The 56,162-nt window shown below is 56.7% G+C and carries 57 protein-coding genes (1 of these 57 running past the window's edge); 29 read left to right on the top strand and 28 right to left on the bottom strand.

All coding sequences use genetic code 11. The features are described 5' to 3' along the window. Nucleotides 1-286: 286 nt before the first annotated feature. The 19 genes from cheW to flgB all read right to left on the bottom strand — a co-directional run bounded on the left by cheW (nt 287) and on the right by flgB (nt 18,345). On the bottom strand, nt 287-793 hold the full coding sequence (cheW, locus tag SOM48_RS19750; RefSeq protein WP_042712466.1) for a chemotaxis protein CheW: 507 nt from the start codon (nt 791-793) through the stop codon (nt 287-289). Between the two features lie 37 nt (nt 794-830). Further along, on the bottom strand, nt 831-2,804 hold the full coding sequence (gene cheA / locus SOM48_RS19755; protein ID WP_320512854.1) for a chemotaxis protein CheA: 1,974 nt from the start codon (nt 2,802-2,804) through the stop codon (nt 831-833). Then, nucleotides 2,804-3,733, bottom strand: coding sequence for a flagellar motor protein MotB (motB, locus tag SOM48_RS19760; RefSeq protein ID WP_042712469.1), 930 nt, complete (start codon nt 3,731-3,733; stop codon nt 2,804-2,806). The genes cheA and motB overlap by 1 nt, the downstream gene beginning before the upstream one ends. After that, a complete protein-coding gene (motA, locus tag SOM48_RS19765; RefSeq protein WP_054803963.1) occupies nt 3,730-4,632 on the bottom strand; it encodes a flagellar motor stator protein MotA in 903 nt (300 codons plus the stop codon). The genes motB and motA overlap by 4 nt, the downstream gene beginning before the upstream one ends. A 71-nt stretch (nt 4,633-4,703) precedes the next feature. Next, nucleotides 4,704-5,252: a flagellar transcriptional regulator FlhC gene (flhC, locus tag SOM48_RS19770; protein WP_054803962.1), complete on the bottom strand. Its 549-nt coding sequence runs from the start codon at nt 5,250-5,252 to the stop codon at nt 4,704-4,706. Between the two features lie 14 nt (nt 5,253-5,266). Further along, nucleotides 5,267-5,614, bottom strand: coding sequence for a flagellar transcriptional regulator FlhD (gene flhD, locus SOM48_RS19775; protein ID WP_083699332.1), 348 nt, complete (start codon nt 5,612-5,614; stop codon nt 5,267-5,269). Between the two features lie 157 nt (nt 5,615-5,771). After that, nucleotides 5,772-6,503, bottom strand: a complete 732-nt coding sequence (locus tag SOM48_RS19780) for an RNA polymerase sigma factor FliA (RefSeq protein WP_042712475.1) — start codon at nt 6,501-6,503, stop codon at nt 5,772-5,774. Between the two features lie 128 nt (nt 6,504-6,631). Further along, nucleotides 6,632-8,293 carry a methyl-accepting chemotaxis protein gene (locus tag SOM48_RS19785; protein ID WP_139965830.1) on the bottom strand — a complete coding sequence of 554 codons (1,662 nt, stop codon included), beginning with the start codon at nt 8,291-8,293 and terminating at the stop codon, nt 6,632-6,634. A gap of 119 nt (nt 8,294-8,412) precedes the next feature. Then, complete coding sequence (gene flgL / locus SOM48_RS19790; RefSeq protein WP_054803961.1) at nt 8,413-9,336, bottom strand: flagellar hook-associated protein FlgL; 924 nt, start codon at nt 9,334-9,336, stop codon at nt 8,413-8,415. A 47-nt stretch (nt 9,337-9,383) separates the two neighbouring features. Continuing rightward, nucleotides 9,384-11,024, bottom strand: a complete 1,641-nt coding sequence (flgK, locus tag SOM48_RS19795) for a flagellar hook-associated protein FlgK (protein ID WP_320512856.1) — start codon at nt 11,022-11,024, stop codon at nt 9,384-9,386. A 102-nt stretch (nt 11,025-11,126) separates the two neighbouring features. Next, complete coding sequence (gene flgJ / locus SOM48_RS19800; RefSeq protein ID WP_289745065.1) at nt 11,127-12,086, bottom strand: flagellar assembly peptidoglycan hydrolase FlgJ; 960 nt, start codon at nt 12,084-12,086, stop codon at nt 11,127-11,129. After that, nucleotides 12,086-13,204: a flagellar basal body P-ring protein FlgI gene (locus SOM48_RS19805; RefSeq protein ID WP_320512857.1), complete on the bottom strand. Its 1,119-nt coding sequence runs from the start codon at nt 13,202-13,204 to the stop codon at nt 12,086-12,088. Before SOM48_RS19805 ends, flgJ begins: the two co-directional genes overlap by 1 nt. Before the next feature lie 3 nt (nt 13,205-13,207). Beyond that, entirely contained in the window at nt 13,208-13,882 is a 675-nt protein-coding gene (locus tag SOM48_RS19810; protein ID WP_373456979.1) for a flagellar basal body L-ring protein FlgH, read from the bottom strand. 87 nt (nt 13,883-13,969) lie between these two features. Further along, a complete protein-coding gene (flgG, locus tag SOM48_RS19815; RefSeq protein ID WP_320512858.1) occupies nt 13,970-14,752 on the bottom strand; it encodes a flagellar basal-body rod protein FlgG in 783 nt (260 codons plus the stop codon). Nucleotides 14,753-14,775: 23 nt separating this feature from the next. Next, nucleotides 14,776-15,522, bottom strand: coding sequence for a flagellar basal body rod protein FlgF (locus SOM48_RS19820; RefSeq protein ID WP_320512859.1), 747 nt, complete (start codon nt 15,520-15,522; stop codon nt 14,776-14,778). A 6-nt stretch (nt 15,523-15,528) separates the two neighbouring features. Continuing rightward, entirely contained in the window at nt 15,529-16,728 is a 1,200-nt protein-coding gene (gene flgE / locus SOM48_RS19825; RefSeq protein WP_054803957.1) for a flagellar hook protein FlgE, read from the bottom strand. Nucleotides 16,729-16,773: 45 nt separating this feature from the next. After that, complete coding sequence (locus SOM48_RS19830) at nt 16,774-17,508, bottom strand: flagellar hook assembly protein FlgD (RefSeq protein ID WP_054803956.1); 735 nt, start codon at nt 17,506-17,508, stop codon at nt 16,774-16,776. Between the two features lie 10 nt (nt 17,509-17,518). Further along, the gene (flgC, locus tag SOM48_RS19835; protein WP_042712495.1) at nt 17,519-17,923 is read right to left on the bottom strand and encodes a flagellar basal body rod protein FlgC; all 405 of its coding nucleotides are present in this window, start codon (nt 17,921-17,923) and stop codon (nt 17,519-17,521) included. An 8-nt stretch (nt 17,924-17,931) separates the two neighbouring features. Next, on the bottom strand, nt 17,932-18,345 hold the full coding sequence (gene flgB / locus SOM48_RS19840; protein WP_289745062.1) for a flagellar basal body rod protein FlgB: 414 nt from the start codon (nt 18,343-18,345) through the stop codon (nt 17,932-17,934). 280 nt (nt 18,346-18,625) lie between these two features. Between flgB and flgA the strand changes: the two genes are divergently transcribed. The 3 genes from flgA (at nt 18,626) to SOM48_RS19855 (ending at nt 20,160) form a co-directional block, all read left to right on the top strand. Then, on the top strand, nt 18,626-19,330 hold the full coding sequence (gene flgA, locus SOM48_RS19845) for a flagellar basal body P-ring formation chaperone FlgA (protein ID WP_320512861.1): 705 nt from the start codon (nt 18,626-18,628) through the stop codon (nt 19,328-19,330). A gap of 71 nt (nt 19,331-19,401) precedes the next feature. Continuing rightward, nucleotides 19,402-19,698, top strand: coding sequence for a flagellar biosynthesis anti-sigma factor FlgM (gene flgM, locus SOM48_RS19850; protein WP_042712499.1), 297 nt, complete (start codon nt 19,402-19,404; stop codon nt 19,696-19,698). An 18-nt stretch (nt 19,699-19,716) separates the two neighbouring features. Beyond that, the gene (locus SOM48_RS19855; RefSeq protein ID WP_076769091.1) at nt 19,717-20,160 is read left to right on the top strand and encodes a flagella synthesis protein FlgN; all 444 of its coding nucleotides are present in this window, start codon (nt 19,717-19,719) and stop codon (nt 20,158-20,160) included. A gap of 857 nt (nt 20,161-21,017) precedes the next feature. Here SOM48_RS19855 and SOM48_RS19860 read toward each other — a convergent pair. Further along, the gene (locus tag SOM48_RS19860; RefSeq protein WP_139965825.1) at nt 21,018-22,676 is read right to left on the bottom strand and encodes an SgrR family transcriptional regulator; all 1,659 of its coding nucleotides are present in this window, start codon (nt 22,674-22,676) and stop codon (nt 21,018-21,020) included. A gap of 216 nt (nt 22,677-22,892) precedes the next feature. On the opposite strand from SOM48_RS19860, the gene SOM48_RS19865 reads away from it, so the two are divergent. From SOM48_RS19865 to SOM48_RS19880, 4 genes are read left to right on the top strand one after another with little or no spacing between them, the layout of a single operon-like run. Then, complete coding sequence (locus SOM48_RS19865) at nt 22,893-23,444, top strand: peroxiredoxin (RefSeq protein ID WP_042712503.1); 552 nt, start codon at nt 22,893-22,895, stop codon at nt 23,442-23,444. 28 nt (nt 23,445-23,472) lie between these two features. Then, complete coding sequence (locus SOM48_RS19870; protein ID WP_320512862.1) at nt 23,473-24,693, top strand: protein-disulfide reductase DsbD family protein; 1,221 nt, start codon at nt 23,473-23,475, stop codon at nt 24,691-24,693. A gap of 8 nt (nt 24,694-24,701) precedes the next feature. Then, on the top strand, nt 24,702-25,253 hold the full coding sequence (locus tag SOM48_RS19875) for a sigma-70 family RNA polymerase sigma factor (RefSeq protein WP_076769094.1): 552 nt from the start codon (nt 24,702-24,704) through the stop codon (nt 25,251-25,253). Further along, nucleotides 25,240-25,872, top strand: a complete 633-nt coding sequence (locus tag SOM48_RS19880) for an NrsF family protein (protein ID WP_320512863.1) — start codon at nt 25,240-25,242, stop codon at nt 25,870-25,872. Before SOM48_RS19875 ends, SOM48_RS19880 begins: the two co-directional genes overlap by 14 nt. 3 nt (nt 25,873-25,875) lie before the next feature. Here the strand turns inward: SOM48_RS19880 and SOM48_RS19885 are convergent, their stop codons facing one another. From SOM48_RS19885 to SOM48_RS19900, 4 genes are all read right to left on the bottom strand, one after another. Continuing rightward, complete coding sequence (locus SOM48_RS19885) at nt 25,876-26,946, bottom strand: ABC transporter ATP-binding protein (protein ID WP_128482293.1); 1,071 nt, start codon at nt 26,944-26,946, stop codon at nt 25,876-25,878. Then, nucleotides 26,939-28,708, bottom strand: a complete 1,770-nt coding sequence (locus SOM48_RS19890) for an ABC transporter permease (protein WP_054803948.1) — start codon at nt 28,706-28,708, stop codon at nt 26,939-26,941. Before SOM48_RS19890 ends, SOM48_RS19885 begins: the two co-directional genes overlap by 8 nt. A 75-nt stretch (nt 28,709-28,783) precedes the next feature. Beyond that, nucleotides 28,784-29,872 (bottom strand): ABC transporter substrate-binding protein, encoded by a 1,089-nt coding sequence (locus tag SOM48_RS19895; RefSeq protein ID WP_023480653.1) that lies wholly within the window; start codon nt 29,870-29,872, stop codon nt 28,784-28,786. Between the two features lie 231 nt (nt 29,873-30,103). After that, complete coding sequence (locus SOM48_RS19900; RefSeq protein ID WP_320512864.1) at nt 30,104-30,478, bottom strand: DUF3592 domain-containing protein; 375 nt, start codon at nt 30,476-30,478, stop codon at nt 30,104-30,106. A gap of 222 nt (nt 30,479-30,700) precedes the next feature. On the opposite strand from SOM48_RS19900, the gene SOM48_RS19905 reads away from it, so the two are divergent. From SOM48_RS19905 to tcp, 9 genes are all read left to right on the top strand, one after another. Then, the gene (locus SOM48_RS19905; protein WP_076769097.1) at nt 30,701-31,627 is read left to right on the top strand and encodes an aminoimidazole riboside kinase; all 927 of its coding nucleotides are present in this window, start codon (nt 30,701-30,703) and stop codon (nt 31,625-31,627) included. Nucleotides 31,628-31,791: 164 nt separating this feature from the next. Further along, the gene (locus SOM48_RS19910) at nt 31,792-33,309 is read left to right on the top strand and encodes a carbohydrate porin (RefSeq protein ID WP_023480624.1); all 1,518 of its coding nucleotides are present in this window, start codon (nt 31,792-31,794) and stop codon (nt 33,307-33,309) included. Between the two features lie 64 nt (nt 33,310-33,373). Continuing rightward, nucleotides 33,374-34,744: a sucrose-specific PTS transporter subunit IIBC gene (locus SOM48_RS19915; RefSeq protein WP_320512865.1), complete on the top strand. Its 1,371-nt coding sequence runs from the start codon at nt 33,374-33,376 to the stop codon at nt 34,742-34,744. Continuing rightward, a complete protein-coding gene (locus SOM48_RS19920; protein WP_320512866.1) occupies nt 34,744-36,153 on the top strand; it encodes a sucrose-6-phosphate hydrolase in 1,410 nt (469 codons plus the stop codon). The genes SOM48_RS19915 and SOM48_RS19920 overlap by 1 nt, the downstream gene beginning before the upstream one ends. A 29-nt stretch (nt 36,154-36,182) precedes the next feature. Next, nucleotides 36,183-37,190 (top strand): substrate-binding domain-containing protein, encoded by a 1,008-nt coding sequence (locus SOM48_RS19925; protein WP_023480517.1) that lies wholly within the window; start codon nt 36,183-36,185, stop codon nt 37,188-37,190. 140 nt (nt 37,191-37,330) lie between these two features. Continuing rightward, nucleotides 37,331-37,642 carry an ArsR/SmtB family transcription factor gene (locus tag SOM48_RS19930; protein ID WP_042712534.1) on the top strand — a complete coding sequence of 104 codons (312 nt, stop codon included), beginning with the start codon at nt 37,331-37,333 and terminating at the stop codon, nt 37,640-37,642. A 2-nt stretch (nt 37,643-37,644) separates the two neighbouring features. After that, nucleotides 37,645-38,169, top strand: a complete 525-nt coding sequence (locus tag SOM48_RS19935; protein ID WP_320512867.1) for a rhodanese family protein — start codon at nt 37,645-37,647, stop codon at nt 38,167-38,169. 66 nt (nt 38,170-38,235) lie between these two features. Then, nucleotides 38,236-39,660 (top strand): DNA cytosine methyltransferase, encoded by a 1,425-nt coding sequence (locus SOM48_RS19940; protein ID WP_076769101.1) that lies wholly within the window; start codon nt 38,236-38,238, stop codon nt 39,658-39,660. Between the two features lie 113 nt (nt 39,661-39,773). Then, entirely contained in the window at nt 39,774-41,438 is a 1,665-nt protein-coding gene (tcp, locus tag SOM48_RS19945; protein ID WP_320512868.1) for a methyl-accepting chemotaxis citrate transducer, read from the top strand. A gap of 32 nt (nt 41,439-41,470) precedes the next feature. Here the strand turns inward: tcp and SOM48_RS19950 are convergent, their stop codons facing one another. Further along, nucleotides 41,471-42,367 carry a LysR family transcriptional regulator gene (locus SOM48_RS19950; protein ID WP_320512869.1) on the bottom strand — a complete coding sequence of 299 codons (897 nt, stop codon included), beginning with the start codon at nt 42,365-42,367 and terminating at the stop codon, nt 41,471-41,473. Between the two features lie 100 nt (nt 42,368-42,467). Between SOM48_RS19950 and SOM48_RS19955 the strand changes: the two genes are divergently transcribed. Continuing rightward, nucleotides 42,468-43,070, top strand: a complete 603-nt coding sequence (locus SOM48_RS19955) for a short chain dehydrogenase (protein WP_139566947.1) — start codon at nt 42,468-42,470, stop codon at nt 43,068-43,070. Here the strand turns inward: SOM48_RS19955 and SOM48_RS19960 are convergent. Together SOM48_RS19960 and SOM48_RS19965 are read right to left on the bottom strand one after the other, a co-directional pair. Then, on the bottom strand, nt 43,067-43,945 hold the full coding sequence (locus tag SOM48_RS19960) for a hypothetical protein (protein ID WP_320512870.1): 879 nt from the start codon (nt 43,943-43,945) through the stop codon (nt 43,067-43,069). The two genes, SOM48_RS19955 and SOM48_RS19960, sit on opposite strands and share 4 nt — an antisense overlap. A 120-nt stretch (nt 43,946-44,065) precedes the next feature. After that, nucleotides 44,066-44,224, bottom strand: coding sequence for a YqaE/Pmp3 family membrane protein (locus tag SOM48_RS19965; RefSeq protein WP_023480545.1), 159 nt, complete (start codon nt 44,222-44,224; stop codon nt 44,066-44,068). Nucleotides 44,225-44,403: 179 nt separating this feature from the next. Between SOM48_RS19965 and SOM48_RS19970 the strand changes: the two genes are divergently transcribed. After that, nucleotides 44,404-44,583, top strand: a complete 180-nt coding sequence (locus SOM48_RS19970) for a YodC family protein (protein WP_054803942.1) — start codon at nt 44,404-44,406, stop codon at nt 44,581-44,583. 419 nt (nt 44,584-45,002) lie between these two features. Further along, entirely contained in the window at nt 45,003-45,452 is a 450-nt protein-coding gene (alaE, locus tag SOM48_RS19975) for an L-alanine exporter AlaE (protein ID WP_054803941.1), read from the top strand. 13 nt (nt 45,453-45,465) lie between these two features. On the opposite strand, the gene SOM48_RS19980 is transcribed toward alaE, so the two are convergent. Beyond that, nucleotides 45,466-45,810, bottom strand: a complete 345-nt coding sequence (locus tag SOM48_RS19980; protein ID WP_042712548.1) for a DUF2002 family protein — start codon at nt 45,808-45,810, stop codon at nt 45,466-45,468. Between the two features lie 161 nt (nt 45,811-45,971). Between SOM48_RS19980 and SOM48_RS19985 the strand changes: the two genes are divergently transcribed. The 10 genes from SOM48_RS19985 to mprA all read left to right on the top strand — a co-directional run. Further along, complete coding sequence (locus tag SOM48_RS19985) at nt 45,972-46,298, top strand: ElaB/YgaM/YqjD family protein (protein WP_128482281.1); 327 nt, start codon at nt 45,972-45,974, stop codon at nt 46,296-46,298. Nucleotides 46,299-46,563: 265 nt separating this feature from the next. Next, the gene (gene nrdH, locus SOM48_RS19990) at nt 46,564-46,794 is read left to right on the top strand and encodes a glutaredoxin-like protein NrdH (RefSeq protein WP_042712550.1); all 231 of its coding nucleotides are present in this window, start codon (nt 46,564-46,566) and stop codon (nt 46,792-46,794) included. After that, nucleotides 46,791-47,201: a class Ib ribonucleoside-diphosphate reductase assembly flavoprotein NrdI gene (gene nrdI / locus SOM48_RS19995; protein WP_054803938.1), complete on the top strand. Its 411-nt coding sequence runs from the start codon at nt 46,791-46,793 to the stop codon at nt 47,199-47,201. The genes nrdH and nrdI overlap by 4 nt, the downstream gene beginning before the upstream one ends. Then, a complete protein-coding gene (gene nrdE / locus SOM48_RS20000; RefSeq protein ID WP_076769104.1) occupies nt 47,174-49,318 on the top strand; it encodes a class 1b ribonucleoside-diphosphate reductase subunit alpha in 2,145 nt (714 codons plus the stop codon). Before nrdI ends, nrdE begins: the two co-directional genes overlap by 28 nt. 10 nt (nt 49,319-49,328) lie before the next feature. Further along, nucleotides 49,329-50,291, top strand: coding sequence for a class 1b ribonucleoside-diphosphate reductase subunit beta (nrdF, locus tag SOM48_RS20005; protein WP_320512899.1), 963 nt, complete (start codon nt 49,329-49,331; stop codon nt 50,289-50,291). A gap of 363 nt (nt 50,292-50,654) precedes the next feature. Further along, nucleotides 50,655-51,857, top strand: coding sequence for a glycine betaine/L-proline ABC transporter ATP-binding protein ProV (proV, locus tag SOM48_RS20010; RefSeq protein WP_320512871.1), 1,203 nt, complete (start codon nt 50,655-50,657; stop codon nt 51,855-51,857). After that, complete coding sequence (gene proW, locus SOM48_RS20015; RefSeq protein WP_139566953.1) at nt 51,850-52,914, top strand: glycine betaine/L-proline ABC transporter permease ProW; 1,065 nt, start codon at nt 51,850-51,852, stop codon at nt 52,912-52,914. The genes proV and proW overlap by 8 nt, the downstream gene beginning before the upstream one ends. 60 nt (nt 52,915-52,974) lie before the next feature. Then, nucleotides 52,975-53,970, top strand: a complete 996-nt coding sequence (proX, locus tag SOM48_RS20020) for a glycine betaine/L-proline ABC transporter substrate-binding protein ProX (protein WP_128482277.1) — start codon at nt 52,975-52,977, stop codon at nt 53,968-53,970. Between the two features lie 153 nt (nt 53,971-54,123). Next, nucleotides 54,124-55,308, top strand: a complete 1,185-nt coding sequence (locus SOM48_RS20025) for an MFS transporter (protein WP_320512872.1) — start codon at nt 54,124-54,126, stop codon at nt 55,306-55,308. A gap of 450 nt (nt 55,309-55,758) precedes the next feature. After that, on the top strand, nt 55,759-56,162 hold the 5' portion of the coding sequence (mprA, locus tag SOM48_RS20030; RefSeq protein WP_023480518.1) for a transcriptional repressor MprA. Its footprint extends 127 nt past the window's final position; only the first 404 of its 531 coding nucleotides appear in the window; it begins with the start codon at nt 55,759-55,761; the stop codon falls past the right edge of the window.

The raw sequence follows: 56,162 nt of genomic DNA on the forward strand, positions 1-56,162 counted from the left end.
CGACTGAAGTAAAAAGTGTCACCCATGTGACCGGTCAGATCTGTAACCCATGTGACCGGTTCATACACGGTCCCCCCCTTGTCCCGTTCACCGCATAAGGGGTTAATGAAACTCCCCAGCGCCTGGTGAACGGAACCCTTCCACCAATTCAACATGCCATCCGGCAATGTTGCCGCGGGGATAATGCCGGATGGCGCTGGCGCTTATCCGGCCTACGGTAAACAGGCAACAAAAAAGCCCCTCCCGTTGCCGGGAGGGGCTTTGCACACTGCCTGAGCGCGGAGCGTTAAAACGCGTTCTCGGTCACGCGCTCAATCAGCTCCATCTCTTCGCTGTTCAGCAGCTTCTCAATATCCACCAGAATCAGCATCCGCTCATCCAGCGAGCCGAGACCGAGCAGATACTGCGTGGAAAGCGTAACGGTATACTCCGGCGCGGGCTTAATCTGCGCCGCGTTCAGTGCCAGCACGTCAGAAACGCCGTCTACCACAATGCCCACCACACGGCCGCTGTCGAGGCTTAGCACGATCACCACGGTATTTTGATCAAACTCTGCCGATCCGAGGGTAAACTTCACGCGCAGATCGACGATCGGCACGATCACGCCGCGCAGGTTGGTGACGCCAGCAATAAAATCAGGCGTGTTAGCGATCCGCGTCACGCGATCGTAGCCGCGGATCTCCTGCACCTTCAGGATCTCAATCCCGTACTCTTCATTGCCCAGGGTAAACACCAGGAACTCATTCCCGGCGTTGTCGCCCGATAACTGTTTGTCTGAGTCAGATACGTTCATCTTTTAACCTTTTCAAAAACGCCCTTCAGGCTTGCTGTCAGTGAGGTTTCGCGTTTTTCGCCAATGTTGTTAACACGGCCACATCCAGGATCAGCGCCACGCTGCCGTCGCCAAGGATTGTCGCCGCCGAAATACCGGGGATTTTGCGATAGTTCTGTTCGAGGTTTTTCACCACCACCTGGTGTTGCCCAATCAGCTGATCGACCAGCAACGCGTAGCGGCTGCCGGCGCTCTGCACAATCACGGCGATCCCTTCGCTGAAGTCATAATCGTCATCGTGAATGCCAAACAGTTTGCCCAGCTCAACCAGCGGCAGATACTCTTCGCGCACCTGCAACATGCGCTCGCCGCCGGTCATCCGGTGCAGAGTGTTTTCGGAGAGCATCAGGGATTCCATCATGCTGCCGAGCGGCAGGACGTAGATCTCAGAGCCGACGCGCACCGACATGCCGTCGAGGATCGCCAGCGTCAGCGGCAAAATGATGCGGATCTTGGAGCCGCGCCCCTGTTCGGAGTGGATCGTCACATGGCCGCCCATCTCCTGAATGTTACGCCGCACCACGTCCATGCCGACGCCGCGCCCGGAGACATCAGTCACCTTTTCGGCGGTGGAGAAGCCCGGCGCAAAAATCAGCATCCAGACATCTTCATCGCTCATGTTGTCGCTGATCGCCATCCCCTGCTGCTGCGCGCGGGCGAGGATCTTCTCGCGATTCAGCCCGGCACCGTCGTCGGTCACTTCAATAATAATGTTGCCGCCGTGATGTTCAGCCGACAGCACCAGGTTACCCTTCTCCGCTTTACCGTTGGCGCGACGCACCTCAACCGGCTCAATGCCGTGATCGAGGCTGTTGCGCACCAGGTGCGTTAAGGGGTCGACGATCTGTTCGATCAGCCGCTTATCCAGCTCGGCGGATCCGCCAACCAGCGTCAGCTCTACCTCTTTATTCAGCTTGCCGGCGAGATCGTGTACCAGTCGCGGGAAGCGGCTGAAGACATAATCCATCGGCATCATGCGAATCGACATCACCGACTCCTGCAGATCGCGGGCGTTGCGCTCCAGCTGAGCGATGGTGGTAATCAGGATGTCGTGGGTGGAGGAGTCGAGCATGCCAGAGAGCTGCGAGAGCATCGCCTGGGTGATGATCAACTCGCCGACCTGGTTGATAATCTGATCCACCTTCTCTACCGCCACGCGAATGCTGCTCGCCTCCGCCTGATGCGGTTTCGCGCGCGCGGTTTCCGGGCGCGCGGCGCGCACCGCCGGGGCTGCGCTGCTTTGTGCAGGCGCGGTGGTCTCAGTAGCGGGAACGGAGGGCTCTTCCACGGGTGCGGGAGAGATCGCAATCTGCTCGGGCTCGAGGATAAAACAGAGCACCGCCAGGATATCGTCCGGCGTGGCGGTGGTCGCCAGCGTCAGTTGCAAACCCGTTTGGTCCGTCTGCAAGTCGCTGACCTTGCCCAGGTTGCCCAGTTCGTCAATCAGCGGCTGCTGATCCTCCTCTTTAATAGCGCTGAGGATAATACGTAAACGCTCGCCCTCCGGCTTCGCCGCAGCGACGGGCGGTGCAACCGGTTCGACGGCCACAGGCGCGGCGACTTCAGCAGGCAGCGTAGTCGGTTCGGCACTGTCGAGGGCAATCTGGCGCAGCGCTTCACAAATGTAGCGGAACGCCTCCTGATCGGGCTCAGCGGAAGCTTTATAGGCGTCCAGTTGGTCCTGCATAATATCTTTGCTCTCCAGAAACAGATCGCGGATCGGGTCGTTGATCTGCAATTTACCGCTCCGTACATCGTCCAGCAGGTTTTCAAGAATATGCATGGTCTGTTGTAAGACGGTAAAACCAAAAGTACCCGCCCCACCCTTGATGGAGTGGGCGGCACGAAAAATGGCGTTAAGTACTTCCCTGTCCGGAGCCTCGAGATCCAACTCAAGCAGATACTTCTCCATATCCGCCATCAGCTCATCCGCCTCGTCGAAAAAGGCCTGATAAAAATCGCTTATATCCATTATTTGATCTCCTCAGGAGCGCGCTTAGCGGCGGGCTCTGGCGTGCCTTTGCCGCTGGCTGCCTGCGGCGCGGGGCTGACCAGCGTGTCGCGTAAAAGCACATCTTCTTGCATGATCTGTTTCTCTTTCTGCTGGCTTAATACCAGGATGCTGATGCGGCGGTTAATGGGATCGGCGGCATCAGAACCGGCCTGCATCATGGTGTCCGCCGTACCGACCACCCGGATGAATTTTTTACTGGCAAGGCCCGCGCCAGAGAGAATGCGGCGCGAGGCGTTGGCGCGATCGGAAGAGAGCTCCCAGTTGCTGTAGCCCTGTTCGCCGTTGGCGTAAGGGAGTGAATCCGTATGACCGGTCAAAATGATGCGGTTGGGCATATCGTTAAGCACCGGCACCAGCGCCTGCAGAATATTGACCATATAGTTTTCCGGCGTCGGGCGTCCGACCTTAAACATCGGCCGGTCGGCGCTGTCGGTGATCTGCAACAGCAGCCCGTCGTCGGTCAGGGAGAGCCGCAGGTTCGAGGTGAAGTTATTCAGCCTTGGATCGACCTCAATCAGGTTCTCCAGCTTCTCGCGCGCCCGCTTGAGGTTGGCTTCGCTCTTCTTCTGATCGAGTTTTTGCAGCGTTCGCTTAAACACCTCACCATCCTGCTTCATCGCATCATCGCCGCCGCCGGGGACAATACTGTCGCTCAGACTTGCCTTGGTGCCGTGCGCCAGCGTGTTCTTCAGCGGCACCTTAAAGTAGTCAGCAATCTGCTGGCGCTGTTCGGGGCTTGAGGAGGAGAGCAGCCACATCACGAGGAAGAAGGCCATCATTGCGGTCATAAAGTCCGCATAGGCAATCTTCCACGAGCCGCCGTGCGAACCATGCCCTTTTTTGATGGTTTTACGAACGACGATGGTCTCTACGGGCTTCCTTCTCATGCTGCGTCACTCGCAGACGAGGAGGCGCCTGAGGAGGAGGAAGAGGAGCGGACTTCCCGCACGTGATCTTCCAGCTCGGCAAAGCTTGGGCGCTCGGTCGAGAAGAGCGTTTTACGACCAAACTCGACGGCGATTTGCGGCGCATAACCGTTAATGCTGGAGAGCAGCGTGGTTTTGATGCACTCCATCATCTTCAGATGTTCAGCGCTACGCTGACGCAGCAGGGTCGCCAGCGGCAGAACCATGCCGTAGGCGAGCAGAATACCAAGGAAGGTGCCGACCATGGCGTGCGCGATCAGCGCGCCAAGCTCTGCCGCCGGGCGATCCGCCGCCGCCAGCGCGTTCACCACACCCATTACCGCCGCGACGATACCAAACGCCGGCAGGCCATCGCCGACGGCGTTCAGGCTGTGTGCCGGCACTTCATGCTCGTGCTCGCAGGTCTCAATCTCTTCATCCATCAACGCCTCAATTTCAAAGGCGTTCATGTTGCCGCTGACCATCAGGCGCAGGTAATCGACGATAAAGTTCATGATGTCGGCATCGGCCAGCAGGCGCGGATAGGCAGAGAAGATCGGGCTGTTTTGCGGATCTTCAATATCGTTTTCCAGCGCGACCAGCCCGCTCTGGCGGCTTTTTGCCAGCAGCAGATAGAGCATGCCCAGCAGATCCAGATAGAGTGATTTGCTGAAATGCGAGCCTTTAAACAGCGAGGGAAGGGCTTTAAGGGTAGCGCGGATCGCTTTGCCATTATTACCGACAATAAAAGCCCCGGCTCCGGCTCCGCCGATAATTAATAGCTCGGTCGGCTGAAATAGTGACGCGAGATTACCGCCGCTCAGCACAAACCCGCCAAATACGGTAGCGAAGACGACGACATAGCCAATAATGACTAACACTGCAACTCCTTAATCATTGAATAAAACAACCTGCCACGCTGAATAGTGCGCGCAGCGCATGCCCAACCCGGTTATAGCCGGGGGGTGATGAGCGTTCGCTCGGGGCCTGCGCGTTTAATTGCCCTGGAGGGCGGAAAACATAAACTGCAGGTAAAGACGCCCTGGGTACTTTCTGGCGCGGTAATAAAACGCCCGCCGCAGGTGCAACACTCGATATGTTTGATCATGCCGCAGTCAATAAAACGCAGCAGCGTCCAGGCGCGGGTTAAACCTAACACCGGCTTTTGTGTGGCACCGTTCAGGATATTTTCTAAATAGAGGCGGTAGCCTTTAAGCATAATTTCAACAGGGCGGCCCGATTCGGTCTTTTGCAAATAACAGTAGATGTTATAAAACATTGACGAATGGATATTCTGCTCCCACGCCATATACCAGTCTGTGGAAAACGGCAACATGCCTTTCGGCGGTGAACAGCCTTTAAGCTCTTTATAAAGCTTTAATAAACGCCTGCGGCTTAAGCTCGTTTCGCTTTCCAGAACCTGCATCCTTGCGCCAAAGGAGATCAATTCCATGGCAATCTGCGCATCCCTGATTTCCGACATTATGCTTTTTTCACACATCATAAACTCCGCTTTCAGGTTGTCGACGGCTCTTCCCCGGAAAGAGAATTAAGCAAATCAGTGGATAGGATGATTCCGGTATGGATACTCTGCAAAGCATCAATACGGGAATCCCTGGTTAAACACTCAATAACCGTTTCATTATCAATTCGCAGCTGGCAAATGAGTTGCCCGGTGGATGCAAGCTTGATTAATTGGGGAAAGGTTAACCCTTTGATAATATCGATTGTGGCTTCACTCAATCCAAGCCGAAACTTAGCGGCAAGGCGGTCTTCCAGAATCAAACGCTGCGCCAAAAGCAGGTAGGAAAGATTCATATCCCGAATACACTGCATCGGCTCATCAAAATTCGTTACGTTCACTTCAACTGCCCCTTGTATTTTGTAACCAATAACGCAGTTACCGTCCTGCAATTCGTAACTAATGAGTAACAATAAAAATAAATAAAATTAAAAATAATCAGGCAGCGTCATTCATCGAGGATTAATTTATTATCGGCATGAGATATTACTTATAACCTTATGATTCCCAGCCCCGACCTTCCAGCCGCGCACGCAAACGTTTAATCGTCTGGCTATGTAATTGGCTGACGCGAGTTTCAGTAATGCCCAGTAGCGATCCCACCTCCTTCATATTCAGCTCTTGTTGATAATAGAGATTGAGCAACATCTGTTCGCGCTCCGGCAGCTCGCGGATCTCATTACTGACCTGCCGGGTTAAATCGCCCAGCACGGCGTCATTGAGGGGATCAAGGTGATCCTGCTCAAGCTCCGCCAGCTCGACGCCATCGGCCAGCAACTCCTGCAACTCGTCCAGCGAACAGAGCATGCTGGTGTTAGTGTCGGCGAGGATCTGCTGATACTCCTGCAGCGTCATGCCAAGCTCAGCGGCCACATCGGATTCCGAGGCCGCACCGCCGGAACGTTGTTCAACGCGCATAATGGCGGAGGAGACTTCGCGGGTTTTACGGCGCACGCGTCGCGGAACCCAATCATGTTCACGCAGTTCATCCATAAATGCCCAACGCAGACGCTGGGCAATATAGACGCTAAGTTTGACCCCTTTTTTCGGGTCAAACTGATCGATTGCATCAAGAAGAGCAATAGCACCGGCCTGAATAAGATCGTCAATTTCAACGCTGGCTGATAATCTTGATTGCATTTTCAGTGCTTCATAGCGGACTAAATAACCATATTTAGCCCACAGTTGCTCTTTTTGAATTGTCCCTTCGGGACTGTATAAGCCATTCACTATTACAATTTCCGGGATGATAATAATAGAATTAAATTATTATTGATTATCGCCAAATCAAATAGCCTGATAAGAAACCGTAAAGTTGAACATATTGCGACTTTATTTCCCGCCCGAACTTCGCGAAATTAAAACGTTTCCCAATCACCTTCGGATTTTTTAACAGGAACGAAATCTTTTCGTGTGGTGGAAATAACAGGACGCACTGTTTCTATACCATGCTGTTCACGCGCACTTACGGAAACGTGATGTTCATTAACCACAAATTGCGCCACGATTTGATCAAGATTGCTGGCATGCTGCTCAACGCTGGTGGCGGTTTTCGCCGCGTTCTCTACCATCTGGGCATTCTGTTGGGTAACCAGATCCATCTCATTTACCGCCTGAGCAATCTGGTTAATACCGGTGCTCTGCTCATCGGACGCCGAGGTGATTTCCGCCATAATGTCGGTCACCTGCACCACGGATTTCACAATCTCCTGCATTGACGCCCCGGCCAGTTCAACTTCCTGGGAGCCGGTATTCATATTGGTAACACAGGTGTTGATCAGCTGGCGGATCTCTTTCGCCGCGTCGGCGCTGCGTTTCGCCAGGTTACGCACTTCACCCGCGACCACCGCAAAACCGCGACCCTGTTCGCCCGCACGAGCCGCTTCAACTGCGGCGTTCAGCGCGAGGATATTGGTCTGGTTCGCAATGCTGTCGATAACGCTGTTGATGTCAGCAATCTGACGGGAGTTGGCGGTGATTTCCACCATGATCTTGTCAAGATTGCTCATCACTTCGCCGCCTTTCTGCGCGCTGACGCTGGCGCTTTCCGCCAGTTGCTGTGCGCTATGGGCGTTGTCGGCATTCTGACGAACGGTGATTTTCAGCTCTTCCATGCTGGCGGCGGTTTCCTGCAGCGCAGAGGCCTGCTGCTCGGTACGAGAGGAGAGATCGTTGTTGCTGGTCGCAATCTCCTGCGCGTTGCTATAGATGTGCTTCACGCCGTTACGAATGCCGTAGACGGTGTCGGTCAGCGACTGGCGCATACCTTCTACTTCCGTCAGCATTTTGCCGATCTCATTCTGCGCGCCAGCCTCAATGCGGGTGCTCAGGTTACCGGAAGCGATGGACTGGAAGGCGGCAATCGCCTGATCCAGGCGAGTGAAAATAGTACGTTTTAACCAGATGCGAGAAACCACTGCGCAGATGACCGCAAGAACCAGCGCAAACATGGCGAACATCGTCATACGCTGCGCATCGCTTTGGGCTGTCTCGCCAAACCCTGTCACCAGCTCTTCGGCAAAAGTGAGGTACTCATCCGCCAGCTCTTTTAAAGCAATACGCTGTTTCGCTTCATCAACAACGTCATTGGTGTAACTGGTTGGGTTGTTAATGTAGTTAATTTTTTTCAGCGAAAACTCCAGAACGCTTTCAAAACGCTTATGAATATCCTTGGCAATAAGCTCCTCTTTTTCCGTTTTGAAAGGCGTGGACAAAAATTCGCTCATGTCCTTTTCGGCCTGGGCGAACATCTTTTTCGCATTATCAATATCGCCCTGATTAACCGGCTGGTTAATCATTGTCGCCAGCATCCCGGCATTGACCTGCGCCATGGCGTTAGTGAGGCCAAGAATAGCGCTATTTAACGTATCGATATTATTGTTGGTCATTACCGCATCATCAAAGTTATCTGATGATGATTTGGCGCTGGTCAAGGCATAACTTGACACCGCAATAATACAAACAATTAACAGACCAAGCAGGAGGTTTATTCCTGTGGATATTTTCAAATCTTTAAACATAGCTGAACCTGAATAATAGGGAATAAAATGCACCCTCCGCGCAGGGAAAATGCATTGAAGAATAAGCGTCTAATAACAATTCCATTAAAGCTTATGGCATTAACAATCAGCGGCAGGAATCAACCCATTACTTTGAAAATAGAGAGCTGCTGCATCGACTGAAATACCGTCATGGAAGAATTAAGCGCGAATTCCGACATCTTTGACTGGGATAACAGGGTAATCATCGAGTCCCAGTCCGAACCTAAGGTTTCCTGCAGGCGGCTCTGCACATTGATGCTTTGAGCCTCAGCGCTGAATCCCAACGATTCAATCTGCTGCATATTAGTACCGACGGTGGCGCGCACCTTGCCGAGGTTATCAATATTCTTCTTGATGCTGACATTGGAATCATCCAGCACAGCCTGCAGCGCGTCCCTGTCGGCATCGCTGGTGACCGGCTGTTTCAACTGCGCAATCGCGTTGTCGAGGGCTTCAAACAGATCGTCCGGCGTGCCGCTCATAAACACCTCTGAGCCGGTATGACCGACCTGCATTTCGGTACTGTCAGAGACCACCTGCGTCATGGCGGTATCGCCGCCGACATAGGTGCCATCGGCCTGGAACGGCGCGCTGCCGGTTTTATAGCCGGCAAAAATATAGCGACCGTCACTGTTTTTGGTGTTCGCCAGATCCAGCAGGTTATCGCGGATGCCCTGTAACTCTTCCGCCAGCGCGGCGCGATCTTCGTCAGAGTAAGCACCGTTACCACCGGCAATCACTTTCTGCGTCAGGTTCTCTGTCAGCAAGTTGCCGATAGAGTCCAGGGTGTTATCTTCCTGGCCTAATGCATCCTGCGCGTAGGTGCGCGCGGTGTCGAACTGGCTCATGCGCGACAGCGCCGTTTGTAAAGTGACAGACTGCGACGCGCCGGTCGGATCGTCAGAGGGCTTCAGCAGCGTCTGGCCAGCAGAGAGGCGGGTCGCCAGGTCGTTGTAACCCGTCATCGCGTCGCCCAGGCTGTCTATGCGGTTTTGAAAAATATAACTTGTGCTAAGACGCATCGTTATTTCCCGATCAAAGGTTAAGCAACCCGGTTACCCGGGCGCGATTAACGGATATTTAAAATGGTGTCGAACAGCGTATTCGCGGTTTGCAGCACCTGCGCGTTCGCCTGGTAGTACTGAGAGAACATCTGCAAGTTGACGTACTCTTCCGTGATATCCACCCCGGAAACCGACTGCTGCTGCAAGGCCCACTCGTCATAAACGTTCGCGGCAGTCGACATGTCCGCTTTCAGCGCACTGACCGAGGAGCCAACGGAGCTGACCAGGCTGGCGTAGGCGCCGGAGAGCGTCTTACCATCGACCACCTCTTCATCTTTAATCGCAATCAGATCGAGGATGTTTTCGTTATCGCTCTGATCGTCTGGATCGGCAGATTTCGCCGCCGCGATCTGATCGCCGTCGGTGATCGCCACGGACAGGTTATCCGCCGCGCCGTCGGTCGGGTTGAGGGTGAAGCTGTCGCCCGGCTGCGGCGCGCCGCCTGGCGTTATGGAGATGCCTTCAAACTCCAGTTCGCCATTTGTGCCAATCGTCGGCGTGATGCTGCGGCCATCGCTGGTGGTGATACTCCAGTCGGTGCTGCCCGGGCCGTTATAGACCAGTTCGTAATCTTCAGATTTCACCGACGGAATGTCCGTGAAGTTGACATCCAGCGAACCGGTACCGGTGTTGTTGATGTTGCCCACCGCCAGCGGATCGGCAATGTTGAAGAGATCGCCGCCGGGATTGCCGTCAAGATCGTAACCCTGGGCATTCACTTCGTTGAATTTGTTCGCCATCTGCAACGCCAGCTGGTTAAGCTGATCGCGCGCCGAGACCAGATCTTCGTTGCGGAACTTGAACAGCCCGCCCAGCTCGCCGGTGGTTTTCTCTTCATCCAGCGGTAAGGCGTTGCCGGAGGCGTCAACGTAGGCCACCACGGTGGTGTTCGGATCGCTTTCCGAGGCGCTGGCCTGTAATTCGTAGGATTTCCCGCCGCTCACCAGCGCCATGCCGTTTTGCATCGAGATATTAACCGCGCCGGTATCGCTGTTTTCAGTCACTTTAATGCCGATCTTTTCGCTCAGCTGGCTGAGTAACTGGTCGCGCTGATCCAGCAGGTCGGCAGGCATACCGCCGGTCTGGCCGTGAACCTTCTCAATCTGTTTATTGAGGGTTGCCAGCTGTTTGGTGTAGGAGTTGATGTCGTCAACGCTCTGGCTAATCTGCGTGTTGGTGCTCTGCTCAAGGCCGTTTAACGTTTTGCTGTTGCTGCGATACTGGTTCGCCAGCGCGTTAAACTCGGCAAGCACACTTTGACGCGCGGCCGGATCGACGGGGTCTTTACTGACCGATTCCATGGCTTCAAATAAGCTATCCATGGTGACGGAGATATTGTTGGTGTTGTCGCCGAGCATGTCATCGATTTGGCTGACCTGCTGATAGCGGCTATTAAGGGAGTAAAATTCGGTGGTCGCGCCACGTACCTGGTTGGTCATAAAACCGTCGTAAGCGCGCTGTACATCGCCCACTTTTACGCCATAGCCGAAGAAGCCATAGCTTGTGGATTTCCCACCCGCCTCGCCGAGAATAATATTCTGGCGGCTGTAGCCTGTTGTTGTGGCATTTGACAAGTTATTACCCACCACATTTAACGCGTTCTGCGCGGCGTTAAGCCCGGACTGGGCCAGATTGATTAAATTCATTGGTATCGATCCTTACCAGAGGAGGAGGAGATAAGAAGCCCCCGATAAAAGTAGTGCTCTCTATATTTATCGGCCCTGTAAAATTTCGCTAAAGCCCGCAGCCTAAAATAATGAGGAAAAATCCGAGGAATATGCCTCAGTCGCTTCACTCACCTTATTTCGCACCTGCTGAATGATATTGATCAATTTTTTCGCATAGGCCGGATCCGTTGCATATCCCGCGGTCTGCAACGCTTTTGCCGCTATTTCCGGCGTTTCCGATTTCACAACATTTTTATAACGAGGATTACGACTAATTAACGACGTATAATCTTCCAGCGCTTCGGCATAAGAGGAATAGACTTTAAATTTATCCTTTATTTTTTGCGCCACGCCATTTTCATATTCGGTAGTGGTTATTTCGGTCGTTTCACCGTGCCACTCTGCGGTAGCTTTTACGCCAAATAAGTTATGGCTCGGTTTACCCTCCTCGGTGAGTATTTCCCGTTTACCCCAGCCGGACTCCAGCGCCGCCTGGGCAATAATTAATTGATGGGGAATGCCGCTTAAACGCGCCACCGCCATTGCTGGTGCCATCATGCGGGAAATAAAACCGCCGCCGGGGATCGCGGGCACCTCGGGTAGCGCTGCCCGTTCATTGTTGGCCTGCGCCTGTTGCGGAACCTCTGTTTGCAGACGCAGCGGCACGCCAATAAAGCGTGCCGGGCTGATATTAAGGGGAACTTCACGCGTCGCGGTGGCCGTTTCCGCCACCGCATCGCTTTTGCCGCTCAGCTGTTTAACCATCAGATCGGCGAAGCCCATCTTGCCTTTGTCGGCGATGTTCTGCGAAATCTGCTGGTCATACAGCGAGGTGAACATCTCCGACTGCTGAGTGTTGAACAGCCCATCCTTAAAGCTGGCCTGCCGCATGCTTTTCAGCATCATCTGCACGAACAGGCCCTCCATCTGTTTCGCGACGGCTTTGAGCGCCTGCGGCGAATCATTGCGCGCCGCCAGCTTTAACTTATCGAGACTGTGGGCATCAAACGCCGCATCTTGCGGCACGGATGGGCCAATCATCAGTTGATCTCCAGACGAGCATGCAGACAGCCTGCGCTTTTCATCGATTGCAGGATTGCCATCAAATCGTTCGGCGTTGCGCCAAGGCCATTAAGGGCGCGGACGACATTGTTGAGATCGGTGCTGGTCTGCACGCGTTGCAGGGAGCCGTTCTGTTCACGCACTGAGAGCTGCGTATTTTGCGTCACTACCGTCTGCCCGCCTGCCAGCGGCGCATTAGGCTGGTTAACCTGCTGGTTTTGCGCCACTTCCACCGTCAAATCCCCCTGCGCCACGGCGCAGGTATCGAGGGAGACATGGCCATTCATCACCACCGAACCGGTACGGGAGTTAATAATGATGCGCGCATCACCCGCGTCGACCCGCAGCGGCAGATCCTGCACCGCCGAGAGAAAGCGCACGCGAGCCGCGCTGTCGGCCGGAGCACGCAGGCTCACAGTACGGGCATCTTCCGCCACCGCTGCACCGCCATAGCGACGGTTAATGGCATCGCTGATCTGCTGGGCAACGGTGAAGTCATCCTGGTTCAGCACCAGTTTCAGCGTGCTCTGCCCGGCGAAGTTAGAGGGCACCTCGCGCTCAACCGTTGCGCCGCCGCTGATGCGTGCGCCGTTCAGCTGGTTAACCTGTACGCGATTGCCGCCCGCCTGCGCGCCTGCGCCGGAAACCAGCAGGTTCCCCTGCGCCAGGGCGTAGATCTGGCTGTCCGCGCCTTTCAGCGGCGTCATCAGCAGCGTACCGCCGCGTAAACTTTTGGCGTTGCCCATGGAGGAGACCACGACGTCGATCTTCTCCCCTGCGCGGGCAAAGGGCGGCAGCTCCGCCGTCACCATTACTGCGGCGACGTTTTTCAGCTGCATATTGACCCCCGCAGGCACGGTAATACCGAGCTGCGAGAGCATATTGTTGAGGCTCTGGGTGGTAAACGGCGTCTGCATGGTCTGATCGCCGGTGCCATCCAGACCTACCACCAGGCCGTAGCCCATCAGGGAGTTGCCGCGAACGCCCTGAATCGAGGTGAGATCCCGGATCCGCTCAGCGCTGGCCTGGCCGACAATGAGTGCCGACAGACAGCAGAAGAGCGCCAGGTAACGCGTAAAGGAAAACATTTTCATCATCAATCAAAAAGGAGAAAGGTTAAGGAACAGGCGTTGCAACCAGCCCATCTGCTGCGCTTCGTTGATATAGCCGTTACCGACATATTCAATGCGCGCATCTGCCACCTGGGTGGATACAACGGTGTTGCTGGCGCTGATGGTGCGCGGGTTCACGATGCCGGAGAAGCGGATGAACTCCGTTCCCTGATTAATGGCGATCTGTTTTTCCCCGACCACGGCCAGGTTGCCGTTTTCCAGCACCTGTTTCACCGTCACGGTGATGGTGCCGCTAAAGGTATTTTTCGCTGCCGCTCCGCCTTTACCGGCGAAGTCGTTGGTGCCGCTCAGTGAGGCATCGGCTTTGCCGCCGCCCACCAGCCCGGAGAGGAAGCCCGGTACGGTGCTCATGCCCACATCCGTTGAGCCATCGCGCGAGGCGGTGGCGGAGGAGCTTTTGCTGGCGCTGACGTTTTCCTGCAACGCAATGGTCAGCGTGTCACCGACATTGCGTGGACGGCGGTCCTCAAACATCGGTTGATAACCATAATTCATCGCCTGCCCTGACTGAAAAATTGCGCCGTTAACCGATGCGGCAGCAACCGGCGTAGGCGCGGCAGAGGTTTCCCCCCCTACCAGTGGTTTTTGTGGAATGTAGGCGCAGCCGGTTAACAGACTCATTAACAGGAGCGTTGAGGCCATACGGCCCAGCGTGGTTTCAGAGCAAGGGAGATTAGTCATCATATTCACTACAGGTAATGCAGCCGCGAGCGTGCCCGCGGCCAGGGTTCAAAGTTGTGACAATCGTTGCAGCATCTGGTCAGAGGCCGAGACCGCCTTACTGTTAATTTCATAGGCGCGCTGGGTCTGGATCATGTTGACCAGCTCTTCCGCCACGTTAACGTTGGAGGTTTCGACATAGCCCTGCTTCAGGGTGCCCGCGCCGTTGAGACCCGGCGTCGATTCATTCGGTGCACCCGACGATTGCGTTTCGCGATAGAGGTTTTCACCAATACTTTCAAGGCCGGAGTCGTTGATAAACGAACTCAGCGTCAGCTGTCCCACCTGCTGCGGCGCGGTCTGGCCAGGCACCGTGACGCTTACCGTACCGTCGTTGCCGATGGTCAGGCTCTGCGCATCCTGCGGGATGGTGATAGCTGGTTGAACCTGATAACCGCTGGAGGTCACCAGCTGACCGTTCTGGTCAAACTGGAAAGAGCCATCGCGGGTATAGGCGGTGGTGCCGTCCGGCAGCAGCACCTGGAAGAAGCCGCCGCCTTCAATGGCGACATCCTTGCTGTTGTTGGTCTGCGTCATGCTGCCCTGGCTGTGAATGCGCTCGGTCGCCACCGGACGCACACCGGTCCCCAGCTGTAAACCGGACGGGATGGTGGTCTGCTCGGACGACTGGGCGCCCGGCTGGCGCAGGGTCTGATAGATCAGATCCTCAAACACCGCCCGCTGGCGTTTAAAGCCGTTGGTGCTGACGTTCGCCAGGTTGTTGGAAATCACATCCATATTGGTTTGCTGGGCTTCGAGGCCGGTTTTCGCAATCCATAAAGAGCGGATCATGCTGTATTTCTCCTTACCGCGGCCTAACTGGCGCTCAGTAACTGGTTGGCTTTCTGTTCGTTGTCATCGACGGTGGTGATGACTTTCATGTTCATGTCAAAGCCGCGTGAGGTGGCGATCATCTCCACCATCGATTTCACCGGGCTGACGTTGCTCCCCTCCAGCATGCCGGGCATCAGACGCAGATCGGCATCGGCGGGCAGCACGGTGGCAGCGGCCGGATCGGCGACGTGAAACAGACCGTCGTCGCCATGTTTCAGTACGCCAGGCGTGGCATTGACCATCTTCAGGCGGCCAACCTGTGCCAGCGCAGAAGGCTCATCGCCTGCGCCCAGCGCGGTAATGGTGCCGTCGGCGGCGAGCGTCAGTTCTGCCTGCGCCGGGACAGCAATCGGGCCGCCATCGCCAATCAGCGGCATGCCGTGCACCCGCAGCTGGCCGTCGGCGTCCACTTCGATGTTGCCATCTTTGGTGTAGCCTTCACTGCCGTCGGGTAGTTGCACTGCCAGCCAGCCGTTCTGCGGCATTGCCACATCGAGGTTGCGCCCGGTGGCCTGCATTGCGCCCATGGTGTTATCGCTCCATGGCGTTGACTCCGTCACCATGGTGCGGGTCTCCAGCGACGGGCCGTGCACCGGGATCGCGCGATACGCGGCGATCTGCGCCCGGAACCCGTTGGTCGACGCGTTTGCCAGGTTGTTTGAGGTCACCGCCTGGCGGTTAAGGGCCGCGTTAGCGGCACCCATTGCGGTATATATCGCGCGATCCATCAGCCATTAACCCAGGTTAACCAGCGTCTGCAGCAGCTCAGACTGGGTTTTGATGGTTTGCGAGTTGGACTGGTAGTTACGCTGGTACACGATCATGTTCACCATCTCTTTACTCAGATCCACGTTGGAGGCTTCCAGCATGTTGCCGCGCAGCGAACCGAGGTTACCGGTGTCGGCAATACCGATTACCGGCTGCCCGGATTCCGGCGTCTCGGTCCAGCAGTTGTTGCCCGCAGACTGGAGGCCGCCCGGGTTGGTGAAGTTGCTCAGCACCACCTGGCCCAGTAGCTGGCTTTCGCCGTTGCTGTAGGAGGCGATGATCTGGCCGTTATCCCCGACGGTGTAGCCGTTCATCAATCCCGGCGGATAACCGGTGGTGCTCGGGCTGTCCATGGTGTTTTCCGATGCCTGCTGGCTGAGGCCAGAGAGATCGAGGTTGAAGTTGAGCGCCGCGCCGCCCTGGTAAGCCGCGCCGTCGACGGCCAGTTCAGCCGGGTTGGTGGTCAGCTTGCCGGAGGTATCAAACGTCAGATTCACGGAGCTGGTGGTGCCCGGTGATGTAGAGTCCACCGAGTAAGCCGTCCACTGGTTATCCGCAGTTTTCACGTAGTAGACGTTAATCGCGTGCTCGTTACCGAGGCTGTCGTAGGCGTTCACCTGCGTGGAGTAGGTATAGGAGTCGCCATCCGTCGGATCGAACGGGGTCACGGAGACAACGTCGTTACCGGAGTCGAGGTTACCGGAGATAGAACCCGCGTCAGAGGCGCGCGCCGGCATCTGCCCGGTCGGGATCTGGATCGCGCCAACCGGTGCGCCCTGCTGGATCGCCGGCGGCGTGCCGGTGGCCATATAACCGGTCAGGCGCATGCCCTGGTTGTTGACCACATAACCGCTTTCATCGGTCTGGAACTGACCATTGCGGCTATAAAAAACGCGCCCCGCTTCTGTCACCATGCGGAAAAAGCCGTTGCCCTGGATACCCATATCCAGCGCGCTACTGCCCGCGCCGAGTACGCCATCGCTGAAGTTCTGGTTTACACCGGCAACCTGTACGCCCATCCCGACCTGAGAGCCGGCGAAGACGTCGGCGAATGCCACGGAGCCAGATTTAAAACCTACCGTCTGCGAGTTGGCGATGTTGTTACCAACCACATCTAACGCCTGCGATGAGGCGTTTAATCCACTAAGACCTTGAGAGAAACCCATTTGTTAAACGTCCTGTGCGCGTAGCGCGCAACTCTGAATGAAAAATTATTCAATAAGGTAAACATCGCTGAGCGACGCGGTGCCATCGACGCCCAGTTGCAGCACAGCGCCTGAACTGGTGAAGGAGACGCTCTGCACTTTCGCCGGCTTCAGCGCGGTAATCGCGGGCGCGCTGCCGTCGGCATTGGTGGCGGTAAACGACACCGTAAAGCTGGTGTCCGCCTGGGTACGCGGGTCGCTCGGCTGGAAATCTTCAAAATCATCCAGCGTGTACTCATGCACGCCCGCTTCCACATTCTTCAGCTTCGCGTTGTAGGCGTTACCGGCCGCATCGGTGAGCGTGACGGTGACTTCATCGGCAGCGCTGTCCAGCGAAAGCCCCACTTTCTGGTTGCCATTGGTGGCGGTGGAGACCTTCGGATCGCCCTGAATCATGATGTCGCGGCCGACCCAGTCAGCGGAGTTCATCTGCTGCATACTGGCCACCAGCGTGCCCATGCTGTTCATGGTGGTGTTAAGTTGTTCCACGCCCGCCGCCGTGTTGAACTGCGCCAGCTGAGCGGTCAGGTCGTTGTTATCCATCGGATCGGTCGGGTCCTGGTTCTGCATCTGCGCCACCAGCAGCGTCATAAAACTATCCAGCAGCTCATCCGCGGTGGAACCGGTGCCGACACTCCCGGAGCTGGAGCTCGACGACGACGTGGAAGAAGTGGTGTTCGTCGTGGTTGACGTACTTTTTGTCGTCACGGCGCTTTGCGTCATGAGCGGTGAAACTGCCATCGTTTTCTCCTTACTGACCCAGCGTCAGCGTTTTCAGCATCAGACTCTTCGCCGAGTTCATCACTTCGACGTTGGCCTGGTAGCTGCGGGATGCCGAAATGGTGTTGACCATTTCGCCCACCACATCGACGTTCGGCATATGCACATAGCCTTGCTCATCCGCCAGCGGATTAGCCGGTTCATACACCAGACGATCGGGCGCTTCGGATTCCGTCACGCCGCTGACTTTCACGCCGCCAATCTCCTGACCGGCAGCGTTATCGACATTGAAAATAACCTGACGGGCGCGATAGGGTTTGCCATCCGGCCCGGCAACACTGTCGGCATTTGCCATATTACTGGCGCTGACGTTAAGTCGTTTTGACTGGGCGGTCATCGCCGACCCGGAAATATCGAAAATACTAAACAGCGACATGAAAATTATTAACCCTGGTTAATGACGCTCATTAAACCTTTAATTTGAGCGCCGAGGATGGTTAAGCTCGACTGATACTTAACATTGTTATCTGCAAAATTAACGCGCTCACGGTCCATATCGACAGTATTACCATCCGCACTTGGCTGATCCGGAATTCGGTAAAGTAATTGTTGATCGTTGGCTTTTGGCACAACGCCGGGAATATGTTTCCCGGATGTTAGAGCTAATGTTAATGGATGATTATTTCGCGTCTCCTGCGTCATCGCATTTTTCAACTCTTTTGAAAAATCAATGTCTCGCGCCTGGTAGCCCGGCGTGTCGGCATTCGCGATATTGGAGGCTAAAATATCCTGCCGCCGTGACATCAGGCTTAATGCCTGCTGCTGGAAACGCAATTCATTATCAAGTTTATCAAACATGAAATGACTCGCCTGCTTCGCTAATTGATTACGGAGCATAGTCTAAGAGACAACCTAATAAATCTATACCTTAAACATCCGACAGAAATAAGCGCATTTGAATACTTCGTTACACGCATCGATTTCTAAACAGTGTTTTTATACATACTCTGAAACAGCAAATCGGCAATATACAAACAGAACTGCGCGCATTTACGCGATAAACAAATTACCGACCTCGATTACAATTAAAGTAATCGTGATATCCGCCTTCCTCTATTTATATATAAGGTTGTTCTACATGCTGCACATGCTATTAAGGCCGCTTTGCCTGTTGCTGCTCTGCTGCGCCGTCACGCTTCCTGTCCGGGCAGCGAGTGTACCCGACGGCGAGCTTGCGTCGCGCATTGCCGGACTGCTGGCCGCTAATCATCACGGATCGGAGGAAAACGCGCCGCAGCTGCGCATTCGCATTCTTACCCCGGCCACAAAACTTGCCGCCCTGTGTGAAAAGCCTGATTTACGTCTTTCCGGTCATCCGGTGCGTTTGACCGGTAACCGTAGCGTGATCGCTAAATGCGGCAGGAAACAGCACTTTATTCAGGTTAATGTGAGCGCCAGCGGGCGCTACTGGATCGCCGCCCGCCTGCTTAAACCGGGGAAAACCATTGGCCCGCGTGATATTCAACCCCTTCGCGGCGAGCTGGATAAGCTGCCCGCCGGGCTGCTGTTAGATGCCAGTAAGATCGTGGGGCGCACGCCGACACGCACCCTGCACCCCGGTCAGCCACTGACGGAAAATCAGCTGCGTCAGCGCTGGCTGGTGGTGGCCAATCAGGAGGTGGAGGTTGTCGCTCCCGGTGATGGTTTTTTGATCCACGCCAAAGGCAAGGCGTTGAACAATGCGGCGCGAAACGAACGGGTACGGCTACAGACGCGCAGTGGCCGCGTAGTGGCGGCAACCGCGGTTTCAGAAGGGACAGTAAGCATCAACATCGATAACTGATTTCAGTTTTATTTTGCCTGGGCCGATATCTTTATTACAGGCCACACATAAAAGATATCACCAGGACACTTATGAACATTGAACGCACCAGTCAAGCACGCGCAATCCAGGCGACCACCGCACAACAGCAGGGCGAACCGCGCGCAAAGTATGACGATATGGGCACAGCAGCGACTTCTGACGATCGTGCAAACGGTACTCAGGTCAAGCTGAGCCAATTGATGCAGCACGTTAAAGCTGACAGTAGCCGTGATATCGACACCGCACGTGTTGCTGAAGTTAAGGCGAAGATGGAGGCGGGCGAGTTAACGCTGGACAGCGACAAGATTGCCAGCGCACTGGTCCGCGACATCTTTCAGTTCTCATAAACCTGACGAATAGTAGAGATGGAAAATTTATCCGTAATATTGAAAAAACTCACCGGCCTGCTGGAGGAGCTGGAGAGCACGCTGGTGGAAGAGAATGGGCAGCTAAGCCGGGCGCAGATCAACCCGATTTCGCTGCAAATTATCTCTGACAATAAAAGCCGCCTGCTTGCCGCCATCAACTTTTATGATGAGCAGCGCAAGCAGGAGGAGAACCAGCAGAGTGTCGCTTCACCCTATCCCCATAAACCGCAGCTGGCGGCGCTGTGGAGAGGCATTACTTTAGTGGTGAAAAAATCGAGCGAGCTGAACCAGAAGAACTATCAGCTGCTGGAGATGCATATGAAGAAGGTTAACGATGTTAAGCAGATCGTCAGCCGGGCGACGTCAACGACGCAACTCTATGGGCAGAGCGGCAATCACAGCAATGATGGTTCCGGCAATGTCTATCGCATCTCAGTATAGCGCGCATATCACCCTTACCACGGCTTTCAGGCGCTTGCCCCACTACCTGCACCGGGAATAAACACCGCGCGGTTTCATTTCCGGTGCTCTCAAGCCAGCATTTTCCACTGCACGCTTTTTACTCATCCTCTGCTGACGCAAATTGCAACCCCTTTTTTACGCCATCCCGCGCCACTCAACGTTTCGCGCTGGTTTACAAAGTAAGATGTTTCTAAATGTTTCTTAAAAATCCCCCCCTCAATTGCCCCTCTGCGCAGGAAAAAACAAAAGCGCTGATTTTGATCCCTTTTTTCCGGTTAAAAAAACTGTACGGCTGCGCGGTTGCAGTAGATTAATTGCCACACTTTCTCCATTGAAAAGGGTCGAAAAACTCCTTCTATACATTTGACGAAACAAAACAAAAAAAGCCTGTTTACGCCATAGCGTGAAATCGTGAAAATACATCCACGCACTGCATCATGACGTTTTACCGGTAATACGAAATGGTGGCTCTGTGAAAATTCCCTCTCGAAAAGGCCCATTTTTCCAGTTGCCTTATGCCGGGAAGGTCGGTGACCAAACTCTATTACTGACTTTTATTACCAGTAGTGAGCTGTCATATGTGATGTATAACCACTCTTTTCGATAGCCACCTTCGGGTGGCTTTTTTTTGCTTATTTTTCATATGATTAAAATTAAATACAGAAAAAACGCTATTAACAATAGCGTTAGCAAGGTGTGGGCACGGCTAAAAAAACGCTGCCAAATCGCTATCACCGTAAATAGAGGTAAGCGTAGCGCTTCGCTAAATTACCGTTTCGTTTTACCGTCCGGCTTATTTCCCCTGTGCATTATCCGTTAATGGGTATACTGCGAATTTACTCGCCATCGACCTCTTTATTAAGCGTTGTTCCCCCCTCCTCTTCCCGTTCATCGGTCCAGATACGGCTGTAGTCGGGCCAGGCCTGCGAATAACAGGCAATATTTTTGATGCACACGGGGGTGGTCAGGCGATAACGCTGGGCACACAGCGGCACCACAAAATAGTGGGTTTTGAGAAAGCGCATCAGCCGCCGGATGCGCGCGCCGTGACGCGCCGCCGGCCCGGCATTGATGCGATCGAGCAGTTGCACGCCGCGCAGCCACTGGGCATGCCCCCAGAACCAGGTCCACATCTCGCTGTGGCGATAGCGCTCCTCCAGGCTAAAGGTTTCATGCTGGTCAAAGCGCAGAAAGCCGAGACAGAGATCCTCCTCTTCCCAGCGCTGGTTGGGCAGTAACCAGTGCGAAACGCTGATCGGATTAGTGTTAACCGTACAGCCGCGGTAGCGCAGGCTTTTGATCAACTCATCCACCAGCTTTTTCATCTCGGTAGATCGAAAGTAGGTGATATTGAGCGTGGCGGGCAGCAGCGCCTGGGCCACTGGCTCGGTTGGCGGCAGTAACCACGCCGGCAACGGTGCCAGCGTCTCTTCCCGCTCCATCATCGCGCGGGCGAGCGACTGCGCAATCTGGCGGATCACCGCCTGCTGGGCGAGGCTCAGGCGGCCGCGCCGTTGGTTAAAGGTGACATAGTAAAACGCATCGCTACTTTCGCGGACGATCATCGGCTCGGGGGATAAGTGTGAGCGAGGGGTATCGAGGCGCACCAGCGCCGGAGAGGGTGTCGCGGTCAGCGGCGTGTTGTAGACGATCTCGCTCGCCTGCGGCATTTCACCATGCCAGCCGGGCGCGCGGGTGAGGGTCATCTGCGCATCGGAATGGCTGCCAAGCTGAAAAGGCCCGAGGCCGACCACGCCATTTTCCGGGTGCGCCAGCGCATAGACCGGGCTTGCCAGGCGATAGAGCAGCATCGCATCCGGTTGGCTGAGGTGCATGATCAACACATAATCCTGCACAATCACATCCGTCACGTGGGGCAAGCCAGGCCCGCCCGCGTAACGCTGAAGCGTGGTCTGCAACTGCGCGGGATCTAACGGCTCGCCGTTGTGCCACACCAGCCCGCGGCGCAGCATAAAGTGCCAGCTCAGCCCATCATCACTGACCCGAATGGTGTGCGCGAGACAGGGAACCGGCTCGGCCTGCTCCGGCAGATGGCGCGTCAGCCCGGCATGCACCATTTGTAGAATATGCCGCCCGGCGCGATCGGTATGAATAGAGGGCACGGGCGCCTGTAGCGGGCGATAGAAAGAGATGTGATAGTGAAAGCCGTCGCGGGAGTAACAGGTTCCGTGGTTTTCCGGCACGCTTTTCACCTCTGCCGCAGGGGTATTGCTGCCAAGCATATTCTCCAGCGCTGCCACGCTCATCTGGCACTGCAACACGCCGAGCGCGCCGCGCCCCGGTCTGGAGCGCCAGATGAGCCACCCCTCCTCCTGCATCTCTTGCAGCAGGGATCGCGCATAGCGCGCCGTGCAGGCTAAGGTGTCGGCGATGTGCGCCAGGGATAACTCATGTCGGTGCGTACTGTATTTCGCCAGCAACCGGTTATAACGGCGCAGCAGGCTACCCTTCTCAATAGCGGAGTAATAAACCATTGGTTATTTACCATGATAAACAGCTGACGACAGGGGATTCGATACGATGGAGAGTGCAGTAGTGAATATAGCATATTAGATAAATCTTATGATTCTGCCCGCCCGCCGCGCGGTCATATGAGATTTTTCACTTTTTTTTCGCTGCCCGCGAAACCTTTTCCTCTGCGCCAGCGAACTGTAGATGAACGCACACTTAACGTTGACCTGGAGCCCATGATGACCCCGATGAAAAAACTCTTTTTGAGCCTTTCTGCCGCAGCCCTGCTGAATGTTGCCAGCGCACAGGCGGCGCTGCCCACCGGTTCGCAGGCACCCGATTTCCAGTTGCAGGGCGCGCTGGCGGGAAAACCGCTCACCTTCTCCCTTAAGCAAGCGCTGCAAAAAGGGCCGGTGGTGCTCTACTTCTTCCCGGCGGCATTCAGTAAAGGGTGCACCATTGAAGCCCACGCCTTTGCCGAAGCGACGGATGATTTTAAAAAGCTTGGCGCGACGGTGATTGGCGTTACCGCCGGTAATACCGATCAGGTGGATGCCTTCTCCAAAGAGGAGTGTCGCGATAAATTTACCGTTGCCGCCGATCCGGGCGCAAAAGTGGCGGCGCAGTACGACACGCTGATGGAGATGAAGGGCAAAACCCTCTCCGATCGTACCTCTTACGTTATCGCGCCGGACGGCAAGATCCTGCTGAGCTACACTGACAGAAACCCGGAAACGCATATCCAGAAAACGATGGACGCGGTGAAACAGTATGCGAAATCTCATTCGTAACTAACCCTTTTTCCGGCAGAGAATCATTATGTTAACCGCCATGCTCGCCGCCTTCGCAGGCGGCATTATTCTCAACTTTATGCCCTGCGTGTTTCCGATTATCTCGCTGAAAGCGCTGGGCCTCCTGCGCCATACCGGGGATCCAGCGCAGACGCGCCGCGAAGGGCTGGGGTTTTTACTCGGTGCCGTGGCGACCATGCTGATCCTCGCCGGGATCCTGCTTGCGCTGCGCGCCGGCGGCAGCGCCGTTGGCTGGGGCTTTCAGCTGCAATCGCCGCTGGTTATCGCCGCGCTGGCGCTGATTGTGCTGGCGGCAGCGCTTAATCTGCTCGGCGTGTTTGAAGTGGGCCTCTCCGTGCAGCGGGCCGGAGAGATCCGCGTCGAACGTGGGGCATTTATCCGCGCGGCGCTGACCGGCGCGCTCTCTATTATTGTTGCTACCCCCTGCGCCGCACCGTTTATGGCGGGGGCCATTGGCTATGCGCTGGTGCAACCGCCCACCGTGGCGCTGGCGATCTTCTTCGCCCTCGCGCTCGGCTTTGCCGCACCGTTTAGCCTGATTTCGCTCTTCCCCGCTCTCGGCAAATGGCTGCCGCGACCCGGCGCGTGGATGAACACCCTGAAACACGGGCTGGCCTTTCCAATGTTTGGCGCCTTCGGCTGGCTGGTGTGGGTGCTGGCGCAGCAGGCGGGCACCACGGCGCTGGCGGCGATCATTGCCGCCTCGGTGGTAGTGAGCTTCGCCGCCTGGCTCTATGGCATGGCGCAGCAGCGCCGCTTCGCCGGGCAAGGCCATAAAGGGTTGTTCGCCGCCACTGCACTGCTGATCATCGCCGCCCTTGCCCCGCTACCAACGGTGGTGAACAACGGCGCGGCGCTGGCCTCGTCGCAGGTAGCGGAGACCAGCTGGTCGCCGCAAAAAGTGGCGGAGAATCGCGGCCACGGAAAAGCGATTTTCGTCAACTTCACCGCCTCCTGGTGCATCACCTGCCAGGTGAATGAGAAGACCTCGCTCTCAACCGAGGCGGTCAAAACGGCGCTGGCGAAGAGTGGCACCCTCTACATGGTGGCGGACTCGACGAAATTTAACGCCGATATTGATGACGCGCTCAATGAGCTGGGCCAGGGCAGCCTGCCGCTCTATGTCGTCTACCCGGCGGATGGCGGCGCGCCGACCATCCTGCCGCAGGTGCTAACGCCGACAATTGTGGTCAATGCCCTGAACGCAGCGAGCGGCAAAAAAACCTAAGGCGGATGATGGAAAAAGCGGAGGCAGCGCGGGAAGAGTGGCCGCATCTGATGGCTCAGGCGCAGGCTGGCGACAGCCAGGCCTATACCCGGCTGCTTAAAGCGCTGGTGCCGGTTATCCGCACGCTTGCGCGTAAGCAGGTAGCCGACGACGAGCTGGTCGAGGATGTGATTCAGGATGTGCTGCTGACCCTGCACCGGGTTCGCCATACCTACGATCCCGCTGCGCCCTTTTTACCGTGGCTGATGGCGATTGCCCATGCCCGCACGGTGGATGCGCTGCGAAAACGCGGTCGCCATCAACAGCGGGAAGTGGCGGACGAGCTGCTGCCGGAACCGGTCGCAGATGCTCACCCTACTCTGCATGAAGAGGAGCTGGCGGCGCTGCTCGCCCAGTTGCCCGCACGCCAGCGCCAGGTGATTGAGCATTTTCACCTGCGTGAAATGAGCCTTGCTGAAACCGCGACGCGGCACAACCTGACGGTCTCCGCCGTCAAATCGCTGCTGCATCGCGCCCTGAATAATCTTCGTCGGTTAGGAGCCCTTCATGGCCGATCATGAGTGGTTAATTGAGAAACTTGGCCGTTCGGCAGAGCCGGTCAAACGGCCCTGGCGCAGCGGCTGGCGGGTAGCAAGCTGGCTTGCCGTGGCATTGCCGTGCGGTATGGCGGTGAGCCTGATGCTGCACAGAGCGCAGACTGACTGGTCGCACGCTGGCGCTGCGTGGGCGATGCTGCAACTGCTGCTCACCTTCGCCACCGGCACGCTGGCGATCCGCAACGCCTTTCTGCTCAGTATTGCCGGGCAGCGTCCGCTCGGCTGGGGCTGGTTTGCGCCGCTGGTCAGCCTCTGGCTGGCAACAACCTTTTTGAATCTGCATCTGCATCGCGTTCCGGCGAGCGGCATGGTCGAGGGGCCAAACTGCTACCTCTTTATGCTGGCGGTGAGCGTGCCGATGGCGGCAATAGTGGTCGGCTACCTGCGCCGCACCCGCACGCTCTTTCCCGCCCGCAGCCTTGGCGCCGCGGGTGCAGGGGTCGCCTGTATGGCGCTGACCCTGCTCTCGCTCTGCCACCCGACGCATATCAGCGCGGCGGATCTGCTGATGCATATCGCCGCGGTGAGCACCATTGTGCTGCTCACCGTGGTGCTCGGTTACCGCTGGGTTTCCCTGCCGTAAATGTCACTTTTTCGGGAAGATCCACAACTGATCGGCAGGCAGCACCACGCGGTAGTTTTGCGCCGCACGTGACTGCGTGCCGTAGACGCGCACCACATAGTCATCAACCGGCGTGCGGAAGAGGTACTCCCAGCGGTCACCAAGGTACATGCTGGTGAGCATCGGCAGATCCAGCGAGTTATCCTGCGGCGTCTCGGTTAGCCGCAGGCTCTCCACGCGGATCACCGCCGTCGCCTCTTGCCCCACGCTAACGCCCGGCCCGGCAACGCCCCACAGCGCCCACTGCGCCCCTTCAATGCGTGCCCGCCCGTTGGAGACTTCTGTCACTTTGCCATGCAGGCGGTTGTTGCTGCCCATAAACTCGGCGGTAAAGAGTGTTGAAGGCTTGCTGTACATCTCCTGCGGCGTGCCCTGCTGCTCAATCACCCCATTGTTGAGCAGCAAAATGCGGTCGGAAATCGCCATTGCCTCATTCTGATCGTGAGTCACCATCAGCGCCGACAGCCCGAGCTTGACGATCAACTCGCGCAGAAAGACACGCGCCTCTTCGCGCAGCTTGGCATCGAGGTTAGAGAGCGGTTCATCAAGCAGGATCACCGGCGGGTTATAGACCAGCGCGCGGCCAATGGCGACGCGCTGCTGCTGACCGCCCGACAGCTGATGAGGGTGTCGCTGGCCGAGTGCGCCGAGGCCAAGTTGATCGAGCACACTCTGCACCCGCTGGCTAATCTCGTGAGCGGCAATTTTGCGCAGCTTCAGCGGGTAGGCGACATTCTCAAACACGGTTTTGTGCGGCCACAGGGCGTAGGACTGGAACACCAGCCCGAGGTTACGCTCCTCCGCCGGCACTTCGCTGCGCGGTGTGCCATCGTAAACCACATTTTTGCCAATGGTGATGCGCCCCTGGGTGGGCTTCTCCAGCCCGGCAACGGCGCGCAAAAGCGTGGTTTTCCCGCTGCCGGAGGGGCCAAGCAGGGAGACCACTTCGCCACGTTTGAGATCCATCGACACGCCCTTTAACACCGGGTTGTCGCCGTAGGTCAGGTGTAAGTTCTCTACCGTTAGCTCAATCATGTAATTTCACTCCAAAACGCAGGGCCACACCAAGACCGATGACCACCAGCAAAATATTGATAAACGAGAGGGCCGCGACAATATCGATAGCGCCCGCTGCCCACAGCGACACCAGCATCGAGCCGATGGTTTCCGTGCCGGGCGAGAGCAGATACACCCCGGTGGAGTATTCGCGCTCAAAGATCAAAAACATCAGCAGCCAGGAGCCGATCAGGCCATAGCGCGACAGCGGCACCGTCACATGGCGGGTCACCTGCCCCGGTGTTGCGCCAGTGCTGCGCGCCGCCTCTTCCAGCTCCGGGCCGACTTGTAGCAACGTCGAGGAGATAAGGCGCAGGCCATAAGCCATCCACACCACGGTGTAGGCCAGCCAGACGCTGAAGATGGTGTTGCGCAGCGAGCGCAACCAGACAATCAGGTTGTCACGCAGCCACTCAGAGACCGGCAGCCCCGACAGCCAGCCGTTTTTCAGGGATTGATCGAGCCACATCGGTAAGAAGAGGAAGACCCACAAAAAGGCGAGACCGGCGAGCAGACCCGGCACCGCGCGCGGCACCAGCACGCTGTAGTCGAGGAAACGGGTAACGTTATCCTGCTTGCGGTGCATCGCGATGCCGACAAACAGATAGCAGATCACCGCCAGCGCGCCGCCGAAGACGCCAATCGCCATCGAGTTGACGATCGCCCGCAGCAAGTTCGGCTGCTGCCAGATATTGCGGAAGGTCTCCAGCGAGACGTTATCCCACAGCGGCACGCCAACCCCCCAGTGGGAGATAAAGGCGCGCAGCACCACGCCCAGCAGCGGCACACCAATTGTTACCGTCAGCCACGCCACCACCACTGCACCTGCCACCCAGCGCCATTTGCCCAGCGGCAGCGCGCGTGCCTGCGACGCTTTGCCTTTCATGGTGACAAAGCGGTTCGCGGTGCGCATTAAGCGGCGTTGCAGCATCACCAGCGGAATGGTGATGCAGATCAGCACCACCGCCACGGCGGCCATCAGGTGATAAGAAGGGGTGCCGAGCTTGTTGGTCAACTTATAGAGATAGGTGGCCAGCACCATGTTGCCTTCAGGATCGCCAAGCACCAGCATCAGGCCGAACACCTCCAGCCCGAGGAAAAAGAGCAGTACGCAGGCATAAAGGATTGAGGGGCGCACCATCGGCAGGCTGACAGAGGTCATCACCTGTAAAGGCGAGGCCCCCACCGTGCGCGCGGCCTCCTCGACATCTGAGCCAACGCTGCGCAGCGCCGACGAGATATAGAGATAGGCATGCGGCACGTGCGTCAACCCGGCGATCACCACGATGCTGAACATCGAGTAGATGTTCCATGGCACAAACCCCAGTAGCTGTTGCGCCCACTGCGACAAGAAGCCCACCGGTCCGGCAGAGACGACATAGCCAAAGCCAAGCACCATCGGCGAGACGAAAATGGGCACCAGGATCAGCGGCTCAATAAAGCGCCGCCCCGGCAGGTCAGTACGCACCATTAAGAAGGCGAGAATGCCGCCGAGCGGAATGGCAATAAACACCAGCCCAAAGGCGAGAATAAAGCCGGACTTTAAGGCGAGGTAAAAATCGGGGTCGGTGAAGATAAAGGCGAAGGATTCGAGGCTCAGCTCCTTACTGCGGGAGAAGAAAGGCGCTGAAAGAAAACTCTGTACGACGATAAATAATAACGGAACGTAGATCACCAGGGCGGTAATCAGGACCGTTACGCCGCGCGGTAACCCTTGCCATTTTCTGCGCACGATATTCATAGAAAATCCCTGTGGTCAGAAGATGAGAGATAAAGGGTTGTGTGCGAACAGCGCCGCACACAACCGGCAACGCCTCTATTTCCCGGCGGCGGTGCGCCACTGTTTAATAAATTCGAGACGCTTTTTCGGCTCCAGATACTCAAGCAGCGACTCATCAACCGGGATCGGTTTCAGCGCATCGCCGAGCAGTTTGGTCATGCCGTCGATATCATTGCTGCCTTCAATATCGTTACGCAGGGAGGGGATATCCGCCTGGCTTGCGAGGATGCTCTGCCCTTTTTCCGACAGTACATAGTCAAACCACAATTTCGCCGCGTTGCTGTGCTCCGCTTCGGCACTGATAAAGGAGACGCGCGACAGCACCAGCACATAATCTTTCGGGTAGGAGACGCCCAAGGATTTATCCGCTTTCGCACGCGCTTCGGCGTAGGAGCCGAGGATGTTGTAGCCGACCAGGTTTTCACCTGAGGAGACGCGCTCCATCATGGTGCCGGTGGAGGATTGCACCGTCAGGCCGCCTTTGGCGATATCCGCAAGGTGGGTGAAATACTCTTTATCGTGTTTGCTGTCTTCGACGGCGAGCATAAAGCCGAGCCCCGATTTTTCAATATCGTAGGTGGTCACTTTGCTCTTGAATTTATCGGTCTGGCTGGCAATCAGCTTCGCCAGTGCAGTGTGGGAATCCGGGACGTCGCCCTGCGGGATCAGGCGTTTGTTATAGATAAAGACCACCGGCTCGTAGGTGGTGCCGTAGGCTTTGTTTTTCCAGACCGCCCATTTCGGCAGCTTGCTCTGTTCAGGGGAGGCGTACTCATCGGCGTACTCGGTTGCCAGCTTCAGCGCGGTGTCCATCGACGAACTCCAGACCACGTCGCCGCTGCCACCGCCGGAGGCCTGCTCGCTAAGATAACGGTTATACAGCTCGGTGCTGTTCATATCGTTATATTCAACTTTGATACCGGGATATTGCGCTTCAAACCCTTTGATCAGCGGGCCAGCGGCTTTGGTGTCGGTCGTTGAGTAGACCACCACTTTGCCCTCTTTGGTGCCGGCATCGACGATTTTCTGATAATCCGCCGGGTAGCCCGCAGGGACAGCTGCGAGTGCGGCAGAGGAAAAGAGCGCCGCTACTACGCCCGCCAGTACGCTTTTTTTCATCTCCATGAACAAACCCCTATTTATCATTTTGTAAACACAAATTTAACATATAGCGCCTTAGCCACCCGATGCAACGCGCCAGGGTCTTTTTTGCGGGTTTTGTGACATTGAAGGGATTTAAGCCAATTACGCCGTTATTTTACCGAGAGTTAGCGGCATTTTATTCAGAACGGCGTTTTGCTCAGGATGAAAAATGGCGGGGAAAAGAGGTAAGAGTTGTTTACGCTTTTTAACAAATTAATCGCCGAGGATAAGGGGGCGATCGTACAGCACAATATGTTCGGGTTTATGCGGGTCATATTTTATCGTGGTGCCAGTCCCGGCGGCCAGGCGCGTCGCATCCCTAAACGCCAGCGGCACAGTGATAGTGGCTTGTACCACACGCCCTTCGCGCGTGGTAAACCGGACCACTATTTCGCACCAGACCGAGGCGCGATCCATCCTGTTAGTGCGATTAAACGCAACGATATCGGCGTTGGCAGCAATACCGTGTTTACTTACATGGGCCTCCATAAAAAGCTTTCGAACCCAGACGCACACTTTGTATATCAGCCACAGCACCACTATCACAGCTATGCTGCTCAGCATCTCGTAAAGGGGTTTTAGTGTCATTTTTCGTCCTGATGGCCGCAATTTTTCCCGGATAGCGCATTTTTCCACTCTTCAGGACGTATTAAAAGCCCCGGCTTTATTTGCTTTTTTAACTATCACAGCCTTGTCTCTTTCAATCAGAAGAGGCTCTACCTCCCTAAAACATAATAAACCCGCCAACAGTGTTGAACAGCTAAACCGGTTTAGTTAATGTTTAGCGGTACTCATTATCGGGAGAAAATCATGTCAGCTCGAGTCTGGTGTCTGGGTGACGCCGTGGTGGATCTATTGCCGCAGGGCGATGCCTGCCTGATGCAGTGCCCCGGCGGCGCGCCGGCCAACGTCGCGGTCGGCATTGCGCGCTTACAGGGAAATAGCGGTTTTATCGGGCGCGTCGGCGACGACCCCTTCGGCCACTTTATGCGCCAGACGCTGGCGAAAGAGCAGGTCGACACCGCTTTTATGCGTGCCGATGCGCAGCACCGCACCTCAACGGTGGTGGTGGCGCTGGATGAAGAGGGTGAGCGCTCCTTTACCTTTATGGTGCGTCCGAGCGCCGACCTGTTCCTGGCTGAAACGGATCTGCCCCCGTTTGCCCGCGGCGAATGGCTGCACTGCTGCTCGATTGCGCTGGCGGCTGAACCTTCGCGCTCCACCACCTTCAGCGCCATGGAGCGAGTGCGCGGCGCGGGCGGGTTTGTCAGCTTCGACCCCAATATTCGCCACGATTTGTGGGCCGACAGCGCCCAGCTTCGCCACTGCATCGAGCGCGGGCTGGTGCTGGCGGATGTGGTGAAACTCTCGGAAGAGGAGCTGGCGTTTATCGCCGACGCGCCTGCTGAGGAGGTGAGCCTGCCCGAACTGGCGGCGCGTTACGGCATCACCCTGCTGCTGGTCACCCAGGGCAAAGCCGGGGTGAAAGCCTGCCTGAACGGCAAGTGCTACCACTACCCGACGCTGCCGGTGATAAGCGTGGACACCACCGGCGCGGGCGACGCCTTTGTCGCCGGTCTGCTGTGGGGGCTGGCGCAGCACGGCCTGCCCGATAGCGAACCGCAGCTAGCCGCGCGGCTGGCGAGCGCGCAGATCTGTGGCGCACTGGCAACCACCGCTAAAGGCGCAATGACCGCCCTGCCCTGGCGCCACCAGCTTGAGGAGCAACTCGCCTGACACCTGCGGCCTAACGTCTCGTTTTGCGAGCCGTCTCACATTCACTAAACCGGTTTAGCTAATTTCATTGCGTCCTGAAATTATGCGCGATTATGATTCGACACCTAAACCGGTTTAGCAAAAATAACTCTGTGATGATGGCTCTTCCTTAGGGATGCAAAATGATGAAAAAAAGCACGCTCGCCATAACCCTTGGTCTTATTCTCAGCGCGGGAGCGGCCCAGGCCGCCGACCCGAGCATGAGCAGCATTGAAGCCCGTCTTGCCGCGCTGGAGCAGCGTTTACAGGCTGCGGAACAGCGCGCCAACGCCGCCGAAAGCCGCGCACAGGCCGCGGAAAAACAGGCCCAGCAGCTGGCAGCCGCACAGCAAAAAACCGACACCACCACCACACAAGTGGAGCAGCGCACCGCCAAACTGGAGCAGAAAGCCAGCGACGAAGGCGGCTTTGAGTTTCACGGCTATGCGCGCTCCGGTCTGCTGATGAGCGATTCGGCGAGCAAAACCCAGGGCGGCCCAACAGTCACGCCAGCCGGTGAGACCGGCGGCCATGTGGGTCGTCTGGGTAACGAACCGGATACCTATGTCGAGATGAACCTCGAACATAAACAGACCCTCGCCAACGGCGCGACCACCCGCTTTAAAGTGATGCTTGCCGACGGCCAGCGCACCTATAACGACTGGACCGCCTCCAGCAGCGATCTCAACCTGCGCCAGGCCTTTACGGAAATCGGCCATCTGCCGAGCTTTACCGGCGCGTTTAAAGACTCCACCGTCTGGGCCGGGAAACGCTTCGACCGCGATAACTTTGATATCCACTGGATCGACTCCGATGTGGTGTTCCTCGCCGGGACCGGCGCCGGGGTGTACGACATGAAGTGGAGCGACGAGGCGCGCAGCAACCTCTCCCTCTATGGCCGCACCTTTGGCGATATCGAAAACAGCGAAAACACCGCGCAGAACTACATCCTCTCCCTGAACAACTACTACGGCCCGGTGCAGCTGATGGTCAGCGGCATGCGCGCGAAGGATAATGACGACCGCCTCGATCTGGAAGGCAATAAAGTGAAGAGCGACGCGGCGGATAACGGTGTTCACGCCCTGCTCGGCCTGCATAACGACAGCTTCTACGGCCTGCGTGAAGGGTCGGCGAAAACCGCGCTGCTCTACGGTCACGGCCTCGGTGCGGAGGTGAAAGCCATCGGCTCCGACGGCGCGCTGCTGTCGCAGGCCGACACCTGGCGCCTGGCGAGCTACGGCATTACGCCGCTCGGCGGCGGCTGGCACATTGCTCCGGCGGTGCTGGCACAGAGCAGTAAAGATCGTTACGTCAAAGGCGATAGCTACCAGTGGGCGACCGCCAACGTGCGCCTGATTCAGGGGCTGACGGAAAACTTTGAAATGCAGTATGAAGGGACATATCAGTACATGGATCTGCGCCCGGAAGGGTACAACGGCCGCAATAACGTGAGCGGCAGCTTCTACAAACTGACCGTTGCGCCAACGCTGAAAGCGGGCGATGTCGGTGAGTTCCTGAAACGCCCGGAAATCCGCCTGTTTGCCACCTGGATGGACTGGGATCACCGGCTGGATAACTACGCCGGGGATGATGCCTTCGGCAGCGCTGGCTTCAAGGCCGGCGGCGAGTGGAACTTCGGCGTACAGATGGAAACCTGGTTCTGATAGCGCGGCCCCTGCGGGGGCCGTTTGCGTAGCTTGAAAGCCTAAAAATAAGACAGAGGTTGTTATGGATTTTGCACAAATTTCCCGCTCGCTGCTCCCCTTGCTCGGCGGCAAAGAGAATATCGCCAGCGCCGCGCACTGTGCGACGCGCCTGCGCCTGGTGCTGGTGGACGACGCGAAAGCAGACACCGCCGCGATTGGCAAAATCGACGGTGTGAAAGGCTGTTTTCGTAACGCCGGGCAGTTACAAGTCATCTTCGGCACCGGGGTAGTGAACAAAGTCTACGCCGCGTTTATTACCGAGGCGGGGATCAGCGAGTCGAGCAAATCGGAAGCGGCGGATATCGCTGCGCGCAAGCTGAACCCGTTCCAGCGCATCGCCCGTTTGCTGTCGAACATCTTCGTGCCGATCATTCCGGCGATTGTTGCGTCGGGCCTGCTGATGGGCCTGCTGGGGATGGTGAAGACCTACGGCTGGGTCAACCCGGATAACGCGCTCTATATTATGCTCGACATGTTCAGCTCGGCGGCGTTTATCATTCTGCCGATCCTGATTGGCTTTACCGCCGCGCGCGAGTTTGGCGGTAACCCCTATCTTGGCGCAACGCTTGGCGGCATCCTCACCCACCCGGCGCTGACCAACGCCTGGGGCGTGGCGGCGGGTTTCCACACCATGAACTTCTTCGGCATCGAAGTGGCGATGATCGGCTACCAGGGGACAGTCTTCCCGGTGCTGCTGGCGGTGTGGTTTATGAGCATGCTGGAAAAACAGCTGCGCCGGGTGATCCCGGACGCGCTGGATCTGATCCTCACCCCGTTCCTGACGGTGATTATCTCCGGCTTTATCGCCATGCTGATTATCGGCCCGGCTGGCCGCGCGCTGGGCGACGGCATCTCGTTTGTGCTCAGCACGCTGATTACCCACGCGGGCTGGCTGGCGGGTCTGCTGTTTGGTGGGCTCTACTCGGTGATTGTGATTACCGGCGTGCACCACAGCTTCCACGCTATTGAAGCGGGGCTGCTCGGTAACCCGTCGATTGGCGTTAACTTCCTGCTACCGATCTGGGCGATGGCCAACTTTGCGCAGGGCGGTGCCTGCCTGGCGGTGTGGTTTAAAACCAAGGACGCAAAGATCAAAGCGATTACCCTGCCCTCGGCCTTCTCGGCGATGCTCGGTATTACCGAAGCGGCGATTTTCGGTATCAACCTGCGCTTTATGAAGCCGTTTATCGCCGGGTTAATTGGCGGTGCGGTCGGCGGCGCGTGGGTGGTGTCGATGCATGTCTATATGACGGCGGTGGGCCTCACCGGGCTGCCGGGTCTGGCGATTGTGCAGGCCAGCTCGCTGCTTAACTATATTATCGGTATGGCTATCGCCTTTAGCGTCGCCTTCATTCTCTCCTTCTTGCTGAAATACAAAACGGACGCGGAATAATGGCATCTGACTCTCTGCTGCCCGCCATTTTACAGGCGGTGATGAAAGGCCAGCCGAAAGCGCTGAGCGACCCCTTCTACCCGAGCTGGCACCTGGCGCCGGTCACCGGGCTGCTCAACGATCCCAATGGATTTATCCAGCTGGGCGGGCGTTACCACCTGTTTTATCAATGGAACGCGCTGGGCTGCCAGCACAACCACAAATGCTGGGGGCACTGGAGCTCAGCGGATTTACTCCACTGGCAGCATGAGCCGATTGCGCTGATGCCGGACGAAGAGTATGACCGCAGCGGCTGCTACTCCGGTAGCGCCTTGGATAACGACGGCGTGCTGACGCTCTGCTACACCGGTAACGTCAAGTTTGACGACGGCACGCGCACCGCCTGGCAGTGTCTGGCGGTGCAGAACCGTGACGGCGGCTTCGACAAGCTCGGCCCGGCGATCCCGCTGCCAAACGGCTACACCGGACACGTGCGCGACCCGAAAGTGTGGCGACACGGCGACTTCTGGTACATGGTGCTCGGCGCGCAGGATCTCACCTTGCAGGGCAAAGTGCTGCTGCTGCGCTCGGAAAACCTGTGGAACTGGCAGAACCTCGGTGAGATCGCCGGTAGCGGCCTCAACGGCCTGGGTGATGCGGGCTATATGTGGGAGTGCCCGGATCTCTTCGCGCTCGGCGATAGCACCTATCTTATCTGCTGCCCGCAGGGGATCACGCGTGATGAGAAACGCTGGCTCAATACCCACCCGAGCGCTTATCTCAGCGGCGAGCTGGATTACGACAACGCGCAGTTCCGCCACGGCGAGTTTCACGAGCTGGACGCCGGGTTTGAGTTCTACGCACCGCAAACCACCCAGAGCGAAGATGGCCGCCGTTTACTGGTCGGCTGGATGGGCGTGCCGGACGGAGAAGAGATGCGCCAGCCTACCGTCGCCAACGGCTGGATCCACCAGATGACCTGCCTGCGCCAATTAACCTCGCGCAACGGCAAGCTTTATCAACAGCCGGTCGTTGAGCTTCAGGCGCTGCGCGGCGAGGAGCAGTGCTTCAACGGCCAGGCCGACGCGCTACCGGCGCTGGATGCCGCGTCGCTGGAGTTGATTGTGGAGAGTGCAGGCGATCTCACGCTGAACTTTGCTGACACGCTGATCCTTGAGTGGAGCCAGAGTGAACTGCGCCTCGCGCGCAGAAGCTTTGAGAGCGGCGAGTGGCACTACCGCTACTGGCAAGGTGCGGCGCACAAGTTGCAGATCCTCTGCGACCACTCAAGCGTCGAGATCTTTATTAATGATGGCGAAGGGGTGATGAGTAGCCGCTACTTCCCGCAGCAGCCTGCGCGCTTAACGTTTGCGGGTGATGCAGAAGTGCGGGCGCGCTACTGGTCGTTACGAGCTTGCATGGTAGAATAAGCGCTTGTTTCCTTAAGCGATGCAAAACCGTGAGAAAACCTAAACGCGTTACCATCAGTGATATTGCCGCGCTGGCGGGGGTGTCAAAAGCCACCGCCAGCCTGGTGCTTAACGGCCGCGGCAAAGAGCTGCGCGTCGCCCAGGAGACGCGCGAGCGCGTGCAGGCGATTGCCCAGCAGCACCACTATCAGCCGAGTATTTACGCGCGCTTGCTGCGCGAAAACCGCAGCCATACGCTGGGGCTGGTGGTGCCGGAGATCATCAACTATGGTTTCGCCGTCTTCTCTCACGAACTGGAAAACCTCTGTCGCGAAGCGGGCCTGCAGCTGCTTATCTCCTGCACCGATGAAAACGCCAGCCAGGAGACCGTGGTGGTCAATAACCTGGTGTCGCGCCAGGTCGATGGCCTGATTGTCGCCTCCAGCATGTTGAACGACGCCGACTACGTCAAACTGAGCGAGCAGCTGCCGGTGGTGCTGTTTGACCGCCATATCAGCGACACCCAGCTACCGCTGGTGATCACCGATTCACTGACACCCACCGCCGAGCTGGTCGAGCGCCTGGCGCGCGCCAACCCGGACGAGATCTATTTTCTTGGCGGTCAGCCGCGCTTATCACCGACCAAAGATCGCCTGGCGGGCTTTATGCAGGGGCTTGAGCGCGCCGGTGTCACCCCACGCCCGGAGTGGATCATTCACGGCAATTATCACCCAAGCAGTGGGTATGAGATGTTCGCCGCCCTCTGCGCGCGCCTTGGCCGCCCGCCGAAAGCGCTGTTTACCGCCGCCTGCGGGCTGCTGGAAGGGGTGCTGCGCTATATGAGCCAGCATCACCTGCTGGAGAGCGATATCCATATCGCCAGCTTCGACGATCACTATCTCTATGATTCGCTCTCGTTGCCCATCGATACCGTCGAGCAGAATATTCCACGCCTGGCGCAGGACTGCTTCGAGATCATCACGCAACTGGTGGACGGTAACGAACCGACCACGCCGCAGCGCATTCTCCCCGCCACGCTGCGCTGGCGTCATCCTTAACTCATCCCCCTGGCGCGATATTACCGCGCCAGCCAGATAAGAATCGGCTTAGCATTTAAGCGCAACGGGAGTACGTTGCGCTTGCTTCTTTCCAATTTGTATTTTAGATTTTCCTAAATTTAGAAAAAGCTAAAATAAAAATGCCACCATCGAATATTACCCAGTTACAGAACCAGGCAGAGCAGGCCGCTGCGCTGCTGAAAGCGATGAGCCACCCGCGCCGGTTGCTGATTTTGTGCATGCTCTGTGACGCGCCCGGCACTCCTGCGGGCGAACTCTCGGCGTTGACCGGCCTTAGCCCGTCGGCCACCTCGCAGCACCTGACGCGCATGAAAGATGAGGGGCTGATTGAGAGCGTGCGTCAGGCGCAGCGCATCACCTACTTCATCAAAGATCCCGCCGTGAACCATATCGTCAACACACTTAAGGGCATCTACTGCCCGGAGGTCTGAATATGTCCTACACATCCATTTCCCCGCACGATGCGCGGATACAACAGCAGCAGGGCGTGCCGTTGATTGATATTCGCCAGCCGGATGAGTTTCGCCGCGAACATCTGCCCGATGCCCTCTCCCTGCCGCTGGACGATCTGTTGGCCGGTAAACGCCTGAGCGCTGAGGTCGCCGCACAAACGATGATTTTCCACTGTCAGTCCGGGATGCGTACCCAGAAAAACGTTGAGGCTTTGATCCAGGCTGCCGCGCCTGCGCAGGTGCTGTTGCTGGAAGGTGGGCTGGCGAACTGGAAGCGCGCGGGCTTGCCGACGGTGCAGGATAACGCTCAGCCGCTCCCGCTGATGCAGCAGGTGCAGATCGTTGCGGGCAGCCTGGTGCTACTTGGCGTGGTGCTCGGCTACCTGCTCAATCCGACCTTCTTTCTGCTCTCGGGCTTTGTCGGCGCAGGCCTGCTGTTTGCCGGATTAAGCGGCTGGTGCGGTATGGCCCTGCTGCTGGCGAAGATGCCGTGGAACCGATCCTGATGTGCGGCATTTCTCCTCTGGGTCAAATGAGTGATATATTTCCCGGCCTATACCCAAGGAGACGCCATGGCGGAATTTGATTCACTCGCGCAGGAAGAGCTGGCGCAGGCAGAGGCTTTGCAGCAACAGGCACGGGATCGTGCCCTGCTCAACCAGGTACTCGACATCTATGGTCAAAAGTATGTGGCGGAGCAGTTAAAGAAAGCAGGGAAATCGGAGTGGAGCCGCGAAGCGCTCAACCGCTGGGTTAATGGCAAAGGCGCGGCGAAAACCCTCACCGCCACCGAAGAGAAGCTGCTGCGCGAGCTGCTGCCCTCCCCGCCCGCGCACCATCCCAATTACCGTTTTCGCTTTATCGATCTCTTTGCCGGTATCGGCGGCATCCGCAACGGCTTTGAGGCGATTGGCGGGCAGTGCGTCTTTACCAGCGAGTGGAACAAAAACGCGGTGCGCACCTATAAAGCCAACTGGTATAACGACAGCGCCACGCACACCTTTAATCAGGATATCCGCGAAGTGACGCTGAGCGGCAATCCTGCTATCTCTGAAGCGCAGGCTTATGCCCATATCGCGCAGCATATTCCTGAACACGATGTGTTATTAGCCGGTTTCCCCTGCCAGCCCTTTAGCCTTGCGGGCGTCAGTAAGAAGAATGCCCTCGGGCGGGCGCACGGCTTTGAGTGCGAAGCGCAGGGAACGCTCTTTTTTGACGTCGCGCGGATTATCAAAGCCCGCCGCCCGGCGATTTTCGTGCTGGAGAACGTGAAAAACCTCAAGAGCCACGACAAAGGCAAAACCTTCAGCGTAATCATGAATACGCTTGATGAGCTGGGTTACGACGTCGCCGACGCGGAAGCCTCGGGCAAGAACGATCCGAAGATTATCGACGGCAAACACTTTCTGCCGCAGCACCGCGAGCGCATTGTGCTGGTCGGTTTTCGCCGCGACCTCGATCTTGCCGATGGCTTTACGCTGCGCGATATCGACCGCCTCTATCCGCAGCAGCGCCCGACCTTTGGCGAACTGCTGGAGCCGACCGTCGACAGCAAATATGTGCTCTCGCCCAAGCTGTGGGATTACCTCTATCGCTATGCGAAGAAGCACGCCGCCAAAGGCAACGGTTTCGGCTTCGGGCTGGTCGACCCAACGAATGCGGGCAGCGTCGCACGCACCCTGTCGGCGCGCTATCACAAAGATGGTTCGGAAATTCTTATCGATCGCGGCTGGGATAAAGCGCTGGGCGAAGCGGACTTTACCCATGCTGAAAACCAGGCTCGCCGTCCGCGTCGCCTGACACCGCGCGAATGCGCCCGCCTGATGGGCTTTGAGAAAGTGGGTGAAAAGCCGTTTCGCATCCCGGTTTCCGACACCCAGGCGTACCGCCAGTTCGGCAACTCGGTGGTGGTGCCGGTCTTTGCCGCGGTGGCAAAACTGCTGGCACCGCGCATCGATCTGGCGGTGAAACGGCGCAAAGAGAAGAGCAATCTGTGACGCAGAATACACTTCACTCGGCCTGAGTGAAGTGTTTGATAAGCGATCGTAAAGTTAAGCCTGGCCAGGTCGATAATTCTTGAGCAATCCCGACTCTCTTACGGACTATGGCCATGCTCAAAAACATACGTGTTATCACCGGCATTATTATCGCCCTTTCGGTATTTTGCCTTCTTCAACTGGTCACCGGGGGTCTTTTTTACTCGGCGGTCAATAACGACCGGGTCAATTTCCAGAACACCGGCGTGCTGAATGCGCAGCAAGAAAACCTTGGCGACAGCGTGAATACGCTGATCAAAACCCGCGTTACCGTCACCCGCGTGGCGATTCGCTTCCTGAAAAACCAGCGCGATCCGGCTTCCCTCGCCAGTATCGAAAAGCTGCTCAACACCGCAACCGATTCCCTGCAGAAATCTGAAACCTATTTCAATAACTATAAAAGCACACCGCGCGTCGCCGGGCAGGATAGCGCCCTGGCGGACGACGTCGCGCAAAAGATCACTAAGATGCACGATGTGTTGCAGCAGTCGATCGCCTTCCTGCGCGCCAACAATTATGAAGCCTATGGCAACCTGGATGCGCAGCAGGCGCAGGATGATATGGATGCCAGCTACGCCAAATGGCGTACCGAAAACAACACCTTCTTGCAGGCTGCCGCACAGCAAAACCAGCACAGCTTTACCAGCATGCAGTGGACGCTGGGGGTCATTCTGCTGGTGGTGATTGCGGTGATGATGATGATCTGGCTCGGCCTGCAGCATCTGTTGCTGCGCCCGCTGCACAGCGTGATGAACCATATTCGCGCCATTGCCGGTGGCGATTTGACACAGTCCATTGCGGCGCAAGGGCGTAATGAGATGAGCCAACTGGCGGCCGGTCTGCATGAGATGCAATCTTCGCTGGTGAAAACCGTCAGCGCGGTGCGCAACAGTTCGGATTCGATCTATACCGGTGCCAGCGAAATCTCGACCGGCAATAACGATCTCTCTTCACGCACCGAGCAGCAGGCGGCGTCGCTGGAAGAGACCGCTGCCAGCATGGAGCAGCTGACCGCAACGGTGAAACAGAACACCGATAACGCCCGTCAGGCCTCGCAGTTGGCGAAAACCGCGTCTGACACCGCTGCACGCGGCGGCCAGGTGGTGAGCAATGTGGTGCGTACGATGAGCGAGATCTCTGACAGTTCCCAGCAGATCGCCCATATTACCAGCGTGATTGACGGGATTGCCTTCCAGACCAATATCCTGGCGCTCAACGCTGCCGTTGAAGCGGCGCGCGCGGGTGAACAGGGCCGTGGCTTCGCCGTGGTGGCGGGCGAAGTGCGTACGCTGGCAAGCCGCAGCGCGCAGGCGGCAAAAGAGATCAAAACGCTGATTGAAAACTCCGTAAACCGCGTCAACTCCGGCACCACGCTGGTGGCGGAAGCGGGCGATACCATGAAAGAGATCGTCAATGCCGTTACCCGCGTGACGGATATTATGGGCGAGATTGCTTCAGCATCCGATGAGCAGAGCAAAGGTATTGAGCAGGTGAGCCTGGCCGTGTCGCAGATGGATAGCGTCACGCAGCAGAACGCCTCGCTGGTGCAGGAGTCCGCCGCTGCGTCCGCTGCCCTTGAAGAGCAGGCCGAGCAGCTGCGTCAGGCCGTTGCCGTGTTTCGCGTCAACGGGCACAGCGCGCTGCTGAATGCCAGACCGGGTAAACCGAGCGTCGCGCCGCTGCGCCCGGTGGCTACCGCCAGCACCGGCAGCGGTGACGGCAACTGGGAAACCTTCTGACAGCCCCCCGCGCGATGGAGCTGTCGCGCGGGTTACGCTGCCACCCACTGCGTAATCTCGTGGTGTAAGTGTTCGATATACCGCGTCAGTTTTGGGAGCGGCCGGCTGTCCTGGCGATAGACCAGGTTCACCGGCCGCGGCCTGGGCGTGAAGGGCTGCATAATGCGCACCAGCGTGCCATTTGCCAGCTCCTCGCGCACCAGGATTTCAGGCTGCAACAGCAGCCCCGCTCCGGCAATCGCCGCCATTCGCAACCCCTGCCCGTCATTACAGCGCAGCACCGGATCGCGCTGCCAGCTCATCTCTCCCGCTTCGCCCGGCAATTTCCACTCATTACGCCGGTTCCATACTCCGTTCGACAGACAGCGATGCTCGCGCAGCGCCTCGGGTGAGGACGGCTCGCCATAACGCGCCAGATAAGCAGGTGCGGCGCAGATCACCATCCGATAGAGGCAGAGTGGTTTTACCACCACATCCTCACTGTTCACCGCGCCGATGCGGATCGCCAGATCGAACCCCTCCTCCAGCAGATCAACGCTGCGATTACTCAAATCGAGATCGACCCGCACCTGCGGCCACGCCGTGAGAAAGGTGGCGGTGATGGGTGCGATAACGCAGCCGCCAAAAGTAGTTGAGGCGCTGACGCGCAGCGTACCGGCAGGTGCCGCGCGCAGCCGCTCGACCGAGGTTTCGGCAATATGCACCTGCTCCAGCACCCGCCGCGCCTCCTCATAGAAGACGCGACCGGCATCCGTCAGGCTCTGACGTCGGGTGTTGCGCGCCAGCAGGCGTGTCGCCAGGCTGTTTTCGAGTTGAGCAATGTATTTCCCGACCATTACCGCCGAGATCTCCAGCCTGACGGCGGCCTGAGTAAATGACCCCGCCTCTACCACGGCGATAAACACCGCCATACTGCGCAGCTTATCCATAGTGCAAACCATTAGTTAGGAATGAATAAACATTCAGAGCATTTATCTTATCAATGATTAGCGAAAAAATGACCACTCCGCACACTGAAGGAGAGTTGCAATGAAGATTATCGTAATAGGTGCTACCGGCACCCTTGGCCGCGCAGTGGTGGCCGAGCTGGGTCAGGATAACGAGGTGATAAGCGTCGGGTTAACGCATGGCGATTTACAGGTCGATTTAACGCGTGATGAGAGTGTCGAGGCGCTGTTTGCGCAGACCGGACGCGTTGACGCAATTATCGCCACCACCGGCTCACTCTTTTTCGGCCCGCTGACGGCGATGCGCGCAGAGGATTTTGCTTCCGGCCTTAACGACAAACTGCTGGGGCAGGTACGGCTGGCGCTTATAGGTCAGCATTATCTCAATGATGGCGGGTCGATCACGTTGACCAGCGGCATTATCGGCAGTGAACCCATTGCGCAGGGGGTGAATGCTACTGCGGTCAATGCGGCACTGGAGGGGTTTGTGCGTGCCGCGGCGTGCGAGTTACCGCGCGGCTTACGCATTAACGTCGTTAGCCCGACGGTGCTCAGCGAATCCGTTGAAAAATATGGCGCCTTCTTCCCGGGGTTTGAAAGTGTGCCTGCCGCGCGCGCTGCACTGGCCTATCGACGCAGTGTTTACGGCGTGCAGACAGGCCGCACCTTTACCGTCGGATATTAAGCGCGCTGGCTTTCGTCGCCCGCCGGTTGCTCCGCCGCTTTCAACAGGGTGGTGAACTGCGACCACTGCTGCTGTAACGCGCCGATGTGGTTTTTCTCAAGCGCGGTGACAAATGGCAGCGAACCGCTGTTTTCCACGCGCTGATTCATCTGCACAAACCAGCTGCTGCTGTCGTCAGCGTTGGCGGTGATCGCCAGCATCGCCTTACGGTCCGTCTGTGAGGAGTGTGTTCCGGCATCAAGCTGTTCGATCGCCTGCTGGCTCTGTTTCGCCTGAGCGGTGTCGCCACGGCTTTGCGCCAGCGCCGCCGACTGGGTCAGCGCCGCGCGGTTGGTCTGATCCGCCTGCTCGCCTTTTTTAGCCACAAACCCGGCGACGAAATCGCGCGCCTGCTGCTGGTAATCCGCAGAGACAAACTTATCCACCACATAATTGAGTTTCGCCTGGGTCATCGCCACATCCATCCCGAGGGTGGTCTCATCACCGCTGCCTTGCGGCGAGGTCAACGCCTGGTGCAGCGCCGTGGCCATGTCATCAGCATTGATAGTGGAGTGCTGGAAAAAGTCGATAAAGCTTACCGCGTCGCTGGCCGTTGCCGGGTCGCCATAGAAGGCGCTGGCAAGGCTCGGCCCACGCGCATAAGAGGCCATATCGTTATTACGCAGGACGGCCATCTCGCGGGCGACCTTTTCGCTCTGCTCTTTGGTTGGTTTTGGCTGACTCTCTGCGCCGCGCGCCAGCGCTTCTGCAGAGATAGAGACAGAAATCGAACTCTCGGTGACAATCTCTTTGCCACCAAACGTTATTGTTTTTGACGCACGCACCTCATACTGCGACTGCGCTGCCGCAGAGGCACTGACTTCCTGAATGCTCATTTCGCTTCCTTAAAGTGATTGCTAACGTGATATTTATCGACGTCATCAACAATCCCTTTAAGGTTTTGGCGAAAAAATGTGCACTTGATCGGCGTGGGGCGGAGAACCGCCCCGGAAGGATCAGTCGCGGGATTGCACCCAGAAGGCGTGGATCAGGCCCGGGATGTAACCCAGCAGCGTGAGCAGAATGTTAAGAAGAAACGCCAGGCCTAAGCCTTTCCCGAGCAGCACACCCAGCGGCGGAAGAAGAATCGTAATGACAATACGCCAAAAGCCCATATAGCCTCCTGTGCAAAGTAAATTCCAGGTGATTGATAATTTACACAATCTGTTTAAGCGTAGCCGCTACTGCCCACTGTGCCAATCAGCCATCAAGAGGTTTACCCTCTTTTACGCTGTACCACTCTCACTGTTCAGTCTATGTTTACTCTTACAACCTCGTTACAAAGGAGAGACGTATGTTTGCTGTAGGCGATATCGTTCAACCACGCATTGGCGGCCCGAAACTCAAAGTGCTCGAAGTGCATGATGACCAGATTGTTGCGGTGCCCACTCACGACGAACAGGCGGAAAAGCTGACGCTTAAAGCCGATGACGTCGAGCTGTACAAAGAAGAGGGCGACTTTGGTGTCTGCTGAGTGATTGCGGTGGGCTCGCCCGCCGCCTAACGGCATACATACCCACTTCTGACGCGTAAAACCCCAATTCCTCCAGACCGCATCTTATGCTGCTAAAAACGCCTTACTAGCATAAAACATACTGCCTCAACGCTTTTCACTCTTCGCCAAAGCATAGCGCGCTACGCTGACCGCTACGCCCTGCCGTGAATTCATGTAACCAAATGAAAATAAAAGCTTTCCAATATCAACCCAACAATAATAGGGCAATGCCGAAGATTGCAGCGGATGCAGAGCACTTTATCCAGGCGGTGGGCAAAAATAAAAATTAATCGCTAGTTGAGAGTTTCAAATCAGACAGATACGCTATGCGCGTAAATAAGTCCGTTTTAAAACGCTACATCTCTTCATTGCGCCATCATTTTTCAAGGAGCTTCATCATGTTCTCTTCGCAGTCTCGCCTGCGCCACGCTGCTGCGGACACTTTCGCGATGGTGGTCTACTGTTCAGTAGTGAACATGGTGATTGAAATATTCCTCTCCGGAATGAGCTTTGAGCAGTCCCTTTCCTCTCGTCTGGTGGCGATCCCGGTTAACATCATTATTGCCTGGCCTTATGGCTTCTATCGCGATCTCTTTATGCGCTATGCGCGCCGCATAAGCCCTGCAGGCTGGATGAAAAATCTGGCAGATGTGCTGGCGTATGTCACTTTTCAGTCGCCGGTATATGTAACGATTTTGTGGTCGGTAGGGGCAGACTGGCAGCAGATTATGGCGGCGGTCAGTTCAAATATCGTGATATCGATGTTGATGGGTGCGGTGTACGGCTATTTCCTCGATTACTGCCGCCGTCTCTTCCGGGTGAGTCATTACCACCAGGCGAAAGCCTGATGGCAGCTCTGGGTTAGTGCTGTTCGCCGAACAGGCCGTTCAGGAAGCGCTCGAGCGCCATACGCGAACTGAAACCATGCGGAATGCCGTAATGGTCCTGTTCATGACCGCCCAGGTAGAGCGGGAAATTGTGGTAGTGATCGCACAACTTAATGTCCGATGCGGGATCGGCCAGCGATGAACTGCGCTCTTTCAGGGTGGGATGGATAATCAGCGCCGTGCGGCCCATACGAGCTTCACGGTTAACATATACATAGTTTTCGCCACGGCGATAACCGTACGCTTTGTTGGTCGCCACATCCATCGTAAAGCCGACATTCTCCAGCACGCGCGCCACTTCATCGGGTCGTAAATACATAGATTTTCCTCATCATCTCTCAACTGCTTCGCAACCTTACAGTACTGAGCATGGTCAGTGACTCAGAAAATTCCACAAACTGCGCGTAAATGGGCGTTTGCCGTTTGGCCTGTAAAATTATGGTCTACGCTTAAAAGCACACCAAAAAAAGGGAGGCTACTATGTTAAACAGACCCACACGCCGTGAAGTAGATGAAGGTGTTGATGATATCAATAACGATGTCAACCAGTTAGCTGATAGCCTGGAAGATTTGCTTAAATCCTGGGGCAGCGACGCGAAAGAGGAAGGCGAATCTGCACGCCGTAAAGCGCAGGCGCTGCTGAAAGAGACTCGCGCCCGTATGCATGGTCGCAACCGTGTGCAACAAGCTGCACGTGACGCCGTCGGCTGTGCCGATAGCTTTGTGAAAGACCGTCCGTGGTGCAGCGTAGGTGCTGCTGCTGCCGTTGGTATTTTTGTCGGCGCGCTGCTCAGCTTCCGTCGTTAATTTATACAAATAATCTGAAACCTCTGCCCATCCTGCCGGATGGCAGGGGTTTTTCTTTGTCCTTTTCCCGCCCCGCTTTACAATACGCGGCGACATTTCGCCCTTACCCATTCAGCCACTCTCCTGGGCACGGCCTGTGTCTTTTTCCCATATATTGTATGGTTGATAAAATTTATAACTACATCTAGTATCTCTTCTTGTACTCAATACACTAACTGACGCGACATATCGCGCCGCTCTACTACTTTTAACGGAAATACGAATCATGCGCATTACTATTTACACTCGAGATGATTGTGTTCAGTGCCACGCCACCAAACGGGCGATGGAGAGCCGCGGTTTTGAGTTTGAGATGGTGAACATTGATCATGTGCCGGATGCCGCAGACCAGCTGCGCGCGATGGGTTTTCGCCAGTTGCCGGTGGTGGTTGCAGGCGAGACAAAGTGGTCCGGCTTCCGCCCGGATATGATTAATCGTCTCAGCGCAGCCGCATGAGCACGCTCGTCTACTTTTCCAGCAGCTCGGAAAACACCCATCGCTTTATTGCGCGTCTGGGGCTGCCGGCGGTGCGCATTCCGCTTAACGAGCGTGAGCGCATTCAGGTAGACGAACCCTATATTTTGGTGGTTCCCAGCTATGGCGGCGGCGGTACGGCCGGTGCTGTGCCGCGCCAGGTGATCCGCTTTTTGAACGATCCGCATAATCGGGCGTTGATTCGCGGCGTGATCGCCGCCGGCAATCGCAGCTTTGGCGATGCGTTTTGCCGTGCGGGCGATGTGATCGCGCAAAAATGCGCGGTGCCCTATCTCTATCGGTTTGAATTGATGGGTACTGCGCAGGACATCATCAACGTGCGAACAGGAGTAAGCGAATTTTGGCAACGACAACCGCAGCGCGCGTGATGCAGAGCACGCCCGATTTCCATGCCCTGAATGCCATGCTCAATCTTTACGATCGCGATGGCCGCATTCAGTTTGAAAAAGACCACCAGGCGGTGGAGGCGTTTATGGCGCACCACGTTCGCCCCAACAGCGTTCACTTTGCGAGCCAGGATGAGCGCCTTAACTGGCTGGTGGCGGAAAATTATTACGATGAGAGCGTGCTCGCGCGCTATGAGCGGGCGTTTGTCATCGATCTGCTGGCGAAAGCGAAGGCGCGCGGTTTCCGCTTCCAGACCTTCCTCGGCGCCTGGAAGTTCTACACCAGCTACACGCTGAAAACCTTCGATGGCAAACGCTATCTGGAAGATTTTGAAGATCGCGCCTGCATGGTGGCTTTAACGCTGGCGCAGGGCGACACCGCGCTGGCGCAGGAGTTGGTGGAGGAGATCCTCTCTGCCCGCTTCCAGCCCGCGACGCCGACCTTCCTCAACTGCGGCAAGAAACAGCGCGGTGAACTGGTCTCCTGTTTCCTGCTGCGTATTGAAGACAATATGGAGTCGATTGGTCGCGCAGTGAACTCCGCCCTGCAGCTCTCCAAGCGCGGCGGCGGCGTGGCCTTTTTGCTCTCGAATCTGCGCGAAGCAGGTGCGCCGATTAAACGCATCGAAAACCAGTCTTCCGGCGTGATCCCGGTGATGAAGATGCTGGAAGATGCCTTCTCCTATGCCAACCAGTTGGGCGCACGCCAGGGCGCAGGTGCGGTCTATCTGCATGCCCATCACCCCGATATTCTGCGTTTTCTTGATACCAAGCGCGAAAACGCCGATGAGAAGATCCGCATCAAAACCCTGTCGCTGGGCGTGGTGATCCCGGATATCACCTTCCAGCTGGCGAAAGAGAATGCGCAGATGGCGCTCTTCTCCCCCTACGATGTGGAACGTCTGTATGGCAAGCCGTTTGGCGATATGGCGATCAGCGAAAACTACGAGCAGCTGGTTGCCGATGAGCGGGTGAGCAAAAGCTGGATCAACGCGCGCGACTTCTTCCAGACGCTGGCGGAGATCCAGTTTGAGTCCGGCTACCCCTACATCATGTTTGAAGATACGGTTAACCGCGCTAACCCGATTGCCGGGCGCATCAATATGAGCAATCTCTGCTCGGAGATTTTGCAGGTTAACAGCGCCTCAACCTTTGATGACAACCTCGATTACGCCGACACCGGGCACGATATCTCCTGCAATCTTGGCTCGCTGAATATTGCCCACACTATGGATTCGCCCGATTTCGGCCGCACCGTTGAGACGGCGATCCGCGGTTTAACCGCCGTCTCCGATATGAGCCATATCCGCTCGGTGCCGTCGGTGGAAGCGGGCAATGCCGCCTCCCATGCGATAGGGCTTGGGCAGATGAACCTGCACGGCTATCTGGCGCGCGAAGGCATTGCCTACGGCAGCCCGGAAGGGCTCGATTTCACCAATTTCTACTTCTACACCATCACCTGGCACGCGCTGCATACCTCGATGATGATCGCCCGCGAGCGCGGCCAGACCTTTGCCGGTTTCCCCGCCTCTCGCTACGCCAGCGGTGAGTACTTTGACCGCTATCTTGAAGGCGACTGGCAGCCGAAAACCGATAAAGTGCGCGCGCTGTTTGCCCGCGCCAATATCACCATCCCGACGCGCGAGATGTGGCAACAGCTGCGCGAAGAGGTGATGCGTTACGGCATCTATAACCAGAATTTGCAGGCGGTGCCGCCGACCGGGTCGATCTCCTATATCAACCATGCGACATCGAGTATTCACCCGATTGTGTCGAAAATTGAGATCCGCAAAGAGGGCAAAACCGGGCGCGTTTACTACCCTGCCCCGTTTATGACCAATGAGAACCTGGCCCTGTATGAAGATGCCTACGAGATTGGGCCGGAGAAGATCATCGATACCTACGCTGAAGCGACGCGCCATGTCGATCAAGGGCTGTCACTGACGCTCTTTTTCAAAGATACCGCCACCACGCGCGACATCAACCGGGCGCAAATTTACGCGTGGAAAAAGGGCATTAAGACGCTCTACTACATCCGCCTGCGCCAGCTTGCGCTGGAAGGCACCGAAATCCAGGGCTGCGTCTCCTGTGCGCTATGAGGAAAGCATGATGAACCCACTCTCCCGCGTCAGCGCGGTGAACTGGAACAAAATCCAGGATGATAAAGATCTCGAAGTGTGGAACCGGCTCACCAGTAACTTCTGGCTGCCGGAAAAAGTACCGCTGTCGAACGATATTCCGGCCTGGCAGAGCTTAAGCCCGGCCGAGCAGCAGCTAACGATCCGTGTCTTTACCGGGCTGACGCTGCTCGACACCATTCAGAACACCGTCGGCGCACCGGCGCTGATGCCCGATGCCGCCACGCCCCATGAAGAGGCGGTGCTCTCCAACATCAGCTTTATGGAGGCGGTGCACGCCCGCTCCTACAGCTCTATCTTCTCGACGCTCTGCCAGACGCGGGATGTTGATGTTGCTTACGCCTGGAGCGAAGAGAACCACGCCCTGCAACGTAAAGCGCAGATAGTGCTGGCTCATTACCTCGCTGACGATCCGCTGAAGAAGAAGATCGCCAGCGTCTTTCTGGAGTCGTTTCTCTTCTACTCCGGCTTCTGGCTGCCGATGTACTGGTCAAGCCGCGGCAAGCTGACCAACACCGCCGACCTGATTCGTCTCATCATCCGCGATGAAGCGGTGCACGGTTACTATATCGGTTATAAGTACCAGAAAGGGTTAGAGAAAGTGAGCGAGGCCGAGCGCGAGTCGCTGAAAAACTTCGCCCTCGATCTGCTGATGGAGCTGTACGATAACGAGCTTGCCTACACTGACGATCTCTATGCCGACAGCGGCTGGGCCGAAGAGGTGAAAGCGTTTCTCTGCTACAACGCGAACAAGGCGCTGATGAACCTCGGTTATGAGGCGCTCTTCCCGCCGGAGATGGCGGACGTCAACCCGGCGATATTGTCGGCGCTGTCACCCAATGCCGACGAAAACCACGACTTTTTCTCCGGCTCAGGCTCGTCGTATGTGATGGGTAAAGCCGTCGAAACGGAAGACGAAGACTGGAACTTTTAAATATCCTCTCCTCTCGCGCTGCGGGAGGAGAATATCCCCCCGTTTTTTAATTAACCACTATATATTCCGCCTCATCTAAGCTGATTCTTAGCAAAATAACTATGGCGGTCTGCGCTGTCATGGTTTGTTCATATTCCGCAAAATCACCTCCATTCAGGCTAATTTTTCTGTCCAATTCGAAAAAATGATTACCCGCGCCAGCCCTTATATCATGGGAAATAATGCCATTTGACTGCAAGGGAATTCTGTAAAGCGCGGCACAGAAGGGTTGTCTCAGATGGAGAGTGTGGTAGGGTATGACCAGTCAAATATATTCATTGGGTAGCGTATCGAAATAATAAATAACAGGAACTCTATTATTGCATGGCAATTAAATTAGAAGTTAAGAATCTCTATAAAGTATTTGGCGAGCATCCGCAGAGAGCTTTCAGATATATAGAAAAAGGACTTTCGAAAGAAGAAATACTGGAAAAAACGGGTCTGTCGCTTGGCGTGAAAGACGCCAGTCTGGCCATTGAAGAAGGCGAGATATTCGTCATCATGGGGTTATCCGGCTCGGGTAAATCCACTATGGTACGCCTTCTCAATCGCCTGATTGAACCCACCCGCGGACAGGTGCTGATAGACGGCGTCGATATTGCCAAAATATCCGATGCCGAGCTACGCGAGGTGCGCCGAAAAAAGATTGCAATGGTCTTCCAGTCATTCGCACTAATGCCCCATATGACGGTGCTGGATAATACCGCATTTGGTATGGAGTTAGCCGGCACGCCCGCGCAGGAGCGCCAGGAAAAAGCGCTCGATGCACTGCGCCAGGTGGGGCTGGAAAATTACGCCCACGGCTATCCGGATGAACTCTCCGGCGGTATGCGCCAGCGCGTCGGATTAGCCCGCGCATTAGCCATCAATCCCGATATCTTATTAATGGATGAGGCGTTCTCCGCGCTCGATCCTTTAATTCGTACCGAGATGCAGGATGAGCTGGTCAAGCTGCAGGCGAAACATCAGCGCACTGTTGTCTTTATTTCCCACGATCTTGATGAAGCGATGCGCATTGGCGACCGGATTGCGATTATGCAAAACGGCGAAGTGGTGCAGGTCGGCACGCCGGATGAGATTTTGAATAATCCGGCCAATGATTATGTGCGCACCTTCTTCCGCGGCGTTGATATTAGCCAGGTGTTCAGCGCGAAGGATATTGCGCGCCGTACGCCCGTGGGTCTGATCCGTAAAACGCCAGGTTTCGGCCCGCGCTCGGCGCTGAAAATGTTGCAGGATGAAGATCGCGAATATGGCTATGTCATTGAGCGCGGCAATAAGTTTGTCGGCATTGTCTCCATAGACTCCCTGAAAGCGGCGCTGGCCGCCGCGCAAGGGATCGATGCGGCGTTGATTGACTCCCCGCTTGCGGTGGAGGCAGACACGCCGCTCAGCGAACTACTCTCCCATGTCGGACAGGCGCCCTGCGCGGTGCCGGTGGTGGGTGAAGAGCAACAGTACGTGGGCATCATTTCGAAACGAATGCTGCTGCAGGCTTTAGATCGCGAGGGGGCAAACAATGGCTGATCAAAACAATCCGTGGCAGAGCGCACCGGCAACGGACAGCGCCGCACAGTCGGCTGATGCGTGGGGCGGCGGTGCAGCAGCACCCGCCGATAGCGGCAGCGCTGACTGGCTTAACAGCGCCCCGGCACCCGCGCCGGAACACTTCAACATTATGGATCCGTTCCATAAAACGCTGATCCCGCTCGACAGCTGGGTGACGCAGGCGATCGACTGGGTGGTGCTCCACTTCCGCCCGCTCTTCCAGGGCATTCGCGTGCCGGTGGATTACATTCTTAGCGGCTTTCAGCAACTGCTGCTCGGCATGCCGTCGCCGGTGGCGATTATTCTCTTCTCGCTGATCGCCTGGCAGATGAGCAGCGCCGGGATGGGTGTTGCAACGCTGGTATCGCTGATTGCTATCGGCGCGATTGGTGCCTGGTCGCAGGCGATGATTACGCTGGCTCTGGTGCTCACCGCGCTGCTGTTCTGCGTGGTAATCGGCTTGCCGATGGGGATCTGGCTGGCACGCAGTCCGCGGGCAGCGAAGATTATCCGCCCGCTGCTGGATGCGATGCAGACCACCCCGGCGTTTGTCTACCTGGTGCCGATTGTGATGCTGTTCGGCATTGGTAACGTGCCGGGCGTGGTGGTGACGATTATCTTCGCCCTGCCGCCGGTGGTGCGCCTGACGATCCTCGGCATTAACCAGGTGCCGGCCGATCTGATCGAAGCCTCGCGATCCTTTGGTGCCAGCCCGCGCCAGATGCTGTTCAAAGTTCAGCTCCCGCTGGCGATGCCAACCATTATGGCGGGCATCAACCAGACCCTGATGCTGGCGCTGTCGATGGTGGTAATCGCCTCGATGATCGCCGTTGGCGGGCTGGGGCAGATGGTGCTGCGCGGTATTGGTCGCCTTGATATGGGTCTTGCCAGCGTTGGCGGCGTCGGGATTGTGATCCTCGCGATTATCCTCGACCGCCTGACCCAGGCCGTGGGTCGCGACTCGCGCAGCCGCGGTAACCGCCGCTGGTATCAGACTGGCCCACTTGGCCTGCTGACCCGTCCCTTCGCCAAATAATTTTGCTGCCCGGCGCACCGGCCGGGCAGCAACATCACACCTGAAAAATAAGGAATAACGATGCGACATAGCGTACTTTTTGCCACAGCGTTTGCCACCCTTCTCTCCACCAGCGCCTTTGCCGCCGATCTGCCGGGCAAAGGCATTACCGTTAAGCCGTTTCAGAGCACCATCGCCGAAGAGGCGTTCCAGACGCTGCTGGTTAGCCGCGGCCTTGAAAAGCTCGGCTATACGGTCGAAAAACCGGATGAAGTGGATTACAACGTCGGTTACACCTCGATGGCGGCAGGCGATGTCACCTTTACCGCCGTCAACTGGCAGCCGCTGCATGATGATATGTATGCCGCCGCCGGGGGCGATAAGAAGTTCTACCGTGAAGGCACCTATGTGACCGGCGCGGCGCAGGGCTACCTGATCGACAAGAAAACCGCCGATAAGTACCACATCACCAATATCGAGCAGTTAAAAGATCCGAAAATCGCCAAACTTTTCGACGGCAACGGCGACGGTAAAGCCGATATGATGGGCTGCTCGCCGGGCTGGGGCTGTGAAACGGTGATTAACCACCAGCACAAAGCCTATGGCCTGGAGAACACTGTCACGGTTAACCACGGTAACTACTCGGCGATGATGGCGGACACTATCACCCGCTTTAAAGAGGGGAAACCGATCCTCTACTACACCTGGACGCCGTACTGGGTGAGCGATGTGCTGAAACCGGGCAAAGATGTGGTCTGGCTGCAGGTGCCGTTCTCCTCCCTGCCGGGTGAGCAGAAGAATATCGATACCAAACTGCCGAACGGCATGAACTACGGCTTCCCGGTGAACACCATGCACATTGTTGCCAATAAAGCCTGGGCGGAGAAAAACCCGGCGGCGGCGAAGCTGTTTGCCGTCATGAAACTGCCGCTGGCGGATATCAACGCCCAGAATGCGATGATGCACGCCGGTAAAGCCTCCGAAGCGGATGTGCAGGGCCACGTTGATGGCTGGATCAAAGCCCATCAGCAGCAGTTTGATGGCTGGGTGAAAGAGGCGCTCGCCGCGCAGAAGTAACGCAGTTACTCTTTGACCTTCTCACGCGCCATCGGGTTCTTGCCCGGTGGCGCGTTTGTTTATCCAGCCCGGGTGCACAGATAACAACACACGCAGCCGGGCAATTGTCTATGATGGATTTCTGACAAAGAACCTCATTGATAGTTGATACCTATGACAAAAACTCACCACGGACTTAGCCCGGCGCTGATTGCGCTGATGTCGATGGCAACCGGACTCGCCGTTGCCAGCAATTACTACCCACAGCCGCTGCTGGACACCATCGCTAACGCCTTTTCGATCACCGCAAGCCAGGCCGGATTTATCGTCACCGCCGCGCAGCTTGGCTACGCCGCCGGGCTGCTGTTGTTGGTACCGCTTGGCGATATGTTTGAGCGGCGCACATTAATAGTGGTGATGACGTTACTCTCAGCGGGCGGAATGTTGATTACCGCCAGCAGCCCATCGCTCGGCTTGATGATTCTGGGTACCGCACTTACTGGCCTCTTCTCGGTGGTGGCGCAGCTCCTCGTGCCGCTGGCCGCTACGCTTGCGACGCCCGAGAGCCGTGGGCGAGTGGTCGGCACGATTATGAGCGGCCTGCTGCTGGGGATCCTGCTTGCGCGCACCGTCGCCGGGCTGCTGGCAAGCCTCGGCGGCTGGCGCACCGTTTACTGGGTTGCCAGCGTCTTAATGGTGCTGATGGCGCTGGCGCTCTGGCGCGGCCTGCCGAAACTCAAGTCGGAAACGCACCTTAACTATCCGCAGCTACTCGGCTCCGTCTTCACCCTTTTCGCCAGCAATAAACTGCTGCGCACCCGCGCGCTGCTTGGCTGCCTGAGCTTTGCTAACTTCAGCGTCTTGTGGACGTCGATGGCCTTTCTGCTGGCCGCGCCGCCGTTTCACTTCTCTGATGCGATGATTGGCCTGTTTGGCCTGGTGGGTGCCGCCGGTGCGTTGGGCGCGCGTCAGGCGGGAGGGCTGGCGGATCGCGGTAAAGGCCATCTCACCACCACAGGTGGTCTGGTGCTGCTTCTGCTCTCCTGGGTGGCAACCTGGTTTGGTCACAGTTCCGTCTTCGCGCTGATTATCGGCATTATCGTGCTCGATCTCACGGTACAGGCGGTGCATATCACAAACCAGACGATTATCTATCGCGTGAACCCGGAGGCGCGTAACCGGCTCACAGCGGGCTATATGACCAGCTACTTTATCGGCGGTGCCGCAGGGTCGTTGATTTCGGCCGCGGCGTGGCAGCATGCGGGTTGGGCTGGCGTCTGCGCCGCGGGCGCTATGCTCGCCTTGCTTAACGTGCTGGTGTGGTGGCGAGGATATCGCCATACGGAGGCGCAGAGCTAAGCAACCGCTCACGTTTAGGCAATTCGGTGCCAAACCGGGGTGTTAACACGTCCGTCACTCTGCTAAGGTTATAGGACTTGTTTATCCCGGTTATATTAACGTGGGTGATATATAACAAACTTTATGGATATGGATCGTTCATTGAATTACACCGCCGGGCCTGAAAAGGTGGCATCGCACACGGAAGGCATCACACACCGCCTGTCCCCTATTGTTAGCCACCCCGCCGTGGCATTTTCCTTCGTTTTATACGCCCGCTTCGCCGGTCGCCACCTCTGGCATCGTCACCGCCCTGTCTTCTTCACGCTAGTGAGCGCACTGCTGTCCGGTGTCGCCTGGAAATTTCTGCCACATGCATAGATAGAGCAAATTTATTAGCACAAATAATACATTTACTTTATTTGTCACCGTCGTTACTATATCGACTGCAATTAATGAGGTTATACCCAAATGGATAGTTCGTTTACGCCCATTGAACAAATGCTTAAGTTTCGCGCCAGCCGCTATGAAGATTTCCCGTTTCAGGAGATTTTATTGACCCGCCTCTGTATGCACATGCAGGGCAAGCTGCTGGAAAACCGCAATAAGATGCTGAAAGCGCAGGGCATTAACGAGACATTGTTTATGGCGCTGATTACCCTGGAGTCGCAGGAAAATCACAGCATTCAGCCGTCGGAGCTGAGCAGCGCGCTGGGCTCGTCACGCACCAACGCCACCCGCATCGCCGATGAGCTGGAGAAGCGCGGCTGGATCGAGCGCCGCGAAAGCGACAACGATCGCCGCTGTCTGCATCTGCAACTGACCGACAAAGGACACGAGTTCCTGCGTCAGGTTCTGCCACCGCAGCACAACTG

Origin of the sequence: Kosakonia sp. CFBP8986, assembly GCF_034044935.1 — a bacterium.
Classification (GTDB): Bacteria; Pseudomonadota; Gammaproteobacteria; order Enterobacterales; family Enterobacteriaceae; genus Kosakonia; species Kosakonia cowanii.

Excerpts from the sequence above, each read along its gene's own strand:
- flgB (WP_289745062.1), bottom strand. The coding sequence starts at position 18,345 with ATGTTTGATAAACTTGATAATGAATTGCGTTTCCAGCAGCAGGCATTA.
- SOM48_RS19985 (WP_128482281.1), top strand. The coding sequence starts at position 45,972 with ATGTTAAACAGACCCACACGCCGTGAAGTAGATGAAGGTGTTGATGAT.
- SOM48_RS19880 (WP_320512863.1), top strand. The coding sequence starts at position 25,240 with ATGGCCGATCATGAGTGGTTAATTGAGAAACTTGGCCGTTCGGCAGAG.
- SOM48_RS19865 (WP_042712503.1), top strand. The coding sequence starts at position 22,893 with ATGACCCCGATGAAAAAACTCTTTTTGAGCCTTTCTGCCGCAGCCCTG.
- flgA (WP_320512861.1), top strand. The coding sequence starts at position 18,626 with ATGCTGCACATGCTATTAAGGCCGCTTTGCCTGTTGCTGCTCTGCTGC.
- SOM48_RS20025 (WP_320512872.1), top strand. The coding sequence starts at position 54,124 with ATGACAAAAACTCACCACGGACTTAGCCCGGCGCTGATTGCGCTGATG.
- tcp (WP_320512868.1), top strand. The coding sequence starts at position 39,774 with ATGCTCAAAAACATACGTGTTATCACCGGCATTATTATCGCCCTTTCG.
- SOM48_RS19820 (WP_320512859.1), bottom strand. The coding sequence starts at position 15,522 with ATGGATCGCGCGATATATACCGCAATGGGTGCCGCTAACGCGGCCCTT.
- SOM48_RS19940 (WP_076769101.1), top strand. The coding sequence starts at position 38,236 with ATGGCGGAATTTGATTCACTCGCGCAGGAAGAGCTGGCGCAGGCAGAG.
- SOM48_RS19910 (WP_023480624.1), top strand. The coding sequence starts at position 31,792 with ATGAAAAAAAGCACGCTCGCCATAACCCTTGGTCTTATTCTCAGCGCG.
- SOM48_RS19920 (WP_320512866.1), top strand. The coding sequence starts at position 34,744 with ATGGCATCTGACTCTCTGCTGCCCGCCATTTTACAGGCGGTGATGAAA.
- SOM48_RS19905 (WP_076769097.1), top strand. The coding sequence starts at position 30,701 with ATGTCAGCTCGAGTCTGGTGTCTGGGTGACGCCGTGGTGGATCTATTG.
- flgE (WP_054803957.1), bottom strand. The coding sequence starts at position 16,728 with ATGGGTTTCTCTCAAGGTCTTAGTGGATTAAACGCCTCATCGCAGGCG.
- SOM48_RS19960 (WP_320512870.1), bottom strand. The coding sequence starts at position 43,945 with ATGAGCATTCAGGAAGTCAGTGCCTCTGCGGCAGCGCAGTCGCAGTAT.
- SOM48_RS19830 (WP_054803956.1), bottom strand. The coding sequence starts at position 17,508 with ATGGCAGTTTCACCGCTCATGACGCAAAGCGCCGTGACGACAAAAAGT.
- SOM48_RS19870 (WP_320512862.1), top strand. The coding sequence starts at position 23,473 with ATGTTAACCGCCATGCTCGCCGCCTTCGCAGGCGGCATTATTCTCAAC.
- nrdH (WP_042712550.1), top strand. The coding sequence starts at position 46,564 with ATGCGCATTACTATTTACACTCGAGATGATTGTGTTCAGTGCCACGCC.
- motB (WP_042712469.1), bottom strand. The coding sequence starts at position 3,733 with ATGAGAAGGAAGCCCGTAGAGACCATCGTCGTTCGTAAAACCATCAAA.
- nrdI (WP_054803938.1), top strand. The coding sequence starts at position 46,791 with ATGAGCACGCTCGTCTACTTTTCCAGCAGCTCGGAAAACACCCATCGC.
- SOM48_RS19955 (WP_139566947.1), top strand. The coding sequence starts at position 42,468 with ATGAAGATTATCGTAATAGGTGCTACCGGCACCCTTGGCCGCGCAGTG.
- cheW (WP_042712466.1), bottom strand. The coding sequence starts at position 793 with ATGAACGTATCTGACTCAGACAAACAGTTATCGGGCGACAACGCCGGG.
- SOM48_RS19915 (WP_320512865.1), top strand. The coding sequence starts at position 33,374 with ATGGATTTTGCACAAATTTCCCGCTCGCTGCTCCCCTTGCTCGGCGGC.
- SOM48_RS19895 (WP_023480653.1), bottom strand. The coding sequence starts at position 29,872 with ATGGAGATGAAAAAAAGCGTACTGGCGGGCGTAGTAGCGGCGCTCTTT.
- SOM48_RS19810 (WP_373456979.1), bottom strand. The coding sequence starts at position 13,882 with ATGGCCTCAACGCTCCTGTTAATGAGTCTGTTAACCGGCTGCGCCTAC.
- SOM48_RS19970 (WP_054803942.1), top strand. The coding sequence starts at position 44,404 with ATGTTTGCTGTAGGCGATATCGTTCAACCACGCATTGGCGGCCCGAAA.
- SOM48_RS19980 (WP_042712548.1), bottom strand. The coding sequence starts at position 45,810 with ATGTATTTACGACCCGATGAAGTGGCGCGCGTGCTGGAGAATGTCGGC.
- flgM (WP_042712499.1), top strand. The coding sequence starts at position 19,402 with ATGAACATTGAACGCACCAGTCAAGCACGCGCAATCCAGGCGACCACC.
- flgG (WP_320512858.1), bottom strand. The coding sequence starts at position 14,752 with ATGATCCGCTCTTTATGGATTGCGAAAACCGGCCTCGAAGCCCAGCAA.
- SOM48_RS19950 (WP_320512869.1), bottom strand. The coding sequence starts at position 42,367 with ATGGATAAGCTGCGCAGTATGGCGGTGTTTATCGCCGTGGTAGAGGCG.
- flhC (WP_054803962.1), bottom strand. The coding sequence starts at position 5,252 with ATGTGTGAAAAAAGCATAATGTCGGAAATCAGGGATGCGCAGATTGCC.
- proV (WP_320512871.1), top strand. The coding sequence starts at position 50,655 with ATGGCAATTAAATTAGAAGTTAAGAATCTCTATAAAGTATTTGGCGAG.
- proW (WP_139566953.1), top strand. The coding sequence starts at position 51,850 with ATGGCTGATCAAAACAATCCGTGGCAGAGCGCACCGGCAACGGACAGC.
- flgL (WP_054803961.1), bottom strand. The coding sequence starts at position 9,336 with ATGCGTCTTAGCACAAGTTATATTTTTCAAAACCGCATAGACAGCCTG.
- flgC (WP_042712495.1), bottom strand. The coding sequence starts at position 17,923 with ATGTCGCTGTTTAGTATTTTCGATATTTCCGGGTCGGCGATGACCGCC.
- SOM48_RS19885 (WP_128482293.1), bottom strand. The coding sequence starts at position 26,946 with ATGATTGAGCTAACGGTAGAGAACTTACACCTGACCTACGGCGACAAC.
- SOM48_RS19965 (WP_023480545.1), bottom strand. The coding sequence starts at position 44,224 with ATGGGCTTTTGGCGTATTGTCATTACGATTCTTCTTCCGCCGCTGGGT.
- proX (WP_128482277.1), top strand. The coding sequence starts at position 52,975 with ATGCGACATAGCGTACTTTTTGCCACAGCGTTTGCCACCCTTCTCTCC.
- SOM48_RS19935 (WP_320512867.1), top strand. The coding sequence starts at position 37,645 with ATGTCCTACACATCCATTTCCCCGCACGATGCGCGGATACAACAGCAG.
- SOM48_RS19805 (WP_320512857.1), bottom strand. The coding sequence starts at position 13,204 with ATGATGAAAATGTTTTCCTTTACGCGTTACCTGGCGCTCTTCTGCTGT.
- nrdF (WP_320512899.1), top strand. The coding sequence starts at position 49,329 with ATGAACCCACTCTCCCGCGTCAGCGCGGTGAACTGGAACAAAATCCAG.
- SOM48_RS19900 (WP_320512864.1), bottom strand. The coding sequence starts at position 30,478 with ATGACACTAAAACCCCTTTACGAGATGCTGAGCAGCATAGCTGTGATA.
- SOM48_RS19785 (WP_139965830.1), bottom strand. The coding sequence starts at position 8,293 with ATGTTTAAAGATTTGAAAATATCCACAGGAATAAACCTCCTGCTTGGT.
- SOM48_RS19890 (WP_054803948.1), bottom strand. The coding sequence starts at position 28,708 with ATGAATATCGTGCGCAGAAAATGGCAAGGGTTACCGCGCGGCGTAACG.
- flgJ (WP_289745065.1), bottom strand. The coding sequence starts at position 12,086 with ATGATTGGCCCATCCGTGCCGCAAGATGCGGCGTTTGATGCCCACAGT.
- SOM48_RS19855 (WP_076769091.1), top strand. The coding sequence starts at position 19,717 with ATGGAAAATTTATCCGTAATATTGAAAAAACTCACCGGCCTGCTGGAG.
- flgK (WP_320512856.1), bottom strand. The coding sequence starts at position 11,024 with ATGAATTTAATCAATCTGGCCCAGTCCGGGCTTAACGCCGCGCAGAAC.
- SOM48_RS19860 (WP_139965825.1), bottom strand. The coding sequence starts at position 22,676 with ATGGTTTATTACTCCGCTATTGAGAAGGGTAGCCTGCTGCGCCGTTAT.
- SOM48_RS19875 (WP_076769094.1), top strand. The coding sequence starts at position 24,702 with ATGGAAAAAGCGGAGGCAGCGCGGGAAGAGTGGCCGCATCTGATGGCT.
- alaE (WP_054803941.1), top strand. The coding sequence starts at position 45,003 with ATGTTCTCTTCGCAGTCTCGCCTGCGCCACGCTGCTGCGGACACTTTC.
- SOM48_RS19930 (WP_042712534.1), top strand. The coding sequence starts at position 37,331 with ATGCCACCATCGAATATTACCCAGTTACAGAACCAGGCAGAGCAGGCC.
- cheA (WP_320512854.1), bottom strand. The coding sequence starts at position 2,804 with ATGGATATAAGCGATTTTTATCAGGCCTTTTTCGACGAGGCGGATGAG.